The 57,671-nt window shown below is 38.4% G+C and carries 39 protein-coding genes and 5 tRNA genes (1 of these 44 running past the window's edge); 2 read left to right on the plus strand and 42 right to left on the minus strand.

Features of this window, described 5'->3' with window-relative positions; all coding sequences use genetic code 11:
- Both GQO80_RS14775 and GQO80_RS14780 read right to left on the minus strand, forming a co-directional pair.
- Positions 1-1,605: Ig-like domain-containing protein (locus GQO80_RS14775; RefSeq protein WP_232333203.1), on the minus strand; the 1,605-nt coding region annotated here is incomplete at its 3' end.
- A 68-nt stretch (positions 1,606-1,673) separates the two neighbouring features.
- Complete coding sequence (locus GQO80_RS14780) at positions 1,674-2,051, minus strand: hypothetical protein (protein WP_157209140.1); 378 nt, start codon at positions 2,049-2,051, stop codon at positions 1,674-1,676.
- Between the two features lie 512 nt (positions 2,052-2,563).
- Here GQO80_RS14780 and GQO80_RS14785 point away from each other — a divergent pair.
- Complete coding sequence (locus tag GQO80_RS14785) at positions 2,564-4,150, plus strand: peptide chain release factor 3 (protein ID WP_157209141.1); 1,587 nt, start codon at positions 2,564-2,566, stop codon at positions 4,148-4,150.
- Positions 4,151-4,199: 49 nt separating this feature from the next.
- On the opposite strand, the gene GQO80_RS14790 is transcribed toward GQO80_RS14785, so the two are convergent.
- The 17 genes from GQO80_RS14790 to GQO80_RS14870 all read right to left on the minus strand — a co-directional run bounded on the left by GQO80_RS14790 (position 4,200) and on the right by GQO80_RS14870 (position 19,645).
- Entirely contained in the window at positions 4,200-4,517 is a 318-nt protein-coding gene (locus GQO80_RS14790; protein ID WP_157209142.1) for a DUF3467 domain-containing protein, read from the minus strand.
- An 89-nt stretch (positions 4,518-4,606) separates the two neighbouring features.
- On the minus strand, positions 4,607-8,908 hold the full coding sequence (rpoC, locus tag GQO80_RS14795) for a DNA-directed RNA polymerase subunit beta' (protein ID WP_157209143.1): 4,302 nt from the start codon (positions 8,906-8,908) through the stop codon (positions 4,607-4,609).
- Positions 8,909-8,990: 82 nt separating this feature from the next.
- Positions 8,991-12,803, minus strand: coding sequence for a DNA-directed RNA polymerase subunit beta (gene rpoB / locus GQO80_RS14800; protein WP_157209144.1), 3,813 nt, complete (start codon positions 12,801-12,803; stop codon positions 8,991-8,993).
- Positions 12,804-12,927: 124 nt separating this feature from the next.
- The gene (gene rplL / locus GQO80_RS14805) at positions 12,928-13,308 is read right to left on the minus strand and encodes a 50S ribosomal protein L7/L12 (protein WP_157209145.1); all 381 of its coding nucleotides are present in this window, start codon (positions 13,306-13,308) and stop codon (positions 12,928-12,930) included.
- 63 nt (positions 13,309-13,371) lie between these two features.
- Positions 13,372-13,893 carry a 50S ribosomal protein L10 gene (gene rplJ, locus GQO80_RS14810; RefSeq protein WP_157209146.1) on the minus strand — a complete coding sequence of 174 codons (522 nt, stop codon included), beginning with the start codon at positions 13,891-13,893 and terminating at the stop codon, positions 13,372-13,374.
- A 19-nt stretch (positions 13,894-13,912) separates the two neighbouring features.
- Positions 13,913-14,602, minus strand: a complete 690-nt coding sequence (rplA, locus tag GQO80_RS14815) for a 50S ribosomal protein L1 (protein WP_157209147.1) — start codon at positions 14,600-14,602, stop codon at positions 13,913-13,915.
- Positions 14,603-14,622: 20 nt separating this feature from the next.
- Positions 14,623-15,060 carry a 50S ribosomal protein L11 gene (gene rplK / locus GQO80_RS14820; RefSeq protein WP_157209148.1) on the minus strand — a complete coding sequence of 146 codons (438 nt, stop codon included), beginning with the start codon at positions 15,058-15,060 and terminating at the stop codon, positions 14,623-14,625.
- A 75-nt stretch (positions 15,061-15,135) separates the two neighbouring features.
- Positions 15,136-15,690, minus strand: coding sequence for a transcription termination/antitermination protein NusG (gene nusG / locus GQO80_RS14825; RefSeq protein WP_157209149.1), 555 nt, complete (start codon positions 15,688-15,690; stop codon positions 15,136-15,138).
- Between the two features lie 17 nt (positions 15,691-15,707).
- On the minus strand, positions 15,708-15,902 hold the full coding sequence (secE, locus tag GQO80_RS14830) for a preprotein translocase subunit SecE (protein WP_157209150.1): 195 nt from the start codon (positions 15,900-15,902) through the stop codon (positions 15,708-15,710).
- Between the two features lie 126 nt (positions 15,903-16,028).
- A tRNA-Trp gene (locus GQO80_RS14835) sits at positions 16,029-16,101 on the minus strand.
- Positions 16,102-16,241: 140 nt separating this feature from the next.
- Positions 16,242-17,429: an elongation factor Tu gene (gene tuf, locus GQO80_RS14840; protein ID WP_157209151.1), complete on the minus strand. Its 1,188-nt coding sequence runs from the start codon at positions 17,427-17,429 to the stop codon at positions 16,242-16,244.
- Positions 17,430-17,495: 66 nt separating this feature from the next.
- A tRNA-Thr gene (locus tag GQO80_RS14845) sits at positions 17,496-17,567 on the minus strand.
- Positions 17,568-17,638: 71 nt separating this feature from the next.
- Positions 17,639-17,711, minus strand: a tRNA-Gly gene (locus GQO80_RS14850).
- 131 nt (positions 17,712-17,842) lie between these two features.
- A tRNA-Tyr gene (locus GQO80_RS14855) sits at positions 17,843-17,927 on the minus strand.
- A gap of 229 nt (positions 17,928-18,156) precedes the next feature.
- Positions 18,157-18,233 (minus strand) — tRNA-Thr (locus GQO80_RS14860).
- 100 nt (positions 18,234-18,333) lie between these two features.
- Positions 18,334-18,636 carry a ribosome hibernation-promoting factor, HPF/YfiA family gene (gene hpf, locus GQO80_RS14865; protein WP_157209152.1) on the minus strand — a complete coding sequence of 101 codons (303 nt, stop codon included), beginning with the start codon at positions 18,634-18,636 and terminating at the stop codon, positions 18,334-18,336.
- Positions 18,637-18,754: 118 nt separating this feature from the next.
- Complete coding sequence (locus tag GQO80_RS14870; RefSeq protein ID WP_157209153.1) at positions 18,755-19,645, minus strand: tyrosine-type recombinase/integrase; 891 nt, start codon at positions 19,643-19,645, stop codon at positions 18,755-18,757.
- Between the two features lie 225 nt (positions 19,646-19,870).
- On the opposite strand from GQO80_RS14870, the gene GQO80_RS14875 reads away from it, so the two are divergent.
- The gene (locus tag GQO80_RS14875; RefSeq protein ID WP_157209154.1) at positions 19,871-20,902 is read left to right on the plus strand and encodes a LacI family DNA-binding transcriptional regulator; all 1,032 of its coding nucleotides are present in this window, start codon (positions 19,871-19,873) and stop codon (positions 20,900-20,902) included.
- Positions 20,903-20,982: 80 nt separating this feature from the next.
- Here GQO80_RS14875 and GQO80_RS14880 read toward each other — a convergent pair whose 3' ends face one another.
- The 23 genes from GQO80_RS14880 to GQO80_RS14990 form a co-directional block, all read right to left on the minus strand.
- Positions 20,983-22,593, minus strand: a complete 1,611-nt coding sequence (locus tag GQO80_RS14880; protein ID WP_157209155.1) for a UxaA family hydrolase — start codon at positions 22,591-22,593, stop codon at positions 20,983-20,985.
- 32 nt (positions 22,594-22,625) lie between these two features.
- Entirely contained in the window at positions 22,626-24,092 is a 1,467-nt protein-coding gene (locus GQO80_RS14885) for a tagaturonate reductase (RefSeq protein ID WP_157209156.1), read from the minus strand.
- 328 nt (positions 24,093-24,420) lie between these two features.
- A complete protein-coding gene (locus tag GQO80_RS14890) occupies positions 24,421-25,380 on the minus strand; it encodes a T9SS type A sorting domain-containing protein (protein WP_157209157.1) in 960 nt (319 codons plus the stop codon).
- Between the two features lie 350 nt (positions 25,381-25,730).
- The gene (locus GQO80_RS14895) at positions 25,731-28,919 is read right to left on the minus strand and encodes a glycoside hydrolase family 2 TIM barrel-domain containing protein (RefSeq protein WP_157209158.1); all 3,189 of its coding nucleotides are present in this window, start codon (positions 28,917-28,919) and stop codon (positions 25,731-25,733) included.
- A gap of 114 nt (positions 28,920-29,033) precedes the next feature.
- A complete protein-coding gene (locus GQO80_RS14900; protein WP_157209159.1) occupies positions 29,034-30,506 on the minus strand; it encodes a glycoside hydrolase in 1,473 nt (490 codons plus the stop codon).
- Between the two features lie 40 nt (positions 30,507-30,546).
- The gene (locus GQO80_RS14905; protein ID WP_198037795.1) at positions 30,547-32,025 is read right to left on the minus strand and encodes a family 43 glycosylhydrolase; all 1,479 of its coding nucleotides are present in this window, start codon (positions 32,023-32,025) and stop codon (positions 30,547-30,549) included.
- A 22-nt stretch (positions 32,026-32,047) separates the two neighbouring features.
- Complete coding sequence (locus GQO80_RS14910; RefSeq protein ID WP_157209161.1) at positions 32,048-33,490, minus strand: sulfatase; 1,443 nt, start codon at positions 33,488-33,490, stop codon at positions 32,048-32,050.
- Positions 33,491-33,506: 16 nt separating this feature from the next.
- Entirely contained in the window at positions 33,507-35,837 is a 2,331-nt protein-coding gene (locus GQO80_RS14915) for an alpha-L-rhamnosidase-related protein (protein ID WP_157209162.1), read from the minus strand.
- Between the two features lie 56 nt (positions 35,838-35,893).
- On the minus strand, positions 35,894-37,339 hold the full coding sequence (locus GQO80_RS14920; protein ID WP_157209163.1) for a sulfatase: 1,446 nt from the start codon (positions 37,337-37,339) through the stop codon (positions 35,894-35,896).
- A gap of 7 nt (positions 37,340-37,346) precedes the next feature.
- Complete coding sequence (locus tag GQO80_RS14925; protein WP_157209164.1) at positions 37,347-40,142, minus strand: family 78 glycoside hydrolase catalytic domain; 2,796 nt, start codon at positions 40,140-40,142, stop codon at positions 37,347-37,349.
- A gap of 258 nt (positions 40,143-40,400) precedes the next feature.
- Positions 40,401-41,861, minus strand: coding sequence for a RagB/SusD family nutrient uptake outer membrane protein (locus tag GQO80_RS14930; protein ID WP_157209165.1), 1,461 nt, complete (start codon positions 41,859-41,861; stop codon positions 40,401-40,403).
- Positions 41,862-41,873: 12 nt separating this feature from the next.
- Positions 41,874-44,351, minus strand: a complete 2,478-nt coding sequence (locus GQO80_RS14935) for a SusC/RagA family TonB-linked outer membrane protein (RefSeq protein ID WP_198037796.1) — start codon at positions 44,349-44,351, stop codon at positions 41,874-41,876.
- On the minus strand, positions 44,305-45,465 hold the full coding sequence (locus tag GQO80_RS14940; protein WP_157209167.1) for a TonB-dependent receptor plug domain-containing protein: 1,161 nt from the start codon (positions 45,463-45,465) through the stop codon (positions 44,305-44,307). The genes GQO80_RS14935 and GQO80_RS14940 overlap by 47 nt, the downstream gene beginning before the upstream one ends.
- Positions 45,466-45,600: 135 nt before the next feature.
- The gene (locus tag GQO80_RS14945) at positions 45,601-46,566 is read right to left on the minus strand and encodes a FecR family protein (protein WP_157209168.1); all 966 of its coding nucleotides are present in this window, start codon (positions 46,564-46,566) and stop codon (positions 45,601-45,603) included.
- 94 nt (positions 46,567-46,660) lie between these two features.
- Positions 46,661-47,236, minus strand: a complete 576-nt coding sequence (locus GQO80_RS14950; protein ID WP_157209169.1) for an RNA polymerase sigma-70 factor — start codon at positions 47,234-47,236, stop codon at positions 46,661-46,663.
- Between the two features lie 354 nt (positions 47,237-47,590).
- Positions 47,591-49,210, minus strand: a complete 1,620-nt coding sequence (locus GQO80_RS14955; RefSeq protein WP_157209170.1) for a sodium:solute symporter — start codon at positions 49,208-49,210, stop codon at positions 47,591-47,593.
- A 2-nt stretch (positions 49,211-49,212) separates the two neighbouring features.
- On the minus strand, positions 49,213-50,391 hold the full coding sequence (locus tag GQO80_RS14960) for an aldose epimerase family protein (protein ID WP_157209171.1): 1,179 nt from the start codon (positions 50,389-50,391) through the stop codon (positions 49,213-49,215).
- Positions 50,392-50,414: 23 nt separating this feature from the next.
- The gene (araA, locus tag GQO80_RS14965) at positions 50,415-51,923 is read right to left on the minus strand and encodes an L-arabinose isomerase (protein WP_157209172.1); all 1,509 of its coding nucleotides are present in this window, start codon (positions 51,921-51,923) and stop codon (positions 50,415-50,417) included.
- A gap of 22 nt (positions 51,924-51,945) precedes the next feature.
- Complete coding sequence (locus GQO80_RS14970) at positions 51,946-52,644, minus strand: L-ribulose-5-phosphate 4-epimerase (RefSeq protein ID WP_157209173.1); 699 nt, start codon at positions 52,642-52,644, stop codon at positions 51,946-51,948.
- Position 52,645: 1 nt separating this feature from the next.
- Positions 52,646-54,319 (minus strand): ribulokinase, encoded by a 1,674-nt coding sequence (locus tag GQO80_RS14975; RefSeq protein ID WP_157209174.1) that lies wholly within the window; start codon positions 54,317-54,319, stop codon positions 52,646-52,648.
- A gap of 305 nt (positions 54,320-54,624) precedes the next feature.
- Entirely contained in the window at positions 54,625-55,821 is a 1,197-nt protein-coding gene (gene kbl, locus GQO80_RS14980; RefSeq protein WP_157209175.1) for a glycine C-acetyltransferase, read from the minus strand.
- Between the two features lie 775 nt (positions 55,822-56,596).
- Positions 56,597-56,827: a response regulator transcription factor gene (locus tag GQO80_RS14985; RefSeq protein WP_157209176.1), complete on the minus strand. Its 231-nt coding sequence runs from the start codon at positions 56,825-56,827 to the stop codon at positions 56,597-56,599.
- A 300-nt stretch (positions 56,828-57,127) separates the two neighbouring features.
- A protein-coding gene (locus GQO80_RS14990; protein ID WP_157209177.1) for a hypothetical protein crosses the window boundary here: on the minus strand, positions 57,128-57,671 show its 3' portion. Its footprint extends 383 nt past the window's final position; only the last 544 of its 927 coding nucleotides appear in the window; the start codon falls outside the window, past its right edge — the gene reads right to left on this strand; its stop codon occupies positions 57,128-57,130.

A 57,671-nucleotide genomic window follows, 5' to 3' on the forward strand; every position in this document is an offset into this window, starting at 1 on the left:
GATGGTGATCGTGCCGTCGCCGTTGTCCACCACGCCATTGCTGAAGGTGATCGCGCCCAGGTCGGCCGCTACCGTCGTGCTGTTGGTTAAACTGAAGGGGATGGTCAAGGGGCTTGCCGGCGCGCCGCTCAGTGCCACGTCGTGCACCAGGCTCGTGCCCTCGGCCTCGGTCTCGGTGCTTACGCTCGCTACCGTGATCGAACATGCAAAATTATTTGCACTATCCAAAACCGCGGCAGTTGTTGCTTGTGGACTTCCTATATTATTTGGAACTCCATTTGCATCGACAGAGCCTTCATCTGCATCGGCTAAATTATTACTATTTGTTAAATCGGCGAAAACAAATGTTCCCGCACCTTCAATAGCATCAGGGCAACCATCATTATCACTATCAACATCAAATTGATTTATTATTCCATCCAAATCTGTGTCGTACCTATCGTCCACTCCATCAAAATTCGTATCAATAAAACCTAATGACTGAGGATCAATATAATTAGGGACTCCATCACTATCAGCATCTCCCAAAGGATCGGGCAAAGCGCCATATTCTACAGTATCTAATATTCCATCATTATCATCATCTAAATCTGTATTATCTGGATTATTGTCGCTATCTGAATCTTTTTGTACAACAATGGTAATATTAGCCGGATCAGAAGTAGATGGTCTGCTAATACCATCTATGACATAGGTATCATCTACCACATAAGGAATTGTTGCTAAGCCAAAGAAAGATGGGTTTGGCACGAATGTAACAACTCCCGTACTATTTACAGACCACACTCCATCTGCGGTTGTTAAGGTTGTTTGAATTCCCGCAGTACTTGGATCTAAATCAACGGTAGCTATATTAATGGCATCGTTAAAATCAACATCGTTAGAAACCACATTAATTGTAGCCGTATTATTTTGAGTAATTGTTGTTAGATTACTGTATGCGACTGGAACGGTATTTACTGCATTTGCGGTAATAGAGACTTGTATAGTTTCTATTCCAACACTTCCTGCAGCTGAAAACGAAACCGTTGCATTGTTACCTGGTAATATAATTACTGGGGCTGTGGTTGCGGTGGCAACAAATCTAAATCTTGTTACTCCCCATGCGTTTTGAGTAATTGGTGTAATAGTTTGAACAGGTAAATTATTTACTCGATACCTTAGGGCATCGGCATAGGTACCAGCATAATACCAGCCACTTCCTCCATTTTGGTTTGAACGCGCAGTTAAAGTGTAAATGACAACATCATAAGTTCTCCCAACTATTAAGCTAGTAATAGTTGTTGCGACTTGTTCCTCTGTACCGGCAGAACCTAAGTCTCTAACCGAGATCCATGATGTGTGGCTATTAGGTGGTAATGGCAATGTTCCTATTTGCCATGTTGCATTATAACCAAAAGTTGTACCAGCAGCACATCTTGTTGCGTTGGAAATATCTGGAGTTCCTAGCGGAATAGTCCAACCTGTAGGAGCACACGTATTACATACTGCAGATCCGTTTGTTGCTGGAATAATCTGCGAATAGCTCAGCGAAAAAAAAGTTAATAAAAAAATCGTTAAAAAAAACTTTAAAACTTTTTTTGAAAATGGTCTTATTTCTTTCATTAGTTATTTAGGAATAAAATTTTGAATACTGGAGTTAGGCTCTTCATATTCAAATTTGTAATTAATACTTAAATTTGGTCTAGAATAGTAACTTTCAACTTAATTTGTGGCAGTGAGCCTGGGTATGAACCTTGTGGCGTTAATGGGTAAATAAAATAAGCCGTACCATTGGCATTGGCACCACCTGTTCCATTACCGGGCGAAACCTGCTTTGTGCCATCGGCATACAAGCTATTTGAAAAAACAAAAAACAAAACAAGCAAAACCGGGATCGCTTTAAGAAAACCTGGATATGATTTTCTTTTAATCACATCCGTTGAAACCGAGTTTAAAAGAATTCTTGTTGAAGTTTTAGCAACCCTACTTATAAGAGCAAAAGTTGTAAACAAAAAAAGCGCTAAATAATTAATTAAATACTTAATCGAGAATCGAGTAGTTATTTTCATGTTTAATTGGGTAAAAGTTATTTTATATATTTTATAGTTTTTATGTAGTAATTATATTGTTTACTGAAAGGTTTCAGAAAAAACGTGGGTAAGTAAATAATATAGGGAAGCAACACCAAAGCAGACAAAGGCTTTGGCAAAAGAGAGGTACTATTTTCCATTTATTGTTGAGAGTTTGAATATAATAGCAATTCAAAAAATATTTTCGGGTTCAAAATTAAAAAAAACCAAAACCATGCAACTTAATTGCCATAATATCATCAATTTACAGACATTAGGCTTAAATGCTTAACACCAAAAACAATTAAGCATCGCAAAAATAACAATCGTATTCGATTACAAATGTGAATAAACTACGCATTTACTACTCAAGCCCATCAACATAATACAAACCATTGTTAAACTGATTTAAAGCTAAGACACTTAAGTAAATTAAAAGTCATATCTAAAAATCATTTTATACTATTTGTAACCAATAATAGTATCTTTGCACACTTATTTACAAGATTATTATGAGTTTTATTAAAGAAATAAATAGACGACGCACCTTTGGCATTATTTCACACCCTGACGCTGGTAAAACAACTCTTACAGAAAAACTACTATTGTTTGGCGGTGCCATTCAAGAAGCCGGAGCCGTAAAAAGCAATAAAATAAAAAAAGGGGCCACAAGCGACTTTATGGAAATTGAGCGCCAACGTGGTATTTCGGTTGCCACTTCGGTTTTAGCCTTTGAATATAACAATACTAAAATCAATATTCTTGATACACCTGGGCATAAAGATTTTGCCGAAGACACCTTTAGAACCCTTACCGCCGTTGATAGTGTGATAGTGGTGGTAGATGTGGCAAAAGGCGTTGAGGAACAAACTGAAAAACTTGTAGAGGTTTGCCGAATGCGCAACATCCCTATGATTGTTTTTATTAATAAAATGGATCGAGAAGGTAAGGATGCCTTTGATTTGTTAGATGAAATTGAACAAAAACTAGGATTAAAAGTAACACCTCTTAGCTTTCCAATTGGTATGGGTTACGACTTTAAGGGCATTTACAATATCTGGGAGAAGAATATTAATTTATTTAGCGGCGACAGCAGGAAAAACATTGAAGAAACCGTTGAAATATCCGATTTGGAATCGGAAGAACTAAATAAACTTATTGGTGATAAATCTGCAAAAACCTTGCGCGAAGAAATTGAATTGGTAGATGGCATTTATCCACAATTTGATAAACAAGCCTACTTAGATGGCCATTTACAACCCGTATTTTTTGGATCGGCGTTAAATAATTTTGGCGTTCGTGAACTGTTGGATTGCTTTATTGAAATAGCCCCAAAACCCCGACCCAAACAAAGTGAAGAACGGTTGGTTGAGCCTACGGAAACCAAATTTACGGGATTTGTCTTTAAAATACATGCCAATATGGATCCTAATCATCGCGACCGTTTGGCCTTTGTGAAAGTGGTATCGGGTACGTTTGAAAGAAATAAACCGTATTTACATGTTCGCCATGGCAAAAAACTAAAATTCTCAAGTCCGAATGCCTTTTTTGCCGAAAAGAAGGAAATTGTTGATATCTCATATCCCGGTGATATTGTGGGCTTGCACGATACCGGAAACTTTAAAATTGGCGACACCCTATCGGAAGGTGAAAACATTAATTATAAAGGCATCCCCAGTTTTTCGCCCGAACATTTTAGATATATCAATAATGCCGACCCATTAAAATCAAAACAATTATTTAAAGGCATCGACCAGTTAATGGACGAAGGTGTTGCACAACTATTTACTTTAGAACTTAATGGTAGAAAAGTTATTGGTACCGTGGGTGCGCTTCAATATGAAGTAATTCAATACCGTTTGGAACATGAATATGGCGCTAAGTGCACTTATGAAAACCTGAACGTTTATAAGGCCTGTTGGGTTGACCCTAAAAACTCAAAAACCAATGAGTACAAAGAGTTTGTTCGCGTTAAGCAACGCTATCTGGCAAAAGACAAGCAAAACCAACTGGTGTTTTTGGCCGATTCGGCATTTTCATTACAAATGACCCAGCAAACCTACCCCACTATAAAATTTCATTTTACTTCAGAGTTTTAAATCAAAAAATCCCGTTAAACATCTGATTAACGGGACTTTTTGATTTTTTTTATGCCTGACCCGTAGGCCCAAAATTTAATGGAATGGGTGGTTGCTCGTAGTCTTTAATCTCACCATGGGCGTTTTCAAAGCGTGCCACATTTTCGCCCAAAGCATGCAACAAGCGTTTGGCATGTTGTGGCGTTAAGATAATTCTGGACTTGACCTTGCTTTTAGGAACCCCGGGCATGATACTCACAAAATCTACTACAAATTCGGATACCGAGTGATTGATAATTGCTAAGTTGGAATAAATGCCATCGGCTACTTTTTCATCCAACTCAATATTGATTTGTCCTGATTTTGGGTTGTCGTTTTCTTCTGCCATGATAAAATAAATTAAATTTAAAAGCCTCCAAGTTTTTAATCAACTTGAAGGCTTTATTTTTATAAGATTCCTGCCTTCGCAGGAAAAAGTTAATTATAGTTCAATTCTTGTTTTACTTGCATCATTTGGTCAAACTCCTCTTTGGAACCCACAATAATATCAGCATATCTGCGCATTCCTGTTCCTGCTGGAATTCTGTGGCCAACAATAACATTTTCTTTCAAGCCTTCTAAATTATCAACTTTTCCAGCTACTGCCGCTTCGTTAAGTACTTTAGTGGTTTCCTGGAAGGAAGCCGCAGAAATAAACGATTTTGTTTGCAGGGACGCTCTGGTAATACCCTGTAAAATTGGGGTAGCCGTTGCTGGTTGTGCATCGCGGGCAGTTACTAGGTTTTTGTCCTCACGTCGTAAAATGGAATTTTCATCGCGTAATTGACGTGGCGTTACAATTTGACCAGGTTTTAAGGTTGACGAATCGCCGGCATCTTCAACAACTTTTAATCCAAAAATCGCATCGTTTTCCTGAATAAAATCATCTTTATGCACTAATTGGTCCTCTAGGAAAAGTGTATCGCCAGAATCGATAATCTGAACCTTGCGCATCATCTGCCTTACCACAACCTCAAAGTGTTTATCGTTAATTTTCACACCTTGCAAACGGTACACTTCCTGTACTTCGTTCACCAAATATTGCTGTACTGCCGATGGCCCTTTGATATTCAAGATATCGTCTGGAGTTATCGAACCGTCCGATAAAGGCATACCTGCTTTCACATAATCATTTTCTTGAACAAGAATTTGGTTTGAAAGCTTCACTAGGTATTTTTTAACTTCACCCAATTTAGATTCTACAACAATCTCACGGTTACCACGTTTTATTTTTCCGAAGGAAACAACACCATCAATCTCACTAACCACAGCGGGGTTTGATGGGTTACGCGCCTCGAACAACTCGGTTACACGTGGCAAACCACCTGTAATATCGCCCGCTTTGGCCGATTTACGCGGTATTTTCACCAAGATTTTGCCAACATTTATTTTCTCGCCATCATTAATCATCAAGTGAGATCCTACTGGTAGGTTGTATGAACGGATAATTTCACCTTTCCCATCTTCGATATGAAGGGTTGGGATTAGCTTTTTGTTTCTGGATTCTGAAATAACTTTCTCTTGGAAACCAGTTTGCTCATCAATCTCAACTTGGTAAGTAATACCTTGCTCAATGTTTTCGTATTTGATTTTTCCTGAAAATTCTGAAATAATAACACCGTTATATGGGTCCCAGGTACAAACAACATCGCCCCTATGCAATTCCTGTCCGTTCTTTATTAATAAATTAGAACCGTAAGGAATATTATTGGTGCTTAATGTAATGCCCGTTTTCTTATCGACCAGTTTCAGTTCAGAGGTACGTGAAATAACAATATCAATATCATTACCCTCGCCATCTTTACCTTTAACTGTTTTTAGGTCTTCAATTTCAGCTATACCATTAAATTTAACAACCAGTTTGTTTTCTTCGGAAATGTTACCAGCGATACCACCCACGTGGAAGGTACGCAAGGTTAACTGTGTTCCTGGTTCCCCAATAGATTGTGCTGCCACTACACCAACCGCTTCACCGCGCTGTACCATTTTACCGGTTGCTAGGTTGCGACCGTAGCATTTGGCACAAATACCTTGTGTTGCTTCGCAGGTTAATGCCGAACGTACTTCTAGGCTTTCAATGGGCGAGTTTTCAATGGCCTTTGCAATATCATCCTCAATCAATTGCCCTGAAGCTACCAATAATTTATCGGTTAAAGGATCATATACATCATTTAATGCCACACGACCCACAATTCTTTCTTCTAGGGTTTCAACAATTTCGTCATTTTTCTTTAACGGTTCCACTTCAACACCTCGTAAAGTGCCACAATCTTCTGTGTTAATGATCACGTCTTGTGAAACATCCACCAAACGACGGGTTAAGTAACCCGCATCAGCCGTTTTAAGAGCCGTATCGGCAAGTCCTTTACGCGCACCGTGGGTTGAGATGAAGTATTCCAAAATGGAAAGACCTTCCTTAAAGTTGGAAAGGATGGGGTTTTCGATAATCTCGCCACCTCCTGCATTCGACTTTTTAGGTTTCGCCATCAATCCGCGCATCCCGGTTAACTGACGGATTTGTTCTTTCGATCCACGAGCTCCAGAATCAAGCATCATAAACACCGAGTTGAACCCTTGTTGGTCTTCACGGATACGTTTCATGGACAATTCAGTCAATTCCGCATTGGTAGAAGTCCAGATATCAATAACTTGGTTGTAACGCTCGTTGTTGGTAATAAGCCCCATGTTATAGTTGCCCATAATACCATCTACAAACTTATTGGCTTTATCGATCATGCCTTGTTTTTCCGGCGGAATGATAATATCGCCCAAACTGAACGACAAGCCTCCTTGGAAGGCAAACTTAAATCCTAAATCCCTAATGGAATCAAGGAAATCGGCCGTTTCGGGCACCGATGTATATTTTAAAATATTACCAATAATATCCCTTAACGATTTTTTGGTAAGTACTTCATTAATAAATCCAGCTGCTTGTGGTACTTTTTGGTTGAAAAGCACACGGCCCACCGTTGTTTCAATAATGGTTGGGGCTAACTTACCATCGGCATTGATATCCAAGGTTCTCACTTTGATGCCCGCATTCAAATCTACTTTCTTCTCATTGAAAGCGATTTCAACTTCTTCGGGTGCATAAAAGGTTAACCCTTCCCCTTTAACAGGTGCTTCGGGCGTTGATTTGCGCAACTTGGTCATATAGTACAGACCAAGAACCATGTCTTGTGAAGGCACCGTAACTGGCGAACCATTTGCAGGATTTAAGATATTGTGTGATGCCAACATTAACAACTGACATTCTAAAATAGCTTCTGGCCCCAATGGTAAATGCACCGCCATTTGGTCGCCATCAAAATCCGCATTAAACGCTGTACACACCAATGGGTGTAATTGGATGGCTTTCCCCTCAATCAATTTTGGTTGGAAGGCTTGAATGCCCAAACGGTGTAAGGTTGGGGCGCGGTTTAGCAATACGGGATGTCCTTTAAGCACATTTTCCAAAATATCCCAAACCACGGGCTCTCTTTTATCTATAATTTTCTTAGCGGATTTTACGGTTTTTACGATACCTCTTTCAATTAGTTTCCTAATTACGAAAGGTTTGTAAAGTTCCGCAGCCATGTTTTTTGGCAATCCACATTCGTGCAATTTTAATTCTGGTCCTACAACAATTACCGAACGCGCCGAATAATCAACACGTTTTCCCAAAAGGTTTTGGCGGAAACGGCCTTGTTTACCTTTTAATGAATCGGATAATGATTTTAACGGACGGTTGGAATCGGTTTTAACGGCCGAAGATTTACGGGTGTTATCAAACAATGAATCAACCGACTCTTGAAGCATACGTTTTTCGTTACGCAAGATAACTTCCGGCGCTTTAATCTCAACCAAACGTTTTAAACGGTTGTTGCGGATGATTACCCTTCTATACAAATCGTTCAAATCGGAGGTTGCAAAACGGCCACCATCCAATGGTACCAACGGACGCAATTCCGGTGGGATGATGGGGATTACCTTCATGATCATCCATTCGGGGCGGTTTTCGCGGTTGTTGTTCGATTCGCGTAAAGATTCCACAACCTGCAAACGTTTTAACGCTTCGGTTTTACGCTGTTTAGAGGTTTCGGTGTTTGCTTTATGGCGCAATTCGTAGGACAAAGCCTCTAAATCAATTCTCGCCAACAAATCTATCAAACACTCCGCGCCCATTTTGGCCAGGAACTTGTTGGGGTCGTTATCATCCAGATATTGATTGTCCTGCGGAAGGGATTCCAGAATGTTCAAGTATTCTTCTTCCGTTAGGAAATCCAATTTTTCCAAGGGTTCGCCATCTTCATTTTTGGCATTGCCCGGTTGGATGACCACGTACCGTTCGTAATAAATTATCATATCCAATTTCTTGGACGGTAGGCCCAATAGGTAGCCTATTTTATTTGGCAACGAACGGAAATACCAGATGTGCGCAATGGGCACCACCAAGTTGATGTGGCCAACACGGTCGCGACGTACTTTCTTTTCGGTTACCTCAACGCCACAACGGTCGCAAACGATGCCTTTATAACGAATTCTTTTATATTTGCCACAGGCACATTCGTAATCCTTTACAGGACCAAAAATACGCTCGCAGAACAAACCATCCCTTTCAGGTTTGTGGGTTCGATAATTGATAGTTTCTGGCTTTAAAACTTCACCTCTTGATTCTGCTAAAATAGATTCTGGTGATGCCAAACCAATCGAGATTTTATTAAATCTTCTTACTGTATTCTTATCTTGTTTTCTTGCCATTTTTTATGGTGCTAACAAATTATAATTATATTTTTTTGATTGTACGGACAGCTCGCAAGCTGTCCCTGCAAAGAATAATCAATTATTCTTCCAACCTAATATCCAAACCTAAACCTTTTAATTCGTGCATTAATACATTGAAAGATTCTGGCAGTCCTGGGTCTGGCATGGGTTCGCCTTTTACAATAGCTTCGTAGGTTTTGGCCCTTCCAATAACATCATCCGATTTTACTGTTAAGATTTCACGCAGCGTGCTAGATGCGCCATAAGCCTCCAATGCCCAAACCTCCATCTCACCAAAACGCTGACCACCAAATTGTGCTTTACCACCTAATGGTTGTTGTGTAATTAATGAGTAAGGCCCAATGGAACGTGCGTGCATCTTATCATCCACCATGTGGCCTAATTTCAACATATAGATAACACCTACGGTTGCTGGTTGGTCGAAACGCTGTCCAGTGCCACCGTCATATAAATAGGTGTGTCCATATCTAGGGATGCCTGCTTCATCGGTTAGTTCATTAATTTGGTCGATGGTAGCGCCATCAAATATAGGTGTTGCAAACGTGCGTCCTAATTTTTGACCGGCCCAACCAAGAACGGTTTCGTAAATCTGTCCAATGTTCATACGCGATGGTACACCAAGTGGGTTCAATACAATATCCACAGGCGTTCCGTCTTCAAGGAAAGGCATATCTTCAGCTCTCACAATACGGGCAACGATACCTTTGTTACCGTGGCGGCCTGCCATTTTATCACCTACTTTAAGTTTACGTTTTTTAGCGATGTAAACTTTAGCAAGTTTGATGATGCCTGCTGGCAACTCATCACCCACAGAAATAGTGAACTTCTCACGGCGTAAAGCACCTTGTAAGTCGTTTTCCTTGATTTTGTAGTTGTGGATTAAATCGGCTACCAATTGATTGGTTTCATCATCGGTTGTCCATTTTCCAGATACTAAATGCGCATAATCATCAACAGCGTTTAACATTTTAAGCGTGAATTTTTTACCTTTTGGCAAAACTTCCTCACCCAAATCGTTATAGATACCTTGTGCCGTTTTTCCGTTTACGATGTTGAACAATTTTTCGATTAAAATTTCCTTTAAATCTTCAAATTTCCTATCGTAAATAGCTTCAAGGGCTACAATATCATCTTTATCTTGTGCTCTTTTGCGTTTGTCCTTTACGGCTCTTGAGAATAGTTTTTTCTCGATTACCACACCGTTTAGTGATGGCGACGCTTTTAAGGAAGCATCTTTCACATCACCCGCTTTATCACCAAAAATGGCGCGCAATAATTTTTCCTCGGGCGTGGGGTCGCTTTCACCTTTTGGCGTAATTTTTCCAATAAGGATATCGCCCGGTTTTACTTCCGCACCAATACGGATCATACCGTTTTCATCCAAATCTTTGGTTGCTTCTTCAGAAACGTTGGGAATATCATTTGTTAACTCTTCGTTACCTAATTTTGTATCCCTAACTTCCAATGAATATTCATCGATATGAATGGAGGTAAATATATCTTCACGTACCACTTTTTCGGAAATCACAATCGCATCCTCAAAGTTATACCCTTTCCAAGGCATGAAGGCTACTTTCATATTTCTACCTAAAGCAAGCTCACCTTTTTGGGTTGCATAACCTTCGCATAGCACTTGTCCCTTGGTTACTTTATCGCCTTTAACCACAATTGGTTTTAGGTTGATGGAAGTACCTTGGTTTGTTTTTCTGAATTTGATTAACTGGTAGGTTTTAACGTCGCTGTCAAAACTTACTTTAGCTTCATCTTCGGTACGATCGTATTTAATTTTAATTTCGTTGGCATCAACGTACAGCACTTCGCCGCTTCCTTCTGCATTAATCAATACACGCGAATCGGATGCTACCTGACGTTCCAAACCGGTGCCTACAATTGGTGCTTGTGGCAACAATAATGGAACCGCTTGACGCATCATGTTCGATCCCATCAACGCACGGTTTGCATCATCATGTTCCAAAAACGGAATTAAGGATGCCGAAATTGATGAGATTTGGTTTGGTGCCACATCGGTATAATGAAGATTAGATGGGTCTATTACCGGGAAGTCGCCTTCCATACGCGCAATAACCTTATCGTGCAAAATTTTACCATCACCATCTACCTTAACGGTTGCTTGGGCAATTAATTTACCTTCTTCTTCTTCGGCGCTCAAATAAACAGGTTGGTTTTTAATATCAACCACGCCATCAATTACGGGGCGGTAAGGTGTTTCAATAAAGCCCATGCCGTTCACTTTAGCAAATACCGAAAGTGAGGAAATCAAACCAATATTTGGTCCCTCAGGCGTTTCAATGGGACATAAACGACCGTAGTGTGTATAATGTACGTCGCGCACCTCGAAACCTGCCCGTTCACGAGATAGACCACCTGGCCCAAGTGCCGATAAACGACGTTTGTGGGTAATTTCAGCCAATGGATTTGTTTGATCCATGAACTGGGATAACTGGTTGGTACCGAAAAACGAGTTGATTACAGACGATAAGGTCTTGGCATTAATCAAATCGATTGGGGTAAACACCTCGTTATCGCGTACGTTCATACGCTCGCGAATGGTACGTGCCATACGTGCCAAACCAACACCAAATTGTTGTGATAATTGCTCGCCCACGGTACGCACACGACGGTTTGATAAGTGGTCGATGTCATCAATCTCAGCTTTTGAGTTGATAAGCTCGATTAAATATTTTATAATGGTGATGATATCTTCCTTGGTAAGCACTTGCTTTTCCATTTCAATATCAAGCCCCAGTTTTTTGTTCATTCGGTAACGCCCCACTTCGCCTAAAGAATAGCGTTGGTCACTGAAGAATAATTTATCAATGATGCCCCGTGCCGTTTCCTCATCGGGTGGCTCTGCATTACGCAATTGCCTGTATATATGTTCAACGGCCTCTTTTTCAGAGTTTGTTGGATCTTTTTGAAGTGTGTTGTGAATGATGGCATAGTCGCCTTGTTCTGCGCTTTCTTTATGCAAAAGAATCGCCTTCACATCAGCTTCAATAATTTCTTCTATGTTATCTTTGTCTAAAACGGTATCACGATCAAGAATAATTTCATTACGCTCGATGGACACAACTTCGCCTGTATCTTCGTCCACAAAATCCTCGTGCCAGGTGTTCAAAACACGCGCTGCTAATTTTCTGCCTTGGTATTTTTTTAATCCTGTTTTTGATACTTTTATTTCTTCAGCCAGATCGAAAATTTCCAGGATGTCTTTATCACGTTCAAAACCAATGGCTCGGAACAGCGTGGTTACCGGTAATTTTTTCTTACGGTCGATGTATGCATACATCACTTGGTTGATATCGGTAGCGAACTCAATCCAAGAGCCTTTAAAAGGAATGACCCTAGCGGAATATAATTTGGTGCCATTTGCATGGAACGATTGCCCAAAGAATACGCCTGGGGAACGGTGCAATTGGGAAACAACAACACGTTCTGCGCCATTGATTACAAAGGTACCACTGGGGGTCATGTAAGGAATGGTTCCTAAGTAAACGTCTTGAACAATGGTTTCAAAATCTTCGTGTTCAGGATCTGTACAATAGAGCTTTAACCTAGCCTTAAGCGGAACGCTGTATGTAAGGCCTCGTTCGATACACTCATCGATGGCGTATCGTGGAGGATCTATGAAATAATCTAAAAATTCTAAAACAAATTGATTGCGGGAATCGGTAATGGGAAAGTTCTCCATGAAGGTATTGTATAGCCCTTCATCGCCTCTTTCTTCAGACTTTGTTTCTAATTGGAAAAAATCCTGGAAGGATTTAATCTGAATATCCAAGAAATCGGGATATTCGGTTCTATTTACAATAGACGAGAAATTTAATCTTTCAGCTTGTGTTGATAACATCAATGGACGGAATTTTGATTAAAAAATAATAGTTGTGGCGTATGTAATGATTATATACGCAAAATGGTTTAGGTCTTGAAGTAACACTCCAGACCTAAACCTTTATGATTTTTGGTAGCTAAGCTTATTTAAGCTCAACCTCTGCTCCAGCTTCTTCTAAAGATGCTTTTAAAGCTTCTGCCTCGTCTTTAGATACTCCTTCTTTTACGTTACTTGGAGCTCCATCAACTAATTCTTTAGCTTCTTTTAAACCTAAACCAGTTAATTCTTTAACTAATTTAACAACACCTAATTTAGATGCACCAGCAGCTTTTAATACTACTGTAAACTCAGTTTGAGCCTCAGCAGCATCGTCGCCACCACCTGCAGCAGGACCAGCAGCAACTGCTACTGCAGCAGCAGCAGGCTCGATACCGTACTCTTCTTTTAATATTGTAGCTAACTCGTTTACTTCTTTTACTGTTAAGTTAACCAATTTTTCTGCGAAATCTTTTAAATCTGCCATTTTTCTATCGTTTTTAATAAATTTTTAATAATATAATTGTAATAAAGTGCGTACTATTTAATACTATCCTTCTTTTTCAGATAGTGTTTTTAAGATACCAGCTAATTTTCCACCGCTTGATTTAAGTGCCGAAACAACGTTTTTAGCAGGAGACTGAAGTAAACCAATAAGTTCACCCAATAGTTCATCCTTAGACTTGATATCGATTAACATGTCTATCTGGTTGTCGCCAATGTAAACACATTCTTCAATAAAGGCGCCTTTCAACAAAGGTTTTTCAGCTTTTTTGCGGAAGGTTTTAATTAACTTCGCCGGTACATTACCTACTTCAGAATACATTACTGATGTATTTCCTTTTAAGACCGATGGTAGATTTCCGAAATCTCTTTCAGAGGCTTCCATAGCTTTTTCAAGTAAGGTGTTTTTAACGACTGCTAATTTCACGTTTGCTTTAAAGCAAGCACGACGGAATTCTGAGGTTGTTAATGCATTTAATCCTGAAATGTCAGCTAAATATATATTAGCGTTATTGGCTAGTTCTGCAGTTAAGTCCTCAATTACTTGTGATTTTTCTTCTCTTGTCATAATAAAAGTATTTAACTAATTAACCAACTTTAGGATCAACGGCAACACTAGGGCTCATGGTACTGGAAAGGTAAATACTTTTCACGTACACGCCTTTAGCAGCAGTTGGCTTGAGTTTTATTAATGTATGAATTAACTCGTTTGCATTATCGGCAATTTTGTCGGCACTAAATGATACCTTACCAATTGCGGCATGCACGATACCGGTTTTATCAACTTTAAAGTCGATTTTACCTGCTTTAACTTCGGTTACAGCTTTAGCAATATCCATGGTTACGGTACCGGTTTTAGGGTTTGGCATTAAACCACGAGGGCCCAATATACGTCCTAAAGGGCCTAATTTACCCATAACGCTTGGCATGGTGATAATAACGTCAACATCTGTCCAACCGTTCTTGATTTTATCAAGATAGTCATCTAAACCAACGTAATCTGCACCCGCTTCTTTTGCTTCAGCTTCTTTATCGGGTGTAACCAATGCTAATACTTTCATGTCCTTACCAGTTCCGTGAGGCAATGAAACCACGCCTCTCACCATCTGGTTTGCTTTACGCGGATCAACTCCTAAACGTACAGCGATATCCACTGAGGCATCAAATTTTGTACTTGTAATGTCTTTTACCAATACCGATGCTTCGTCCAGAGAATAAATTCTCCCTTTTTCAATTTTTGCTAAAGCTTCTTTTTGCTTTTTTGTTAATCTTGCCATTTCTTAATGTCTTTAATAGATTACTTAGGTGCGTTTCCGGTTACGGTTATACCCATAGACCTTGCGGTACCAGCAATCATTCTCATAGCCGATTCGATGGTAAATGCGTTTAAATCTACCATTTTATCTTCTGCTATTGTTTTGATCTGTTCCCATGAAACTTTAGCTACTTTTTTTCTGTTCGGTTCTCCTGAACCACTTTTCAACTTGGCCGCTTCTAATAATTGTACTGCAGCTGGTGGTGTTTTGATTACAAAGTCGAATGACTTGTCTTTGTAAACGGTAATAACCACGGGTAATACCTTACCTGGCTTATCTTGTGTTCTAGCATTAAATTGCTTACAGAACTCCATGATGTTAACCCCAGCAGCACCTAAAGCGGGTCCAACCGGTGGCGACGGATTCGCAGCACCTCCCCGAACTTGTAACTTAACTACTTTACCAATTTCTTTTGCCATTTTTAATAATTTAGTTTGATATGATTCTTAAATGGAAGCTTAAGAATGTATCTTTTTTATAGAGTGTAACAATTATTATACTTTTTCGACTTGCATATAACTTAGTTCTAGTGGTGTTTTTCTTCCGAAAATCTTAACCATAACCTCAAGTTTACGCTTTTCTTCGTTTATTTTCTCGATGGTGCCATCAAACCCGTTAAAAGGCCCGTCGATAACCTTAACGGTTTCGCCTTTGGTAAACGGTATGGCTACGTTGGCGTTTTCGTCAACCGAAAGCTCATCAACCTTACCTAACATTCTGTTTACTTCCGATTGTCTTAACGGCACGGGGTCGCCTCCTTTGGTCTCACCCAAAAACCCAATAACGTTGGTTACCGAACGGATGATATGGGGAATTTCTCCAGATAAATTGGCTTGAATCATGATATATCCTGGAAAGAAAACCTTGTCTTTATGGATTTTTTTTCCGTTGCGTATTTGAACGACACGTTCGGTTGGAACCAATACTTGGTCAACATAATCTTGAAAACCCAATCGAGCGATCTCGTTCTCGATATAGGTTTTAATTTTATTCTCTTGACCGCTTACAGCCCTAACAACGTACCATTTTTTTTCACCTACTTCAGACATACACTTTTTTTTATCCGTTAGTTAATCCATTGAAAGTATAACGCTATCACTTTACTGAAAACGGTATCTACTCCCCAAATTGCTAAGGAAAATATAATTGAAAATACAGCTACTAAAACAGTTAAGCTTTGCGCTTCTGCCCAAGTTGGCCAGCTTACATTATTTTTAAGTTCGCCAAATGATTCTTTTACGTAATTTACAAATCCAGCCATTTATATGTTTTTTTCAATAAATTAAAAACCTCTGTCTATCAATTTTAAATTGATTTAAGTGAAATTTTTATTTTTTCTTGTTCATTTAAAAAGAAGTTCATTCAAAAAAAATAGACCTCTACTGTGCACGGGTTGCGAGACTCGAACTCACGACACCTGGTTTTGGAGACCAGTGCTCTACCAACTGAGCTAAACCCGTTTTTTAGGCTGCTCTACCTCCCGATAGCTATCGGGATGAGCTAAACCCGTTTATTAATTCTGAATTATTAATAAACCCCATAAACATAAATCAAGGTATCCACCAAATGGAGGACACCTTAACTTATATGTATGAAAAATTTAGTCTAAAATTTCAGTTACCTGACCAGCACCTACTGTACGACCACCTTCACGGATTGCAAAACGTAAACCTACGTTCATGGCAATTTTCTGGATTAGGTCAACAGTAATGGTTAAGTTGTCTCCTGGCATAACCATTTCAACACCATCAGGAAGCATGATATTTCCAGTTACGTCAGTTGTACGAACGTAGAACTGAGGACGGTAGTTGTTGTGGAATGGTGTGTGACGGCCACCTTCTTCTTTTTTCAAGATATAAACCTCAGCTTTAAATTTAGCGTGTGGCGTTACAGAACCTGGTTTAACGATAACCATCCCTCTTGAGATTTGAGTTTTATCAATACCTCTTAATAGGATACCTGCGTTATCTCCAGCTTCTCCTCTATCAAGGATTTGACGGAACATTTCGATACCTGTGATGGTTGACGTTAATTTTTCGGCACCCATACCAATTATTTCAACTGGGTCGCCAGTTTTTGCAATACCGGTTTCAATACGGCCAGTTGCTACGGTTCCACGACCAGTGATGGAGAATACGTCCTCAACCGGCATTAGGAAAGGTTTGTCAATTTCGCGTAATGGCTCTTCAATCCAAGTATCGCAAGCTTCCATTAATTGCATAACGGTCTCAACCCATTTAGCTTCACCGTTAAGGGCGCCTAAAGCTGAACCAGCAATTACTGGACCATTGTCGCCATCATATTCATAGAATGACAACAGATCCCTGATTTCCATTTCTACCAATTCCAATAGTTCCTCATCATCAACCATATCCACTTTGTTCATGAATACAACCATACGAGGAATACCTACTTGACGGCCTAAAAGGATGTGCTCACGAGTTTGTGGCATAGGGCCATCGGTAGCAGCAACCACCAAGATAGCGCCATCCATTTGAGCAGCACCGGTAACCATGTTCTTAACGTAATCCGCGTGACCTGGACAGTCAACGTGTGCGTAATGACGTTTTGCTGTTGCATATTCTACGTGAGAAGTATTGATTGTAATACCTCTTTCTTTTTCTTCTGGAGCGTTATCAATTTGATCAAATGATTTCGCTTCTGATAAACCTGCATCAGCTAATACTTTAGTAATAGCAGCAGTTAAAGTTGTTTTACCGTGATCTACGTGTCCAATTGTACCAATATTTAAGTGTGGTTTTGAACGATCGAAAGTTGCCTTTGCCATGTTTTTTTAGTAATTTAATCTTAGTTATATAATAATATTAGTGTATTCTTTATTTTGCACTACTTGAGCCAATGACGAGAATTGAACTCGTGACCTCTTCCTTACCAAGGAAACGCTCTACCCCTGAGCTACACCGGCGGTATATTTACGATTGCCGATATTTGTTTACGATTCAAAAAAAACCGTAATTCGTAATTCGCAAATCACAGAGCGGGAGACCGGGTTCGAACCGGCGACATTCAGCTTGGAAGGCTGACGCTCTACCAACTGAGCTACTCCCGCAATTTTTATTGAAATTCCACTAAGGAAATTCCAAATTCCATTTTTAATGAACGTTTTCAAACCTTAATTCAATTTCCTCTATATTGCATTTGGAATTTGAAGCTTGAGATTCCTGCCTTCGCTGAAATTTGTGGTGGGGAGAGCAGGATTCGAACCTGCGAAGACTAAGTCAGCAGATTTACAGTCTGCCCTCGTTGGCCGCTTGAGTATCTCCCCCAATTATCAAAATTTCAATATTTTAAATTCCAAATTCCAAAAAATCCAAAATTTAATTTTTAATGAACTTTCCCAAAACGCTTGATATTTTTGAGATTCCTGCTTTCGCAGGATTTGGAGCCGATAGAGGGACTCCCTTCGACTGCGCTCAGGATAAACTTTTCGTCCCTTTTCTAGTTTACTGCCTTATAGCATATCCCTAAAACCTGTGCGCTTCAATTATTTCATTTGGAGCCGATAGAGGGACTCGAACCCACGACCTGCTGATTACAAATCAGCTGCTCTAGCCAGCTGAGCTACATCGGCGTTTTTATACTTTTTGGGCATAAAAAAAAGCCCGCTATTTCTAACGGACTGCAAATGTAGAGATTTATTTTTTTATTCAAAACATTTTTTATAAATTTTATTATAAATGTGTCCTTAGTTTTTCTTTTCTCTTTTTTAGTTGTCGCTCTAATGAGGCTGCTGCCATATCTGCGCCTTCCTCAAAACTTTTACATTGTTTCTTCACTATAAAGCTATCTCCGGGTACGCTTACCCTAGCTTCAACTATTTTGTTCTCTTTGTTACTGGTGTTTTCTACTTTTAAAAATATGTCGGATTGAATGACCTTGTCATAAAACGTATCCAACTTATCCATTCGTTTTTGAATGAAGTTTATTAATTTTTTGTCTGCATTAAAATTGACTGATTGCGTGTTTACTTTCATCTTTTCTGATTTTGTTTTAATTGGTAAGATGTGCATCCATAGTATACTTTTCATTGCATGAAAAACACCAATGGCTATTTTAAACTTCTTACGTTTTGGTTAGACAATAAAATTCAATTCACTTTTTACTTCTGGGGTGCGCTTGTACGTGCACCTTTTTTAATTCGCTTATGCTATTATGTGTATAAACCTGTGTTGCTGCCAAACTTGAATGACCAAGAAGCTCTTTAACAGCATTTAGGTTGGCACCTTGATTGAGTAAATGGGTCGCAAAGGAATGTCTTAATATATGCGGACTTTTTTTTACCTTAGTAGATGCAAGACTAAAATAATCATTTATTATTCTGTAAACAAGCGTTTCATATATTTTAACGCCTTTTTGGGTTAGAAACAGATAATCGTTATCTAAAATTGTTTCAAGCGTATCGCGTTGCTTCAGGTATAGGCGCAGTGTTTTTATAACCGAATCCAGCAACGGAACCACACGTTCCTTGTTTCTTTTGCCCAACACCTTTAAGGTTTTTGTTTCTAAATCAATACTTAAAAGTTTCAATTCAACCAGTTCGATCCTTCGTATGCCCGTAGAGTAAAACAATTCAATCATTAACTTGTTTCGGGTGCCTTCAAAATCCTTTTCAAAAAAAAGCGCGTCTAAAACGGTAGCCACTTCCGGTTCGGAAAAAGGTATCTGTATTTTTTTACTGGTTTTTAAGGCTTTGTGCTTTGCCAACGGATTTGTTTCAATAGCCTTAATTTTCAGAAGAAACTTATAATAGGTATTTAAAGCCGATATTTTTCGGTTGATGCTCCTGTTCGATATGCCACCTTCAACCAAAATTACAATCCAGTTTCTTATTTGCGGATAATGAACAAGATTTATCGTATCTTGTTGATATTCTGAAGCGATAAACACCCTAAAATCCTCTAAGTCTTTTTGATAGGCATTTACGGTTAAAGCTGAATATTTTTTTTCGAGCAGTAAGTAATCTGTAAATGGTTTGAAGGGCATATATTAGGTTTAAAGTTTAAAGTTACAGGTTTAAAAACTATGTTGCAAGTATAAATGGATTTGTTGTTTTATTACCATTCAATTGCCTGAACAAGATATTGTTGCGATTGATGCATTTTAAAGCTGTAGATTATTTAGGCATATATAAAAATATTAAGTTTCAAATGAATATTATGATGCAAAAAAATGTACTTTTACCTACTTTTTAAAAAATTAAACGCTTAAATGAGTAAAAAGACCACCATTTACGACATTGCTAAAAAATTAGATATTACAGCAGCAACGGTTTCTAGGGCTTTAAACAACAATCCAAAAATAAGTGAAGCAACCCGAAAGCTGGTTTTAGAAACAGCTTCGAGCATGAACTATGAGCAAAACAAGCTAGCCCTAGCGCTAAAAAGTGGCAAAAGCAAAAATGTGGGCGTTATTGTTCCTAGAATTGACAGCAATTTTTTCGCTTCGATAATTCGGGGTATTGAAGATGAGCTTTCCCTTTATGGATACCATGTTATTATTTGCCAAACACACGAACTGAACGAAAAAGAAGCTGAAACCATTGATGCCCTTTTAAACGCGCAGGTTGATGGTATATTGATGTCGGTATCAAGATCCAGTAAAGATTCAAGCCATTACGAACGAATACTCAAAAAGAAAGTGCCCCTAATATTTTTTGATAGGCGACGCATTATGGAAGGTGTAAGTTCGGTTACCATAAACGACTTTGCAGGCGGCTATGCGGCCACAAAACATTTAATTGAGCAAGGTTGCAAGCGCATTGCACATTTTTCGGGCGAACAGTCTATTGAAATATTCAAAGAGCGCTTTTTAGGATACAAACAGGCCTTGCTTGATAATGGGATGGCATTGAACCAAGACTACATCATCCAAACGAAAAGTAATCTTGAAGAAGGTGAAAAAGCTATGGGAGCATTGCTTAAAATGAAGAATCCGCCAGATGCCCTATTTTCCTCAAGTGATTTTAGCGCTTTGGGTGCCATAGCGGCCATAAAATCAGCGGGTTTAAAGATTCCAGAAGAATTCAGGGTGGTTGGTTTTAGCAATGAGCCATTTACCAAGTTTATGGAACTTTCCATATCATCGGTAGATCAATCGCCACTTGAAATGGGAACCATGGCCGCAAAAGTTTTTTTAGAACAGACCAACAGCGGCGAACAATTTACTATGGATAAAAAAATAGTATTAGAACCCAAATTGCATATTAGGAAATCGTCATTAAAAAAGGCCCTGGCTTCTTAAGTTTTAAATTATATTTCCATAAAAAAAGCTGAATTTTTGTAATGAAACGAAAATTCAGCTTTTTTAATTAGGGTGATAACTTATAACGACACCCCTCTTTTCCAAGGGATAAAATCGTTTTGGTTCAATAATTTAGCTTTGGTCTGTATTCTACCGCTCGCAACTTCTATAATAAACGCTAGCATTTCTTCGGCCATCGCTTCAATTGTTTTTTCACCGCGTATAACGGCACCTGTTTCAATATCGATAATATCTGGCATTTTTTGAGCTAATTCAGTATTTGACGATACTTTAATAATAGGTGCAATGGGGTTTCCTGTTGGTGTTCCCAGACCCGTTGTAAACAAAACCACATTAGCGCCCGAACCCACCATGGCCGTCGTACTCTCAACATCATTGCCCGGTGTACATAATAGGTTAAGGCCCGGTTTGGTAACATACTCACCATAATCCAACACGTCCTGAACAGGCGATGTGCCCCCTTTTTTGGCAGCTCCGGCCGATTTCATGGCATCGGTAATCAACCCATCCTTTATATTTCCTGGCGATGGGTTCATATCAAAACCTGAACCGGCATCTACCACCGATTTTTCATAGGCTTTCATGAGTTTAAGGAACTTTGCCCCTTTTTCATCGTCAACACATCGGTTCACCAATTCCTGTTCAACACCACACAATTCAGGGAATTCCGATAAAATAGCAGTTCCGTTAAGTGCCGCCAACATATCTGAAACGGCGCCCAAAGTTGGGTTTGCAGAGATTCCAGAAAAACCGTCGGACCCGCCACATTCCAGACCTACCTTTAATTTTGATAGTGGTGCCGGTTCGCGCTTAACGTTATTGGCTTTTTTGATGGCCTCAAAAGACTCTTTTATGATGGCCGATAACATATCGTTAACGGTTCCCATTTTTTGTTGTTCAAAAATAAGGACTGGTTTTTTTATATTTGGATTTATGGCTTCCAAAGCCTGTTTAAAAATGTTTATCTGAAGGTTTTGGCACCCCAAACTTAATACGGTTGCACCGGCAACATTTGGGTTGTTAACATAACCTGCCAATAGTTTTGCCAAACTTTCGGAGTCTTGCCTGATGCCGCCACAACCCCCGGGATGCGTTATAAATTTTACATCGATATTATCAAAAACATCGGTGGAAGTACTAACATCGGCGGTTTCTTCACCTGTATTATTGACCAACGAACGAAGCAACATTTGGTGCGGATTAACCTTTTGCTTTAAGAGCTCCTTTTCAAAAACTTCCTTTAAGGTTTCAATGTTTCTGTTTTCACAAAACACCAACGGGAAAAAGAGCCACACATTTTCGGTGCCCACTTGCCCATCTTCCCTGTGATAGCCCATAAAGGTTTTATTTTTCCACTTTTCAACATCTGGGGCTTTCCATGTGAAGGATTCGGTCCTTCCAAAAACTTTCTCGCTTTGGTGCTTTACGTTTTCGGTGGTTAGTACGTCGCCTTTTTCAATAGTTCCGTTTGCAGAACCCACAAGCACACCGTACATGATGATTCTATCGCCCGATTCAAATTTCTGTAAAGCTATTTTGTGTTTCGATTTGGTATCGGAAAGTATGGATATGTTGTTTCCTTCGAAAGATACCACATCGCCTGCCTTTAAATTTACCAAAGCTACTGCCACATTATCTGATGCGTTTACTTTTATGAGTTTTTTCAGCATTTTAAAAATTGTAATTATTTGATATTAAACAGTTAAAAGGTTTTGCTGTAATTGGCATAACCCGCTTCAATACCGTTGACATCGATTTCCTTTAAGGCGAGCGCTACGGCTTGGGTTAAATTTTCTATTTTATTTAGGTCTTCACCCCAATAATCTTCAATACTTAAAGCGTTTTTGGCTATTTCAGAATAATCATTGGATTCCCAAATTTTTGCAAAGGTAGCTACAATTTCATCACTATCCTGTACGGGCAAGCTTTCATTGTTCCACGTTCCTTGATAAAAGCGAATCAATGCTGCGAAGGCAAAGGTTAAATTGGTAGGCAGTTTTTTATGGATTTTTACATATTCCAACAAACTGGGCAATACCCTAACGGTGAATTTTGAGATAGAGTTTAATGCGATACTAGACAGGTTGTGGATGATGAAGGGGTTTCTAAAACGGTCGAAAACCTCTTCTGCGAAACTGTTCAGTTCGTTCTTGTCCATTTCTAGGGTATCGATGATTTCGTTAAAAACGGCTTCGTTGATGAATTTCCCCGTAAAGGCATTATCAACCGTTTGTTTTACCGTTTTGTTTCCGTAAAGCAGTGAAAAGGGCACCATTGCTGTATGTGCGCCATTTAAAATACGCACTTTTCGGGTTCGGTACGGTTGCATGTTGGCTACAATTTTCACATCCAAATTGGTTTTATGGAAGGGTAATTTAGCCTTTAAATCGTTTCCGCCTTCAATAACCCATAGCAAGAATGCCTCGGCAGCAACAATTAAATTATCCTTATACTCAAGTTGCGCGTTGTAGGCTTCAATTTCATCTTTTGGATAGCCGGGAACAATTCTGTCCACCAATGTGCTGTGGAACGCGTTACTTTCCAACAACCATGTTTTGAAGGCGTCGCCTAAATTCCAATCGGAAACATATTTTAAAATAATATCCCGTAAAGTTTCGGAGTTATGGTTTATCAATTCGCAGGGAATGATGGTAAGACCTTTGGTTTTATCGGCATTAAAATGTTTAAAACGTTCGTACAAAAGCACGGTTAATTTAGCGGGAAACGAACTTGGCGGCTGCATTTGGGGCGTATCGGAGCCAACATAAGCAATTCCAGCTTCGGTAGTATTTGAAATAACAAACTCTAGTGAAGGTTCCTTTGCCAAACTTAAATAATCGTTGAAGTTAGCATACGGATCGACCGCTTTTACAACATTGGTAATCAATTCCATTTCTTGAATTTCCTTGCCTTTTTTCACACCTTTCATAAATAAGGTGTAAAGGCCGTCTTGGTCGTTCAGCATCTTAACCAAGCCTTTGTCTATGGGCTGCACAACGGCAATGCCGGCGTTAAAATTGGCTGCTTTGTTTAGTTCCTGAAAAGCGTAGCCTATAAAAGCTCTTAAAAAATTGCCCTCTCCAAATTGCACAATTTTAATGGGCGCTTTGGTTTCTTGCTTTAAATTTGCCCTGTTTAAGCTTATTTTATTTTCTTGTATTACTGACATTTTAAATTCTGGTTATAATTAATACGGTTGCTATTTGGTTCTGTTTTGAAAAATACAATCAAAAAAAAATCATGCTCGATTTAAGTACTGTTATAATTGCATAGTAAAAACATACCTGATATTTAATTTACATCAAAACTACAACTTTGTAATCGATTACAAAAATAAATTTTATTAAATAATGATAAACAAACCGTTTTTTAAACCCAAAACGGGCCATAAGCATTTAAAGTGTGTAACCAATTTATTTAGGAAGGCTAAAAAATAAAATAGGGACATGCCCTAAAAAGCATGTCCCAATTCAATTTTAGGTTATTGTACGGTTATACTATTTGGTTAATAGTTTAACCGATTTTTGACCTTCGGAAGTTTTAACCGTTGCTATGTACAAACCAGATTGGAATGTGAAATCCATATCACTGTTTGTTTTGAACGATTTAACCAAAGCTCCTGTAATGCTGTAAATTTTTATATCGGTGCTCGATTTTACGTTTGATACATATACCCTGTTACCAATAGCATGTACATTTGTTGAAACTTTAGAAATAGCATCATTTACACCAGCTGTTGCTCTACCAATAGCATTTGAAGCATCAATAGTTGGTAAATTTACGTCGCCAAAATAGACTCTGTACCAACTTGGTTTGCCCACTAAATCATAATAAAAATACTCTCCTGCAACTGGAAGTGTTGCATGAATCTCATAAATATTGCTAGAATTTACATCGGAAGCCGAAGCGTTTAATACAAACGTTAATAAGGCACCTCCGGTTCTTTCCAAGTAATGCTCAATATTGCCGCCATTGGAAGCAATGTTTTCAGCCCTTGCAAGAATTGTAACTTTTTGGTTTGGAACCGTTGTAGTGATGGACAACGTTCTTTCTAAACCTTTCCCACCTGAGTTCACATAGATACGACCAGTAACGCCAACTGCAGCAAAATTGCCGCCAACGTTATCATCATAATCAACTATTGCTGGATTATTCGTTCTTAACCTATCAGAATTCACACTTTTATGCACAAATTTTACACCACCACCAAAATCATTTTCATAATAACCAACGCCATAGCTTGGTGCACTTGTGCCTAAAAGTGAAACCTGAGTGCCTGGAGATGCTCCTTGGTCGCATACCGCATTAATTGAAGTTGCCGTAGCCATATTGGTATAGGTGTAACCGCCACCATCTACTAATTGCTCGCCGCCAAAATCCCATACTTTAATTTGCGCTTGTGAAAGCGATGTGAAAAGTAAGATTGATAAAGTTAATAAAAGTAATTGTTTTTTCATTTTTAAATAGTTTTAGTTAATCCGATTTACAATATGTAATCGATTACCAAATATAAACAATTAATTTACATTGTCAAATTTTTTTTAAAATTTAACTTTTAAACTTCTGAAAACTTGGCTTTTTTTTAGAAGTTTATCAACAAAAAACCATAATAGTTACAAACATTTTAATAGCAAGAAAAAAAAAACCTCGAGTAGCTTTATTTTTAATTGATGCCATTTGAAAAAATAGAACGCATCTTTTTTGAACCTGTGCTGTTAGACAAAAAAAACTGGAACTGCAACTAATACGAATAGTAACCTGCAAGTCCAGTTTTAATTTAACTAGTAGTATTGATTTTTAAGTTTCTTTAGTTGATTTTTGCAGGCTTAATGCTATAAGAATAATTAAGGTTATTTGGAAATATCTTATAGGCATCGTGTGGTTGCGCTTGCCAACTATCATCGCCACCAACACCCATTTGTTTATAGTCGATATTGATACTTACCAAATCCCTAATGGGTACATCGATAGTGTGGCGTTGCTGTTTTTTAACACCTTCATCAAAATCGGAATTATACTGATGGTGTGCACTAAAGCTAAAATAGTTTGAACCTTTTTCAATTTCAATGCCATAACCAGATGCATTGGTAAAACTTACTTTTCGGTTATCCGTTCTATATCCATTCTCTTGAGGACGGATGTAAGGTACGTACAAATCCTTAACCATAGCTGAGTAATTGCCCACCAATGCCGACGTTTTTCTGTCTTGGTAATTTTCGTGGGGCCCTCTTCCATACCAATTTACTTGGTTATACTCATTTTTAATAACAACATTATTGCCAAACCTGGGCATAGGCGGCAAATTTTTGCTTAGGTTTTTAAGTTGGTTATTGATATACACCATACCATTTGGTTCCAAGATGTAACTTACTTCTACACTTCCATTAACCGAGGGCAAAAAATACTCGGATACAATTTTTAGGGATGGAACATCTTGCGGTTGTAAAAAATTATCCAGGGCCATTTCTTTGTTGTTCACAAGTACTTTAAATGATTTCAGTTCTTGGTTGATGCTGGCTTCTTTCCATACCTTCATCTTTTCAGGCATATTGAAACCGAAATCATTATCGGTTGTAGCCCTCCAAAAATTTGGTTTAATGCCTTCCAGTATCATGTTCCCTTTACCATAATCAAGAATGGCCAGTTGCCCGTTTTGCTTATCAAAACCAATTGTAACCATTTCATTTGAAACATTTAAAAAACCATCTACCTGTTTAACGGTAAACGCAGCTTCGGGTTTGTTCTGCAAAGCTTCGGGTTTATAAGTACCCATTTCAAATTGTTGATACGAAACCACGTGACCTTTTGGCAAAAGGGGTTGCTCGTTGCGCGTTCTGGCATAAATATTTATGGCATATTCGTTTTGGGTTGTATTTAGCTTTGGCAACGGCAAGGTTACAACAGTCGATTTTTGTGGCTCTAAACTTATAGGTTCCAGAGTGCCTTCAGCTTTTTTAATACCGTTTTCTTTAAGTTCCCAACTTAGTTCATAAGCATCTAAATTTGTGAAATCGTATTTATTGGTAATGGTGATTTTACCCGTTTGTGGGTTGACGGACTGAAACTTAATGTATTGATACACTTTTTTAAGTTCATTCAATTCCGGTTGTGGGGTTCTATCTGGATTTACCACGCCGTTTAAACAAAAATTACCATCGTTTTGAAGATGCGCCCCACCCAGATCGCCGCCATAGGCCCAGTAGGCTTCTCCTTGGTCGTTTTTGGTTAATATTCCTTGGTCAACCCAATCCCATACATAGCCACCTTGCATGATGTCGTATTTTTCAATAACATCCCAATAATCCTGAAAATTGCCCAAGCTGTTCCCCATGGCATGAGAATATTCGCATTGGATGAGCGGACGCTTTGGGTTGTTTTCGGCATACTCAATCATTTGATTGATGCGCCAGTACATGGGTACCTGAATATCGGTGTTTTCATAGTTTGTAGCTCCTTCGTACTGCACGGGTCGTGATGGGTCTTTTTCTTTTAACCAGGCATAGGTAGCATAAAAGTTGGCACCATTGCCGGCTTCATTCCCCAAAGACCAAGTGATGATGCATGTATGGTTTTTATCGCGTTCATACATACGTTCTGTACGGTCCAAATGCATGGCTTTCCATTCGGGCAAATATGCTGGGTGTATTTTTTTAGCTTCCTCATTGGCATCCAAACCTTGGTTGGTAGTGCCCATGCCATGCGTTTCAATGTTGGCTTCATCAATTACATAAAAACCAAATTCATCGCACATTCTATAAAAAAACGGGTTTTTTGGGTAATGGCTACACCTGATGGCGTTGATGTTGTTTTCCTTCATCAACCTTAAATCTTTCATAGTAAGCTCTTCGGAAATAACATGCCCGGTAACTTGGTCGTGGTCGTGCACATTAACCCCTTTAAACAAGACCGCCTTTCCGTTAATGAGTACCTGGTTGTTCTTAATTTCAACGGTTCTGAAACCAGTTTTTAAGCTTGTAAACCTGTTGCCGTCGGAAATCAACAAGGTATATAAATGAGGGGTTTCCGCATTCCAACTTTTAACATTCGCTATTGATTTTTGAAAGTTCAAATTTGAAATACCGGGTTTAAATGTTTCTTTTTTTGAAAAACTGAGTATTTCCTTACCCGCGTCCATGAGTTTAACAACAATGGTTTTGGTTTCTGGTTGATTGGTTGCATTTTTTATTTCCAAATCCAAATTAAGTAACCCATCGGTGTAATTATTGGTTAAACCGGATGAAATTTTAAGATCGTTAATACCAATTTGTTCTTGCGCATAGAGATAGACATCCCTTTCTATACCGCTTAAACGCCAAAAATCTTGGTCTTCAAGATAGCTGCCATCGCTCCATCTTAGTACTTGCACTGCCACCTCGTTTTTACCTAATTTTATGTATTTGGTTATATCAAATTCGGCGGGGGTTTTGCTGCCCTCGCTGTAACCTACCCTTTCGCCATTTACCCAAACGTACATTGCACCACTTACGCCTTCAAAATGAAGAAAAACAGTTTTGTTGTTCCAACTTTTATCAATTTCAAAACCACGTTTGTAGCTTCCCACATTATTTAGATCGTGCTGGATAAAAGGTGGGTTTTTGGGAAATGGGTAAATGATATTGGTATAAATGGGAATACCAAACCCTTCCATCTCCCAGTTGGATGGCACCTTAATTTTATCCCATCCCGCTGTACTAAAATCATTTTTATAAAACTCTGAAGGCCTTAACTGAGGGTTTTCAGCATAATAAAAATCCCAAGTACCGTTAAGCGATTTATAAAAAGGCGACTGTTGCCAACTGGCATGAAGCAATGCTTCCGCACGTGATGGGTAGGTATAAAAGGTGGCACGAGGCTTTTCTCTGTTTATTTGAAAAATCTCTGGGTTTTCCCATTCTGGGTTTTCCCATTTGGCCGATGTGTAAACCGGTTTTTCAACAACCGCCTGTTTGCAGGCCAACATTGTTAACGAAATTAAAAGAAGGAAGTACTTAGTCATGACTAAAAAATTTATTTACTATTTAAAACAATAAAAATTGTAATGGGGCATAAGGCACAAGCCGTTTTATTCTTGGTAAAAATCAATACACTTAAAATATGCTACTTTATGGCATTAATTTGCTAAGGTAATTTTTATGGTGTTTATTGACAAGCTTATTGCCGACAACTTAATGCTGTCCTGAGGCGTATCAAATACTTTAGAATCTAGTACCGCACCGTTATTTGTTTCGCTCGTAACAGTAACGGTATATCCGGTTATTTTTTTATTGCCGCTGGCACCTTTAACCGTTATTGAAATATCTTTTGACTTGGTATTATAATTTGAAAAATGCGCATAAACGGTATTTTCATTTTTTTTCCTGAATGCTATGAGTTCGGTTTTTGGGTCTTTATCAAGGGTAAAACCAATAACATGCGATAATGGCGGTTGTGCCGAAGTTAACGCTTTAAACGCATAATAATGTTTATAGGGCGTTGCTTGCAACGCCTTGTCCGGAATACTTAACAAGCCGCCTGGGTACACCTCGACATTGGGGTAATTGTTTTCAAAGTACCACCAAGAACTTACGCCATTATTAACCGCTGTGTTAAATAAATTTGATAACGACAAGGCAGCCTTAAGATCTCTACTGGCAAAAACGGCATCCAAATTTAAGGCATCGCCCTTTAAAGCATGTGTTTCAGATTGGTAAATGGGTTTGCCTTCGGCTTTTGCTACAATGGTTTTAAATAAATCTGGATTGCCCCCATTAATATATTGGTGCGTCGCAATAATATCAATGCTTTTCCACACATCGGGGTGGTTAGTTTTAAAATAGTCCATATACTCAATGCAGCCATTTGGTGAAATGGTACTAGGCCCCATAATTAATGGAACTTTCATGTTGAGTGTATTCTTTACAGGGTCGTTCAACATGGCTTTAAACTTTGGTACGGCATATTTAAAAACGCGGGCAGCACCTTCCATGGTATTACCGTTAAGCCCGTAATGTTGCTTTCTAAAGCCGGTATTCAAATCGGGCTCATTTACTACATTAAAAATTTCAACGGAAACGCCACGTTCGTAAAATCCTTTAAATAATTCAAAAAACCAGTTGGCCAACTTGTCGTATATCAGGGGGTCGTCCGTATTTAAGGCTTGAAATTTTTCGCCGTTCACCACAATTTCACGCATAACATCTTTGGGAAATTTTTGTCCTACCAGCGAAAATTCCAATTCGGGCCTATAAACTTTGGCTGCCTTTATATAATTGGCCCTTCTATCAAAATAAGCAGGATCGTCACTGGGGTAAATTTCAATGTAATCTTGAAAATACTTCATATTGGTGTCTTTAGCCAGTAATTGAATGGCCTGATCTTGCACTGCAGGACTGGTGCTGTAATGATTGTTCATATACAAACCAATGGACACACCACCACCTATAAATTGTTGTTTATAATCTTCTGCATTTAAAACAATATTTTGGGCTTTTGTGCTGGGTTCGGGCGTAGTTGGTGTATCTGATGCTGAATCATCCCCACTGCAACCCATAATAAGTAAGAAGGAGAAAAATAATAAACTCGTGCTGCGATTTCTTGTTTTCATAATTTATTTATTTAATTTGAAAAATAAGTTTTGCTATTTGTTAATCGTTTTGTTTTTGTTGAAAACTCCAACTATCTTCCCAGAACATGGGGATTATGGTGCCGTCTTCATTAAACTGTAACGGACTGCTCCAGTATTGATAGTCTTGCCCTTTGATATTATCAGAAGCAGACCCCCACAAATCGCCAACCCAAATAAATTGGTCGCCTTTTTCGGTTCGTAATTTGGTTACATAACTTTGCTGTGCGGGAATGATGGGTTTTGAAGGCGTATCTTTTCCTGTTATATAGAACACCGCATCTTTTGGATTTAGAGGAACATCGTTTTTGGAAAATGCAATTTCGTTCAGGTATAAATCAGAATTTGCATCATTCCCAACTGTTGGCACAATTTTAATGCGATGCGCTTTTATCTCATCAAAAGTTAAATTAATTTCCTGCAGTAAAGCCGTTTTATCAGTCGTTGTAGTTTTTAATGCTACAGGTTCCCAAGCATTAAAAGCCCATTTGTAAACTAAAAACGTAGGGGTTGCAATTTCAGGGTGCACCCGTGGGTTTTCAACATTCCCGCAATTTTCGGGTCGGTTTCCCGTAAACTGATAAACGGTTACTTTGTTGATTGATTTTGCTTCTTTAAATTGAACCTCAACCGCATTTATGGTGCCTTCGTTATTCTTTAAAACTTCATAAGTAGTGCCCCGTTTAATGCCATTATTTAATATGAAGGAAGGCGTTCCTGGATGCCTATTGATGTTGTTGGTAAAAGTATAACCACTTAATGGATTATTGGAAATATATACCCGAGCACCAGAACCATAATTACAAAAACAACAGGTATAATCGGTTAACAGATAGTACTTCCCATTTTTTTTGAACTGAGTACCAGCTTCCATGTGTTCTGCTATGATGCCGCCGTTTTCCATGGTTGAAGCGGTGTAGTTCTTGTTTAATTTTTCAACAGAAACTTGATGGTTTTGTATGGTGTTATAGCTTAAATAGCAGGTGTCATCATCATCAACAAATAATCCGAAATCGCCCAACCCAACATCCGAACGAAACATCTTCACATCGCTATTCACAATTTTAAACGGCCCTTCAGGATTTTCACTGGTGGCTACTCCAAACTGGCCGTTCCAAAGCTTGGGGTACCAATTATACCAGAGCACGTACAATTTTGTTTTTTTATTATAAACCACATGAGGCCGGTAATAAACACCTTCCGGCTGATTGGGCAGCAACAAGCCTTCTTTTTTCCAAACGTTTAAATCTTTGGAACTGTAACAAACATACTGGTTTTTTGTAGTAAAGCCGTTGGTATTGCCATAACTGGTGCCGTACCAATAATAGGTGTCGCCAAATTGAATGAGCCTGCCATCGTGCGCATCAACAATATGGCCATTGGTATCTAAACGGGGCGACACATTGTTTATGGTTATTTGTTGTGAAAACATAACAGTCACCGAACAAAGAAAACCAACAATCAATACCTGATATTTTTTGGATACAATTTTGTTTTTCATAGTATTTATTTTTGGGTTTTTATTATTTCCCTCCCACATAATTCGGGTTGGGTTCTGGAAATTTTGCATTCATTTTATGAAGCATGTTGTTCATTTTCAATTTCATTTCTTGAAGCTTTTCAAGGTTGGTTTCGGCAAGGTTGAATGTTTCGGCCATATCGTTTCGTACATTATAAAGTTCGTAACTATCGGTTTCATAAAAATGTAAAATCTTCCAATCACCTTCACGAAATGCCGATGCGGGTTTACCGTGTTGCGGACTGTAATGCGGTAAATGCCATAATAAACCCCTTTGCGCCAATGCTTTTCCATTAAAAACGGGCATTAAACTTAATCCATCGTTTGTTTTTCCTTGGGCACCAGTAACATCCACAAACGTGTTGAACAAATCTTGGGCAATAACGGGGGTTTCATTCACTTGGTTTGGCTTTATTTTACGTGGCCATTTAACAATAAAAGGCTCTCGAATACCGCCTTCATACAAATAGCCTTTTCCATCGCGAAGCACACCATTATCGGTAGGTGGTGTGTGTTTTGCAAATGCGGGCACCTCTTGAACGGACAATCCGCCATTATCTGAAGTGAAAACGACCAATGTGTTTTCCTCTAGCCCCAACGCTTTCAATGTTTTAATGATGCGTCCCACGTTTTGGTCAATCGATTCTACCATGGCAGCATAATGGATGTTTGGCATAATGGTTTCATCGTCATTCCCACGTTTTTTTCTATATTTTTCAACCAAAACATCCTTTCCCTCAATAGGAACGTGCGGTGAGTAGAAATTTAAGCTCAAAAAGAAAGGCCCGTTTTGTTGTTTAGTAATGAATTCGATGGCTTTATTGGTTAAAACATCGGTAAGATAATCGCCTTCCTTGGCATCATTTTGAATTTCCGGCTTTTCGCCCATAGGAAAAAACGGATAAAAGAAACTATTGGGCAACCCATTCCATGCGCCAGCAATATTCAAATCGTACCCTTGATGCTCGGGCGTAAATTTACCACCACCCAAATGCCATTTACCAATATGTGCCGAAATATAATTTTTTGTTTTAAGGACTTCCGGAATGGTAACAAACTCTAAATTTAACTGTTGGTTTACGGGTGGTGTTTGTAATTTTTGGTTAGGTCCCGCAGGTTGGTTGCCATGAATGTGCTCTGTAATATTAACGGCAATAGGATGTAAACCCGTAACCAAACTGGCTCTTGACGGACTACAAAGTGGTGCGGCAGCATACCCATCGGTAAAGCGGATGCCCTCTTTTGCCATTTGATCCAGATTTGGACTTTCTATGAATTGGTTACCGTAACAGCCCAAATCGAACCAACCCATATCATCGGCAACAATTAGAATAATGTTGGGCTGTGTGTGTTTTTCAAGATTTTGATTTGTAAGATTCTTACCGTTTTTACACCCAATGGTTATCAAACAATAAATTGCCAATAAAAAAATTGATTTTAAATTCATGTCTTTTAAATATGTGTTAATTACTTGTTTTAATACCCTTTATAAAATAATAACCATCCGTTAATTCTAGGGCATGAAAATTATTTGCCGTTAAATAATCTACATGTTTATTATTTACTAGAAGCGTATTGTAGCTTGATGGGATATATACCGTTGCTACCGTATTTGCAGGCACTTTTAATGCGATCTCATAATTATTGGTTGCATTAATATCTACTTCAATGGGTCCTTTAACAGATGGTACCGTAGCTTTAACGTGCTTTAAAAACCCTAAATTAGGTTTCACTTCAAAGGTGTTGTAAGCTGCGGAAGTTGGATAAACGCCAGCTACATATTGAGACAGCAGTGTAAGACCACCGCCACTCCATGCATGGTTGGTAGTGCCACCACCAAAACCTTCGACTCCTATGCCCCAACCTTCCCAAAGCGTTGAAAAATCGGGATGATTGACCATGGTAGAAAAACGCTCTTGCATCCGCTCTAAAGCATACTGGCTATAACCCATTTGGAATAAGGCTTCCAAAACATATTTTTCCATATAGGGACTGGCATGCTTCTCTTGTTGCAATACCTTGTAGATGGTCTCAAATTTAGTTGCATCTGCCAAACCAGAAACTACCGCCAACCCTTGCGAGCGGTCGTCTGTCTTTCCTTTGTATTCTGGTGAACGATAAGCGGTCCCGTTCCAAAATATTTTATTGAAATCTGCCTTAAACGTCTCCATTTTGGCTTTGGTTGCCGATGCTTTGTCTGCATAATTCAGCAACAAGGACATTCTATAAAAACTATCCAAGGCCATGTAATATTGGGTATTGAACAATAGTGGCATATCTTTGTTTTCGCCCCAATCGCCCCAAGTCCACCCCCCTTTTCGCAGTTCGAGAGTGCCATCAGCCTTTAATTGCCAAACGTTTAAATAGGCTTCTACCTTGCTATATATCTTTTCAATGGTTTCCTTATCGCCGGTATGCCAATAGTAGTTCCAGAAGCCGAAAGCACCAATACTTGAGAGCATTTGGGTGGGCAGTTCAGCATCCCAATTTCCTGCTGGTACTGGCGAAAAAATGGTGCCATCGGCACGTTGCCAATTCATAAGTTCGAGGATTCCTTTTTTTGTAAGTTCGTGTGAACTGGGCGATAGCGCATAAAATGCCTCACCACTTTCCAAAACCACATCGCCCCACCATTGGGCGCGTTCCCTATCGGGGCAATCCATATAGGTATCGCGCATGGTGATGTATAAGGTTCGCAACGATTTTTGCCATAGTAGGTTGTAAAAAGCTTCATTGCACTCAAAAAAACCTGAAAATTCGGTATTATAACCCGTCTCTCGGTATTTTAAATCCAGCACCTTCACGCCTTTGGGGATGGTATAATAAACTTCCTCCCCGTTCATCCAACCAAAACTTTCGTATTCTTGAATTCCAGATTTAGTGATGTATTCGGCACGCACGTTTGGCGGTCCGCCACCTCGATAATTGCTGGTGCGAATGTCTATAAGTTCCCCATTATTGGCTTCAACCTTTAGATAAGGTGTTATTTGAGCGTTGTAGGGCAATTTTAATTTTAAGGTGTCGCCTGTGGCATAAAAAGGGAATTTTGGAGCATTTTCATAAGCTTTTAAGCCAAAATCTTTCCATTGGGGGATATTTCTTTGCACCAAGGTATGCCACGGTGCTATAGGGGGGATTCCAAATTCTAAAGCATTGGGTTTTGAATCGTGATTAAAATTTAAACTGACAAAACTGAAATCGCCTTTTTGGGCATCAAATTTTATATTCGATTCCGGCAATCTGTAATTAGGAAAAGGGGGCTCTGTTTCGCCATAAGCGGGATGCAACCATGCTTTCCAGGTTTTATCGGAAAGGATGGTAACATTGTTTCCTTGGGCATCAAATATTAACCCTGCTTTTTTACTGCTTTTATGTGAAAAGCCTTCCTTACCGAAATACCACAGTAATATAGCTATAACATTTTTACCTTTTTTTAGGTGCTTCCCAATCTCTATGGTATCATAATAAGTATCTTGAGGCGTTGGCCCTCTTTTTAGGCCACCTTCAAAAACCACCATTTCGCCGTTTATCCAAAGCCAATATTTAGAATCGGCCGCAATTCTGGCGTACAAGGGTGCTTTGGGCAGGCTTTCAATAGATAGTTCCTTTCTAAAACCAATCCATGTGTTAACGGTATCAGTACCAACATCGGTGCCAATCCATTTTGCTTTCCAGGGGTAATTATTATCTAGTTTATTATTGTCCGCAAATTGAGTATTTGCGATAGCACCATGATTTTCACAGGAGGAAAAGCTAAAGAATAAAATGCAAATAAAATAGATAAATGGTTTCATATTAATGTTGTTAATCAGATTTACTTTTGTCAATTTTTAATAAATTTTTAAATATGTTAACCTTTTATATAATTAGGGTTAGGTATTGGGAATTTTGCGTTTAACTGCTTTAGCATTGATTGCATTTTTGTTTTGAGCTTATTTAATTTGTTGGTTTTTTTTTGCGCCAGATTGTGTGTTTCCGAGATGTCTCTTTTTAAATTGAATAACTCATAGTGATCATCTTCATAAGTGTAAACCAGTTTCCAATTCCCTTCACGGAATGCCGATGAAGGCTTGCTCCCTTGGTGGTTGTAATGCGGCAAGTGCCATAATACACCTCGTTTTTTAAGATGCTTACCCTCAAAAAGAGGAAGTAGGCTTACACCATCGGTAGTTTGTTCAAGGGCTGCTATATCCATAAAGGTATTATAAAAATCTTGCCCCATGACCACAGATGCATTTACAGCGCTTTTTTTAATTTTGGCAGGCCATTTAATAATCAATGGTTCCCGAATGCCTCCTTCATAAACAAACCCTTTACCTTCCCTTAGCGGCCCATTATTGGTGGGTGGCGTATGCTTAATAAACTCTGGAAGACTAGGAACGTGAAGCCCTCCATTATCGGATGTGAATAGGATAAGGGTGTTTTCAGACAAATTAAGTTCGTCCAATTTCTGCATGATGCGTCCCACGTTTTGGTCGATGGACTCAACCATGGCAGCATAATAAATATTGGGCATAATACTTTCATCGTCATTTCCGCGCTTCAATCTGTACTTTTCGATAAGTTCCTTTTTAGCTTCAATGGGAACGTGGGGAGCATAATAATTCAGACTTATAAAAAAAGTGCTGTCTTTTTGATTTTCAATATATTCTATAGCCTTAGACGTAAGCACATCGGTAAGATAATCACCTTCCTTTGAAATGGTTTGCAATTCTGGTTTTGAACCTTCTTCAAAGAAGGGATAAAAAAAGCTATTTGGCAATCCATTGTAGCCCCCTGCTATATTAACATCAAAACCGCGATGATGGGGGGCAAACTTACCACCACCCAAATGCCATTTGCCAAAGAATGCGGTCTTGTAATTTTTAGTCTTTAAAGCCTCTGCAATTGTTTTATGATGCAAATCCAACTGTTGTGATATTGGGGGAGTCATCAATTTTTCGGTTGGTTTGGGAGGTTGGTTGCCATGGATATGTTCGGTAATATTGGTGCGTATGGGATGCAAACCGGTTATTAAAGACGAACGGGATGCACTACAAAGCGGGGCCGACGCATAGGCATTGGTAAACCTAATGCCCTCGTTACCTAATTTGGTTAGGTTTGGCGACTCAATAAAACCATTTCCATAACTCTCTAAATCGTACCAGCCTAGATCATCTGCAACAATCATGATAATATTTGGTAAGGCGTTTTTGGTTTGATGCTGTTTTTGGCAAAACCCCTGTGATGACATTGCCAAAAAAACCAGAAATAATTTCAGCTTAGGGTTTAATAAATTATGGATAGAGATTTTCATTTATTTACTATTTTTTTATCAGTCTTAAATTATAGCTCCCAGAAGCAATCAAATACTTGTTAGGGTCTTGTTCACTTTGGATATGTTGTTTGTAATCGTTGGTGTTTTCCAATAAGTAGCCGTTGGGCAGGGTAAGTTGTGCCCTAGTGTTAACGGGTACATGAATATTGTACAAAGCTCCATCTGCTGTTTTTTTCCAATCACTTGCGATGGTTCCCAAAAGGGTGTTTTGAGAAGTTTTAACCCATTGAACATCCACTTCCAAACCTGGTTTTAATGTAATGATTGGTTCTTTTGTGAAATCTATCTTTACACCGCTAAGATGTTCAAACAACCAAAATCCGATATTCGTTGCAAAAGGATGATGATTGGTGCCATACCCTTTAGCATTTAGGTTTTCGCCCATAGTACTTCTTTCATCCTTTACAAAATGCATCCATCCGGGGCTTTCTTCTTGTGCCAATAAGCGGTACATTAGGTTTTTATAACCGTTTTCGGATAAAAATTGAATAAGGGGACGCACACCAATAAATCCAACCGATGTATGATAATTATTGGCTTCTATTGCTTCCAGAAGCCTTTCTTTTGCGCTAACTTGAAATTCAGTTGGAACCAACTTATAGTAAAGCGGTACCGATTGACCCGTTTGCGATTTTTTGTCGAACCAACCAGTTTCTTTATCAAGAAACCTTTCATTGAAAGATTTTTTAACTTCTTGTGCTAGATTAGAATAATACCGAGCATCCTCATGCTTGTTTAGCAAAGTAGCACATTGTGAGGTTATATCGCATAAATAATAAAGTCCTGCCGTTGAAGTAAGCGCGACCGAGGTTAACCCTGGGCCCCATCCGTTTTTATTATGCTCCAAATCCAGCCAATCACCTAAAGACCAATAAACAATATTGTTTTTAGCGGTTTTCAAAACAAAATTGGTATAATCTTTAATAGGTTTATAGGCGTTTTCAATAATAACGGTGTCTCCCGTACTTTCATAAAGTTCTTGGGCGACATAGGCGAGGGTTCCACCCCACCAAGGGTCGTCATATTGTATAATGGTATCTGTGTTTTTTTCGGTCTTTTCCAAAAAGCCCCATCCGTTTGTTGGTACAATGGGAGGTACATGTCCGTTATCTTCTTGAGATTCTATCAAATCTGAAAGATATTTTTTATAGGCATTAATCGCATCAAAATTGCACAGATACGATTCCATCGTGTTCATGCCCCCATCATAAGTCCATCCCATTTTCTCTCGAGTAGCCTCCTCTCCTGGCATGCCATGAACAGCATTAAGCAAGGTTCTTTTTATGGCACTATGAAGTTGATTTAATCGTTTATTGGAAGACTGAAAAGTGCTTGTTTCCTTTAAATCGGTATGGACGGATTTTGCCTCAATACTTTGTATGGCGTTAGTGGGAACACCTTCAATTTGAACATAACGAAAGCCATGATAGGTAAATCGTGGACTAAACATATCGGTTTCTGCTTTGCTTAAAATTAATTTTCCATGCTGAAACCTTCCAAAAGTATGGCTTGTACTATGTTTTAAATTAAGGGTGCCGTTTGAATTTAGCGCCTCATTGAAGTGAATATCAACAACCTTGCCCTCTGGTCCTTTAACAACAATATCGGCATAACCTGTTAGGTTTTCGCCAAAATCAAAAACAGTAATATTTTCTTTGGGGCTCCAAACACTATCTGGCAGTAAGGTTCTAACTTCTCGCATGGGTGGTATGTATTGAGCGCTTAGTTTCCCCACAGGCGCAGGTACTTCAATTGTACTTTGCCAAGTTGCATGGTTAAAATTAAGCGTATTCCACCCCGTAAAATCTATTCGTGCATCCACGGTTTCGCCCCCTCGTATGCTATTATAAACAATGGGGCCGTATGACCATTTCCACTCGGTATCTGTTACTATCGTTTCTTTAGCGCCACTTTCGTACTCCAATGCGATTTGGCACAAAAATTTTGGCGGTGTTTTCCAGTTTGCCTTTTCCATTTGGAAAAGATCGCGCTCTGAGTGATTGTAAAAACCATTGCCCAAAATGGCGGCTGCCATATTATCTTGGTTTGGGGTTAACAGAGCGGTTACATCATAGGCAAGGTATTTTACGTTTTTTTGATAATCGGTAAAAACCGGGTCTAAAACATGGTCGCCTACTTTTTTCCCATTTAAGTACAGCTCATAATAACCTAATCCGGTAACAAATGCCGTAGCATGTTTAATTTTTCCATGTACTTTGAAGGGCCTTCTTAAATAAACCGCAGCGGTGTCTTGCGCATTATAACCCCTTGATTTGTCGTATAGGGAAAAGGGCTCTCGTTTTGAACTGACTTCTTCATATTTATTAGAAATCCATTTAGCTTTCCAATCGTTTACGCCCATCAATCCGGTTTTCCAAAAAGCTATTTCACTATAAAGGGAAACAGCACCTTTTTCATCCCAGATTTTAACCTTCCAATAATAAAACGTGTTCGAGCTATTAGCATTTAAAGGCAATCTAATATTAAAGTTTTGATGGCTTTTAACTTTGCCAGTATCAAAAACATCGGCAACGTTTGCTTCTAAAAGTTCCTGGGAAGAAGCTATTAAAATTTGATAAGCCGATTGGTATTTTCCGTTTTCTTCAGAAAAAAGTTTCCAACCCATCAACGGACTTGTTTTATCAACACCTATGGGGTTACTAATGTACTCCACAGTTAATTCCTTAACTATTATGGAAGATTTAGAAACATTTGATGCTGCTGAACTAAAACCGATAATGAAGAGAAAGGCTATAAAAATGTAAACTCTATATGGTATCATTGTTATATCTTTAAGTTGATGTGGGTGAATGGTTAAGTTAAATTATAACTGCGCCAAATGTTATGAAACGCTTTAAAATTAAGCCCCAACAAAAGTAATTATGCGTAAAAAATGCGTAAAAGCATACGCGCCTTTAAAAAAAGGATACGTTGAAGATGGTTTTTATTTTAGCTTAAAGTCAGCTAATTTTTAATATTAAAATAAAGCCGCCCCCTTTTTTGAGACGGCTTTACAACAAACTAAACTAAAACAAACTATCTATTCCCAACCGGGGTTCTGTGCATAGCCATATTGATCCACTTGATTGAATGGAATGGCCAAAAGTGTTCTAATATTTTCATATTCCAAGCCATTGGTAAGGTGTGGTTTTAAAGCCCTTTCCTTAATACCATGTGCTTTCATTACCTGAACCGCTTCGCCACGTCTTACTAAATCGAACCAACGGTGGTTTTCAAAGGCCAATTCCAGCCTTCGTTCAATGGCTATTTTTTGTAGCGCTTCCACTTTATTGGCGGCAGTTACAGGTGCAACCAAACCTGTTCTGGGACGGATTTCGTTGTTGATGATGTTAATGCCCAATTGGTAATCATTGCCTTCAGCCAAACATTCGGCAAGCATCAATCGTGCATCGGCATAACGGAACATAGGGAAATTCACATTTTGTTGTCCAGGTGCCAATGGCGCATAATTGTACTTGTTAACATACGCTTGACCTCTATTATAGGCAATATTAACAGCGGCGCGCGCATCGCCAACTGGGTATAAGTCTATAATATCTTTAGTAGGTTGGTTTAAACCTGCCCTACTGTTTGCCGAGGTAAAAATAAGAATGTCCTTGCCACTGGTAAAGGGTACGAATTGACCAAGAAAATTGGAGGCCTGACCACTAGCATAATCAAACTGAATCTCGAAAACAGATTCTTTATGGTTTTTATTAGCAGGGTCGAACACTTGCTTATAATTGGAAAGTATTTGATAACCCAAACTTTCCATAGCGCGTAAATGCGGAATAGCTTCAGAATAACGCCCAATGGTCATTAAAATTTTTGCTTGTAACATTAAGGCCGCTCCTTTGGTAGCACGCCCTTTATCTGCTGCAGGCCATGCGGCGGGCAAATAGTCGATGGCCTTTTGGTTGTCCACTAAAATCGCCTCATAAACTTGATTTACGGGTATTCTTGAAGTGAACTCTTCACGGAAGGCATCATCAACACTAGAGGCCACAAGCTTGTGGAAAGGAATATCGCCAAAAGATCGCGCTAAATTTAGATAAAAATACGACCTGAAGAATAAGGCTTCACCGATTCTTGCATTTTTTAACGCATCATTATCAAACGTTACATTGTCGATATTATTAAGAACAAGATTACAGTCCAGCACACCGCCATACCAGCCACTCCAGTAACCGCTAATATTTCCATTATCGGAGTTCATGGTAAATTCGTCAATTTCTTCGGTTGAAGCACCACCTCTATCGGCATTGTTCCGTTGATACGATGTGTTATCAGACCTAAATTCACCAAAACGCCACTGGCCATTATTTAGGCTTCGGTTGGTATTGTATATAGCGTTTACCCCTTCAGTAATTTGCTTTTGACTTGTATAAAAAGACAAAGGCGTGTTACTATTAGAAGGTTTAATATCTAAAAACTCATCTGAATTACAACTTACTATGAAAATTGCAACGACTATTAACTTTATTTTATAAACTATTTTCATGATGTCAATTTTTTAAAAAGTTATATTTAAACCTAAAGTGAACGTAACCGAGTTAGGATAGCTACCCTCATTAACCCCTCGAACCAAATTATCGGTAGTTTTTTGAACCTCCGGACTTCCTAATTTATATTTAGAAAACAATATGGGGTTTTGTAAACTTCCGTATAAACGCATTGCAGAAATGGCGGCGTTTTTTAATTGTTTGCTATCAAAATTATAACCTAGGGTTATGTTTTTAATCCATAAATAATCTGCTGGCTTGATGTGGTACGAGTTTGGCGACCTCCAGAACCGTGTTGTGTTTTCCTTGGTAGTAGGAATGGTAATGGAGTTTAAAGGTGTTTCTTCCCTAGCCTTAATAATAGCGCCATTTGGCAGGTTGCCAGTAGCGGGTATGATAATATCGTTAGGTACCCCTGGGCGATAACGATCGGTCAATACATCTCTATCCACATTAAATTGTCCATCCAAATTGTGCATTTGCTGGCTTCTTTGGTCGTAGATATCAAACCCTAAGGCGCCGTTAACCAATACGCTTAAATCAAAGTTTTTGTATGCAAAATTATGGCGCATACCAAAGGTTACATCTGGGTTTGGATCTCCAAGGTCCACATATTCAGCTTGACTAAAGTCGATTTTTCCATCGCCGTTGCCATCAAAAATCTTTGGAGAACCTACCACAGCTTGTGGATATTTTGGTACGGATGGGTCGGCCAAATCTTCTGTTGAATAAAAGCCTAGAACTTTGAAACCTCTAAAAAGACCTACAGGATCGCCTACCCGTATTACGGCAAATTGGGTGCCGTTACCTGCATTACCAATAAACATTTCATCGTCGCCAGATAAATTTAATATTTTATTTTTGTTAAAACTGGCATTGGCATTAAAGCTGTATTTAAAATCATCAGATTTTATCAAATCCCTTGAGGTTAGGTTAAATTCCCAACCTGTGTTTTGGATACTTCCCACATTGTTTATAATGCTTCCCAAACCGGTTGCAGTGGGTATGGGGGTGTTGCCTAAAAAGCCGTCGGAAGTAATATCATAATAATCAATTTCTAACGAAAACTTATTGAATAAACCTATATCAACACCAAAATTGTACTCTTTACTTTCTTCCCAAGTTAAATTATTGTTGGGCAATGCAACCAAGGCATATCCAGCAGCTTGCGTACCACCAAAAATATAGCCTGTTCTATTAATGTTACCCTGCGACGCGAAGTTGCCTATGCCGGCATCATTACCTGTTATCCCATAACCACCTTCAATTTTTAAATCGCTAATGGTGTTTTTTAGTGGTTCCCAGAATTTTTCTTCGGAAACCCTCCAAGCTCCGGAAAGGGCATAAAAATCGCCCCAACGCGACTGTGCGCTAAATTTAGAAGAGGCATCCCTTCGGTAAGAACCAGAAAGGTAATATTTGGAATCGTAATTATAGGATCCTCTACCCAAATAGCTTATACGGTTTATTTCATCGAAGCCATAACCACCGGTAAAGTTATTGATGTTGTCTGGGTTGGAGTTACCAGAAGAAGGGAATATAAAATCTTCATCTATAAAATTGGAAGCATTGATATTCACGTTTTCAGCTTTTCTTCTTTCTAACGAAGCAACAAACGTTGCTTCAATGTTGTGTACATCATTAAGCGTATTGCTGTATGTAAGTTGGTTATCCAGGGTAAAATTAACCGAATTGCTTGCCCCTGCACTTGAAGAACTGTTTGGCCTTCCTGTAATATCTGGGGTTAAGCCATCTAAGGGCAAGAATTTAGGTGTATAGTCGAAGGTGTTTCTGTCAATATAATTTACATAGGCCGAGGTTTTATAGCTTATGTTCTTGATGGGGGTCAATTCAACAAACGCTGCTATGTTGAAGGTATTGGATTTACTTTGGTCTTTACGTTTTAAGATTCTGGCAAGAGGGTTTGCTGTCCAATACATACCCGAGCCATTTGGAATGGGATTTCCATTAAAATCTTGTCTGGACAATAGCCCAAAAGTTGAAGGTGTTAAATTTCCAAATTGGTCATATACTGGGGCTGTTGGGTCCGCCCAATAACTGGCGTTTACAGAATTATAGGCACTATACCCATTTGAATTAGGATCGGTGTTACCACTGTTATTGGTTACAAAACTGGGGGCAATGTTAACGCCTGCCCTTAACCAATCGTTAATGTCGGCTTCCACGTTGGCACGTAAGGTTAGCCTTTTAACATCGGTGCCTATTACAACACCCTCTTGTTCTCTGTAGCCTCCTGAAATGTTATAGATTACTTTATCGGAACCGCCACTTGCAGAAAGAAAATAATCGGTTGTTAACGACGTGCGTGTAATTTCGTCAAACCAATCAGTGCCTTTGGCCAATTTTGGGTCGTTTTTAGCTTGCGCAATAAAGTTTTGGATGCGTGTATAATGCGCCTGTTCTAAACCGCCCCAACCGTTATTAAAAATATATCGGTCTTCCAAACGTTCTTTTTGAAATGTTGCCATTTCTAAGGTTGTGTGGCCTATCAAAATCTTGTGTCCAGCCAAATGAAGAATAAACATTGGCGCTAAATTGGGTTTTTCCTTTTTTTCCTTGTTTTGTTTTAACAATAATAACCCCGTTTGAAGCCCTATTACCATAAATGGCCTTTGCTCCAGCGTCTTTAAGTACCGAAACACTTTCAATATCGGCAGGGTTGATGTTGTTTAACAAATAATTATCGCCACTATTGGATACACTGGTTAACGGAATACCATCCACCACATACAATGGCGCGTTGTTACCCAAGGAGCCGATACCTCTAATTAATATTTGTGGCCCACTGGATGGGTTTCCTGTTTGCCTAAATTGCATACCCGAAGTTTGTCCCACCAACACTTGGTCAACCGAGGTTACCGGTAAATCTTTAATATCTTCTGAGGTAAGTTGGGTAACCGAGCCAATAAGGTCTCGCTTGCTACTGGTACCATAACCAATTACCACTACTTCGTCTAGCTGCGCTACATCTTCAGAAAGCATGACGTTTATAACCGACTGGTTGTTAATGGCCACTTCTTTGGTTATAAAACCAATAAAAGAGAACACCAGTGTTTTGGCGTCATCGGGCACGGTGATGGTGTAATTTCCATCAAAATCGGACGAAGTTCCAATAGCTGTACCTTTTAAAACAATGGTAACGCCTGGTAAAGGCACCCCATTGGCATCTGAAACAACACCTTTAATATCGCGCTTTACAACTTCTTTTTCAGGTTTCTTCTCGGTTACCTTTGGAATAACGCTTACAGATATGCTGTTGTTTATCTGTTTAAATTCTAAAAGATTTTCTTTTGATAAAATTTCGAGCACCGATAAAAGTGAAATGTCCTTGTTGTTGAAAGAGACCCTATCGGTTTTATTACTCACAGACTTATCGTAAACAAAACTAAAAGGCGTTTGTTTTTCAATAATTTTAAATACCTCAATTACCGTTGCCTTTTGCAAAGAAATTGATACTTTTGTTTTCTCTAAAGATTGACCATAAAAAGTTGTTGCTAAAAGAGGGTTTGCTAGCAAAAAAACAAACGCATAAATGGACATTCTTGTGATCATTTTAATAATGGGAATTTTAAAAAATTTCATAAATAAATGTTTAATGGTTATTTAATTTAGTTCTGTTAAACGCTTGGGCAGTCTGTTGTTACTCGGCAAAAGTTTACTTACAGGCTGCTTTTTTATTTGGTAGTGGTTTATGTCATAATTTTTTATAGTGTTTAATTAGTTATTACAGTTTCCTTTTAAAAGAATTTCCCTTTCGGAAATAAACTTGTACGACACGTTTTTCTTCACAAATACGATGTGTTCCAATATGGTTTGTAACCGTTCGTTTTTGAATATTCCCGTAAAGGTGCAGTTCGATAAATTTTTGTTATCAAATGTTATGGTAACATTGTACCATTTTTCGAGTTTTTTTACAGCATCTCCCAATGCTTCGTTTTCAAACCTTAGCACACCATCTTTCCATTCCAAATATTTTTTAACATCTACTTTTTGGGTGGTAATCTGTTTGCTTTGTTTGTTGAAAACCACCTGTTCTGAAGGGATCAACAGGGCATTTTTCCCTTCGGCATTAATGGTTACTTTACCCGTTGCGAGCGTTACTTTTATGTTTGTTTCGTCTTGGTAGGCTTCCACATTAAATGTTGTGCCCAAAACGGATGTTGTTAAGTTATTGGAAGTAATGATGAAAGGCTTATTTTTATCTTTTACAACATCAAAAAACGCTTCGCCTTCCAAGGTAACCGCCCTGAGCGTATCTGAGAACTTTTCGGGAAATGTTATTTTGCTTCCTGAATTCAATTTTACAACCGAGCCATCGGGAAGCGTAATACTTGCTTTTTGGCCCCAGCTTGTTTGCTTGGTACGGTAAGCTACGGTTGCCTTTTCGGTAGTGGCTTTATTAGTATGATACTGGTTTAGCCCTATGCCCATAGAGACCAATAGAATGATGGAAGCTGCAATTTTAAGCCAAATGAACTCTGTGGATTTTTTTTTGGTATTTTTATTTATGCTTTTGAAAAGTGCCTTTTTTAATTCATTTTTATCGTTTTCATTCTCAAAAGCCGTATTTTTAACCTTTAGTTCCGCAAACTGTTCAAGGTTTTCCAAATGCCTTAATTCCTCAGGGGTTGCAGTGCCATTAAGGTAGTTTTTAATTATGGTATCTATTTCTTTTCGTGTCATTTCCAATTGGCTTATAATATTATATAGCACGGAAAAGACATTGCACGTAAAAAAAATAAAAAATATTTAGAAAAAAAATGAAATAAGAAGCTGCTTATAGGAAGTTAAACAACAGAAAAAGAAGGATGGTATGCTTCTTTATTACTTTTAAAGCATTGGAAATATGTGTTTCAACCGTACGCTGCGATATATTTAGCTTGTCGGCTATTTCATTGTTTTTCAAGCCTTCAAAACGGCTCAATTGAAACACTTGCTTGCATTTTTTTGGCAATCCGTTTACTGTTGAAAAAATAATGGTTTCGGTATCTTTAAACTGGATATGCTCATCGGTTGTATTGACTGGAATTTGCGATTTGTAATTTTGCACAAATTCTTCAATAAGCTTATCCCTGTACTTTAATGTTCTAAATTGGTTATAAATTTTAAATCTTACGGCCCTAAACAAATATCCTTCAATATTTGTATTATCAATTTTTGTTCTGCGCTCCCAAACACTTATCCAAATTTCCTGAACCACATCCTTGGCTATATTTCTATCGCCTAAAATAGAAAACGCCTTAACATACATTTGCTCCCAAAACCTATCGTATAGCATGCTAAACGCCTTATGGTCTGCACGTTTTACACGTTCCATCAAAACCTCGCTAGATATGTTTAGAGCATCCTTCATGCAACAAACTTAGTTTTTTTTTATAAAATTAATAAAAATTTTAACTGCTATTGATTATTATGCAATCTATTAAATTTTTCAAACCTAGTAGTTGCACTTAATAACACCCTAAAAAAAACGGGGTCTAATGAAATAAAAATCAATCACTTCGTGAATGTTTCCAGAAATCATTTCAACTTTCAAAATGCCTTTTTCAGTTATCAACCAATGTTTTTACCCATCGTGCATTGGATAAAACCCTTATTAACAAGTACAGCAAACCGTTTGACATGGTATTTGTAAAAAAAAAGACCTTTTGAAAGTGCAAACCACATTTCAAAAGGTCTTTTTATACGATGGTAAATAGGCTAATGCTTATTTTCCGTTAAAAAACAGCATAACCCCTATAACAATAATAACCACTAAAATAGATACAGCAATATCTACCCAATTATAACTGTTTTTGTTGTTTATTTTTTCTTCTTCGGAAATCGTTCCAAACGTTAAGTTCAATACTTTTTCTTCTTGTGGAGCTTTAGACAATAAACTTACCACGATTGTTAATGCTATACAGAACAAAAAGAACCATGCGCCGAAAGTTAAGAAATTCATATCTCCTAATTTGAACAATACCCCGTTTACATTCAAAGAGCCTTTTACCAACTCTAAAACAATCCTGAAAGCAGCAACAATAAAGCCAACTATTAAGGTAATATAGGCACCTTGGGCATTGATGCGCTTATGGAATATACCTAATAAGAATACTGCTGTAATAGGCGGTGCAATATAGGACTGCACTTTTTGTAAATATTCATATAAAACTCCTGAAATATTTGCCATAATCGGAATCCAGATAATACCAATGATTACGACTATAACGGTAGCGATTTGACCTGTTTTTACCAATTTTTTTTCTGGGGTATTGGGCTTTAGTTTTTTATAAATATCAACCGTAAACAACGTTGAAACCGAGTTGAACACCGATGCTAATGAGCTCATTAAGGCGGCCAATAAACCTGCGGCTACCAAACCTCTTAATCCAGAAGGCAGTAAATTGCTCATTAAAACAGGAAATGCTTGATCGGGAGTATCATATTCCAACTCGCCACGCATTTTTAGGGTCAATGCAATTACGCCAGGTATCAAGAATAAAAATACCGGAAGTAGCTTTAATAAAGCTCCAAAAATAGTGCCTCTTCTTCCTTCTTTTATGTTCCTTGCGGTTAAGGTACGTTGCACTATGTATTGATCGGTACACCAATACCAAACCCCCACAATGGTACTCGTAATAAATAATGCTGGCCATGGAAAATCGGGGTCGGAAGCCGATCGCCACATATTCAGGTAGCTTGGTGTAACCGTTTCGGTCATACTTGCCCAACCGCCTACGTGCTGGATTCCAATTAAGGTTAGTGCCCCTGCTCCAACCACCAAAATGATGGCTTGGAGTGTTTCTGTATAAACAACGGCACGCATACCGCCTAAAACCGTATATAGCCCTGTAAGCAACACCGTAGCTATGGCACCGGTCCAGAAATCGATACCAAGTAATGCAGAAACCACAACACCACCGGCATAAATGGTTACCGAAATTTTAGTTAAAACATAGGCAATTATTGAAAATACGGAAAGTATCCATCGAGAACGCGCATCAAAACGTTTTTCTAAAAATTCAGGCATTGTAAACACCCCACTTCTGGCATAAAAGGGCAGGAACACCCAACCTAAGAGCAGTACAACCCAAGCCTGTATTTCATAAATAAGCATAGGCAATTTGTTTCCCGCACCAGCACCTGCTAAACCAACTACGTGCTCGGAACCGATATTTGAAGCGAAAATGGAAGCTCCTACTACAAACCATCCAACGTTTCTACCGGCTAAAAAATAATCTTCGGTGTTTGCCTGTTTTTTTCGTACTACCCAAATTACTATTCCTATTAATATTAGGAAATATAATCCGATTGATACCCAATCAAAAGTGTCTAGTGTTTTCATAGCTATTTTGTTGAAAATTTAAAGGAAGTTTTGGTTTTATAGGTTTCGCCCGGATTTAAAACCACCGACGGGAATTCTTTTTGGTTTGGGGAATCTGGATAATGCTGTGTTTCTAAACAAAAACCTGTTCTATATGCATACGTTCCACCTTGTTTGCTGGGTAAGGTGCCATCTAAAAAATTACCCGTGTATAATTGAATACCGGGCTCATCGGAGAAAACTTCCATAAATCTTCCGCTTGCTTTATCAAAAGCCGTTGCCGTTAAGCGGATTCCTTGATTTTGGTTGTTTAACACCCAACAATGGTCGTAACCCAATCCGTTTTTTAATTGGTCATTTTCAACATCAATGTCTTGCCCAATAGGTTTTGCCGTTCTGAAATCGAACGGTGTATTGGCTACTTCCTTTAATTCTCCTGTTGGAATTAAAGTTTTATCTACAGGAATGAATGCATCTGCATTGATCATGATTTCGTGATCCAGAATTGTTTTTGAAAAATCGCCCGAAAGGTTAAAATAGGAATGTTGGGTTAAGTTTACAATGGTTTTTTTATCGGTGGTAGATTCATAAAAAACTTCCAAAGCATTGTCTTCAGTCAAGGTATATGTTACAATGGTTTTTAAATTTCCGGGATAGCCCTCTTCCATATCTTTACTTAAATAAGATAATTTTAATGCGCCTTCATCATCCAAAACTTCGGCGCTCCAAACAACTTTATCAAAACCTTTTTCACCGCCGTGCAAATGGTTAGGGCCATTATTTGTTGCCAAGGTATATTCTGTTCCATCCAACGAAAATTTTCCTTTTGCAATTCTGTTGCCATACCTTCCTACTAAGGCCCCGAAATACGGACTGCTTTTTTCGTACTGTGCCAATGTGGGGTACCCCAAAACAACATCTTCAATTACGCCTGCTTTATTTGGCACTTTTAAGGAGGTAATAATTCCGCCATAAGTTATAATTTGTACCTCCATACCTTGTTGGTTCTTCAAGGTATAGCTATCAACTTGAACGCTGTCTGCGGTAACGCCAAAAGCTGCTTTTGAAATAGTTACCATTTTTTTTGATTGTGGCATTTCTTCTGAAGTGTTATCCCCTTTTTTTTCACCCTTACACTGAATATTAAAATAGGCAAAACTTAGTAAGGTCATACAATAGAAACTGCGTTTTAATACATTCATACCCGTTGGTTTTAGTTAGTTAATTACAAGCGATGCTGAAACATATTATAATAAGCTTCATTCGCATTGATTTTATCTTTAAAATCTCTTATTGACGTTTTATCATCAATTACAAGCAATTCAATACCAGCAATATCAGCAAAATCTTCCATAAATTCGGTAGTTATTGCTTGACTGTAAACGGTATGATGCGCACCGCCTGCCAAAATCCACGCGGTAGCTGCAACCTCTAAATTGGGTTTTGCATCCCAGAGCACTCTAGCTACGGGAAGTTTTGGCAAATTGGCCATGGGCTTAATGGCTTCCACTTCATTTACCAGCAATCGAAATCTGTTTCCAACATCTACCAATGAAACATTGATGGCCTTTCCAGAACCAACATTAAACACCAAACGTGCTGGGTCTTCTTTCCCGCCTATACCTAACGGATGGACTTCACAGGAAGGTTTTCCATCAGAAATGGATGGACATATTTCTAACATGTGGGAGCCCAGTACAAATGATTTTTCTGGAGTAAAGTGATAGGTGTAATCTTCCATAAAAGACGTACCACCTTCCAATCCATAGTTCATGACCTTTAACGCCCTTACCATGGCGGCCGTTTTCCAATCGCCCTCACCTCCAAAACCATAACCATCGGCCATTAAACGCTGTGTGGCAATGCCCGGTAATTGTTTTAGGTTTCCTAAATTCTCGAAAGTATCCGTAAATGCCTTAAAGCCTCCTTCCTCTAAAAAAGCCCTTAAACCAAGTTCAATTTTAGCAGCATCTACCAACGATTGTCTTTGCGCCCCCCCTTTTAATAAGGAAGGCGTTAAGCGATAGGAGGTTTCATACACCGCTAATAAATCGTTTAATTCCTTATCGGTAACCTTATGTAAGTGTTTTATAATATCTGAAGAATCGTAACCATTTACAGAGAATCCAAAACGAATTTGGGCTTCCACTTTATCGCCTTCGGTAACGGCAACTTCGCGCATATTGTCACCAATACGGGCTACTTTTAGGTTTTGAAGCTCGTCCCATCCTAAAACCACCCTTGACCAATTACCTATTTTTTTATGAACGTTTTCAGACTCCCAATGGCCAACTACTATTTTGCGTTTTATGCGCATTCTGGACATGATGAAGCCAAATTCCCTATCGCCATGGGCAGATTGGTTTAGGTTCATGAAGTCCATATCAATAGTTGCCCATGGAATTTCGGCATTGAATTGGGTGTGTAAATGGCAAATGGGCTTGTTTAAAATACTTAACCCACGAATCCACATTTTTGCTGGTGAAAACGTATGCATCCAGGTAATAATGCCGATACAATTTTTTTCGGCATTCGCTTCTTGGCAAACATTTGTAATTTCATCGGGCGTTTTAACGGTGGGCTTAAATACAATGCTTACAGGTATGTGTGATGATGCATTTAATCCTTTAACTATTTGTTGCGAATTTGATGCAACTTGCCTTAATGTTTCTTCCCCATATAAATGTTGGCTTCCGGTAACATACCAAATTTCCTTTTTAGCAATATCTATCATTTTAAAATGTGTTTTAAATTAATTATTGACCGTAATAGGAATTTTTTCCGTGTTTACGCTCGTAGTGTTTTTGTATTAACGACTCTTTTAATCGGGGTGCATTTGGATTAATTTGGCGCGTTAAATAAGCCATTTCCGCAATTACTTCCAGAACTTTGCTGTTATAGACCGCTTTGGCGGCATCCTTACCCCAGGTAAAGGGTCCGTGGTTACCAATTAATACCATTTCAACCTCTTGGTGCGACAGGCTCTTTTCTTGAAAACATTCAATAATTTGAATTCCTGTATTATGCTCGTAATTCCCTTTTATCAAGGCATCGGACATTGGTGGCGCACAGGGTATGTCAGCCGTTAAATGATCGGCATGGGTAGTGCCAAAAATTGGAATGTCCAATTGAGATTGTGCCCAAGAAACCGAATACTTGGCATGAGTGTGGGCTATTCCACCAATATCATCCCAGTTTTTGTATAAATAGGCATGTGTTTTGGTATCGGATGAAGGCCGTAAAGTTCCTTCAACAATATTATTGTCGAAATCTACAATCACCATATCCTCTGGTTTTAAATCTTCATAAGGAACGCCGCTTGGCTTGATGGCAAAAACCCCGTTTTTTCTATCAACGGCACTTACATTTCCAAAGGTATAGACTACCAATCCTAATGCGTTTAACTGCATGTTGGCCTGGTAACATTCGTTTTTTAAATCTTTATAAATTGTCATTTTAAATAGTTTTCATGGTGTAATCTTCCATAATCAAGGCCAGTTCACCATACTTTTTATATATTTTTTGATACTCTGGAACATTTACGGCAATTGGTTCGTACACATTTTCAAAAGGACTGCCCATAACATTCATGGCCTCAAAAGTATTTGGGTATGTTTTCGAGGCAACAGCTCCAAAAATGGCGGCTCCTAATGCACAAGCTTGTTGCGATTTTACTATTTTAATGGGCATGTTTAGAACATCGGCCATCATTTGCATAATGAAAGGCGATTTTTGGGCAATGCCCCCAATTGCAATAATACCTTTTATTGGAATGCCCTCGTTTATAAACCGATCTACAATTTTTTTGGCACCAAAACAAGAGGCTTCCACCAAGGCTCTAAATACTTTTGGCGATGTACTACCCAAATTAATGCCTGCAATAACGCCTTTTAAATTTTGGTTAGCATCGGGCGTTCTTCGTCCATTCATCCAATCCAAGGCCAATTCTCCTGATGCCCCAATAGGCTCTTTTGAAGCCGCTTCACTAAGCTGTGGGATTAAATTTTTTAATGCCTCCTCTATCACCTTTTCTTTTGTGGCATCATCTAAGATTTTTGTTGAACCAATTAACTCTTTAAGTGGCCATGCGAGCAAACGCTCGTACCAGGCATAAATATCACCAAAGGCCGATTGCCCTGCTTCCAGACCCAGCATATCGGGAATTACAGAACCGTTTACTTGTCCGCAAATGCCTTTAACTAAATGTTCGTCTTTATTATTTGGAGCGACCAAAATATCGCAGGTTGAAGTTCCCATGATTTTGGTTAAAAAGTAGGGTTGAATATTAACCCCTACTGCCCCCATGTGGGCATCAAAAGCACCCACGGCAACCACCACATTTGTAGATAAGCCCAGTTTTTTTGCCCATGCCTCGGATAGATTTCCTGCCGAAACATCGGAAGTAAAGGTTTCATCAAATAAGCGATTTTTTAATCCATCCAAAATGGGGTCTAAGGCTACAAAGAAATCGTTTGGCGGTAACCCACCAAATGATTCATGCCATAACGCTTTGTGGCCAGCGGCACATCGGCTTCGTTTCATTTGAGAAACATCGGATCCGCCCGTTAATAAAAAAGGCACCCAATCACAATGTTCAACCCAAGAGTAAGCATGGTTTAAAACATCTTTATCGGTTCTTGACACATGCAATATTTTTGACCAAAACCATTCTGACGAATAAATTCCGCCTTCAAATTGAGAATAATCTATGTCCCACTCTTTGCATAATTGATTAATTTCAGCTGCTTCTTTAATGCCCGTATGGTCTTTCCATAGCACAAACATGGCGTTTGGGTTTTCCTCAAAACCTTTTAATAAAGCCAATGGAGTTCCTGTTCTATCAACCGCTACCGGCGTTGACCCCGTGGTATCAACCCCAATGCCTACAATGGCATCAGCAACATTTTTAGATACCTGGGCCAATACTGCTTGAATAGTGTTTTCAATTCCTTCAATATAATCCAATGGATGCTGCCTGAATTGGTTTTTGGAAGGTTCACAATACCTTCCTTCCTTCCATCGTGCATAATAATGAACAGCGGTTGCCAATTCTTCACCCGTAGCGGTATTAACCAATAAAGCCCTTACCGAATCGGAACCAAAATCCATCCCTATTGCGTATTTTTCCATTTACTTTTGTACTGAATTTAATTTTAATAAATAATAAGTGTATAATTTACAATTGTAAACTAACGACAAAAAAATAACATGGACAAATTTTTTTATAAATAAATGTATATTTTACACTTATCTAACGAAAAAAATTGAACCTAAAAAAATTATCGATAAAAATTTAATACAAAAGGGTTATTTAACATGAAAACAGAAGTGGCATTGATAAGTTTGTTTGAAAATTAGGTTATGGATTAAAAAAAAAACTAAACATCGTGATGACCGATAGTTGAATTAAAAAGTTGAATTTCTGCGCGATTATCTTAATGTATCACACCCAGTTTTTTGCCCACTTTTGTAAAGGCCTCTATGGCCCTGTCCAAATGTGCTTTTGTGTGTGCCGCCGATAGCTGCACGCGTATCCTTGCCTTGTTTTCTGGAACAACCGGGTAGAAAAAACCTATAACATAGATGCCTTCCTTCAACAATTCATTGGCCATGGTCTGGGATAATTTTGCGTCATAGAGCATAACGGGTACAATCGCCGCCCCTTTTCCTACCAAATCGAAACCTGCGGCTTCCATTTGGCTTCTAAAATAATTGGTATTGGCCTCTAGCCTATCGCGTAAAGACGTATCATTTTCCAATATATCAAAAACCTTCAATGATGCCCCCACTATGGCGGGTGCCAAGGAATTTGAAAACAGGTAAGGCCGCGAACGCTGGCGCAGCATCGCTATGATCTCCTTTTTGCCCGTTGTGAAACCGCCCATGGCGCCACCCAGCGCTTTTCCCAGCGTACCGGTAACAATATCGACCCTACCCAGCACGTTCTTTAACTCAATAGTGCCTCGGCCCGTTTTTCCTATAAAACCTGATGCATGGCATTCATCTACCATTACCAAGGCATCATATCTATCGGCCAAATCACAGATTTTATCCAGTTCCGCAACCACGCCGTCCATTGAAAAAACGCCATCGGTAACAATGATTTTAAAACGATGATTCGCCTTGTTGGCCTGGATCAATTGGGCCTCCAGGTCCTGCATGTCATTGTTGGCATATCGGTAACGTGCCGCTTTGCACAAACGAACGCCATCGATGATGGATGCATGGTTTAAGGCATCTGAGATAATAGCGTCTTCATGCGAGAGCAAAGGCTCGAAAACACCGCCATTGGCATCGAAGGCCGCTGCATAAAGAATGGTGTCCTCGCAATGGAAAAAGGCGGCTATTTTTGCCTCCAATTGCTTATGGATGTCCTGGGTTCCGCAAATAAAACGAACGGACGACATGCCAAAACCGTGGGTATCCAACGTGTCCTTGGCTGCCCGAATGACCGCTTTGTTGTTTGATAGGCCCAAATAGTTGTTTGCACAGAAATTGATAACCTCCTGCCCCGTGGATATTTTTATTACAGCGTCCTGTGAAGATGTTATGATGCGCTCTTCTTTATAAAGGCCTGCTTCTTTAATGTTCTGTAATTCTGCCGCCAAATGTTCTTTGATGCTGCCGTACATAGTTGGAAATATTTTTGTTGGTTACTAAATTATAACATTCTTTTAATTTTTCAATTATAATTTAGGTTATCAATTTTAATAGGAGTTGCAACAAAGAGTTGGGAAGTTTGTGGCTATTGTTATATCCCAGGTTAAATCAGATTAGGAACAATTGTTCCTGATCCGGATTCATTTGAATCCAAATGAATCCAATAAAAATAAAAAACACTGATAATCATACGATTAACAGTGTTTTGATACTTCCTATTTCTAGGTTCGTCGGGGTGGCAGGCAGAACTCCCCTAACATATATTTTTAATATTCAAATAGTTACATATTAATTTACTCCTTGGTAACCGAATAGGTAACTTATTTGATAAGACCTTTTGTTCTATTTTGATACTAAGATAAGCCTTTTATAAAAGAAAAACTATTTTTAATAAAAATATGATGAATAGATAGAGTGGAGAGTTGAACAATCTTGAGTTTATAAAAGTGAGCATAACAAAATTACCACTAAACCTTTTATAAGTAAGGTCATGACATATTTTTAAGTGGTATAATAATTTCTGTTTTTCAAATCTAAGCACATTTCTAGGGTGAAATCGTTATGACAGAACTAACTTTTATGTTTTAAATAACTGTTTTACAGTATTTTACGTGTTTTTACTCAAAAGATTCACCGAATAGTACACTAAAGTCAAAAAGAGCTAAATAAAAGCAAACTGTATTTGTTTTTATTTTATAAATATATAATTTTTATTTTAAATAATAACTCTAATAAAAAGTTTTAGGATCAGTCGAAAAGTTCAACCTCTTCTAAAATTTTCAGTTTTACAGCCTTGGAAACCATATAGTGAGAATTATATCCTAAGGGGACGTTCAATTTCTTTTTAATTCTTGCGACATAAGTTGAAACGGTTTTTTCGTTTAAACCTAATTCTTTAGATATGGTTTTGTTTTTATACCCTTTTTGAATAAGTTTCAAAACAGCAAGTTCTCGTTTAGATAGTTTTTTTATTTCCATTTCAAACAACTTTTTTTATAATTTTTAGATTTCCAAAATTTAGAGCTTGCGCAATTTCTTTTCTATTATTATTTACCATCGGACTACAATTTAATTGGGATGGCAGAATGAAATTGAATTTCATAAACCACTGTATTTTAACGATTTAAGCATTGCTATTCAAGTATAACACACCGAATTGCACACCAAAATCAAAAAGAACTAATTAAAACAAAATTTAATTGTTTTTGGTTACATAAAGGTACATATTTCATTAAAACAAATGAAATTTTATCGACATAAGGATAAATATTGTTCAAATTATTTAATGCTATTTTCAAAAACAATTTCTGATATAATAAAAGTATTCTCATCAATTGGCTCTCTAGTATATTCATTAATATCGGATCCAGAACCAACTCTCCAAATGTCAATATCTCTAAATTTTATTGTCATTAACATTGAAATAAATGTAAATGGTTTTGGACCTAATGGAGCGATTATTATACTGTATTCCTCTCTAAGTAAATAATATAGTGATGTTAATTCACGCTCAAGAGATAACATATCATCTAATTGAAATGTTATTATCTTTTTTTTATCTGTTCTATCTAAAAGAGTTGAATTATTTTCCTCTATTTTTTTTACAAATTTATAATCTAATGCTGGTTTGGAATAAATTATATAATATTCTTTAGGATCTAAATGTTCAATGATACCTTCAGCCTTTCTTTGCTCATATCCAAGACAAACTATTAATGCCTTTGGTTTATCTGTTGGAACAATATATTTACCTGGTAAAGGAGCAATTTCTGTATTTGGTTTTGGTTCTAAGGGTTTAGTGAATTTTGATGGAGTATAAATA

The organism is Mariniflexile maritimum (assembly GCF_009746565.1).
Taxonomy (GTDB): Bacteria; Bacteroidota; Bacteroidia; order Flavobacteriales; family Flavobacteriaceae; genus Mariniflexile; species Mariniflexile maritimum.

What these genes read in the sequence shown, in the direction of transcription:
- GQO80_RS14780 (WP_157209140.1), bottom strand. Translation starts at nt 2,051, where the DNA reads ATGAAAATAACTACTCGATTCTCGATTAAGTATTTAATTAATTATTTA.
- GQO80_RS14785 (WP_157209141.1), top strand. Translation starts at nt 2,564, where the DNA reads ATGAGTTTTATTAAAGAAATAAATAGACGACGCACCTTTGGCATTATT.
- GQO80_RS14790 (WP_157209142.1), bottom strand. Translation starts at nt 4,517, where the DNA reads ATGGCAGAAGAAAACGACAACCCAAAATCAGGACAAATCAATATTGAG.
- rpoC (WP_157209143.1), bottom strand. Translation starts at nt 8,908, where the DNA reads ATGGCAAGAAAACAAGATAAGAATACAGTAAGAAGATTTAATAAAATC.
- rpoB (WP_157209144.1), bottom strand. Translation starts at nt 12,803, where the DNA reads ATGTTATCAACACAAGCTGAAAGATTAAATTTCTCGTCTATTGTAAAT.
- rplL (WP_157209145.1), bottom strand. Translation starts at nt 13,308, where the DNA reads ATGGCAGATTTAAAAGATTTCGCAGAAAAATTGGTTAACTTAACAGTA.
- rplJ (WP_157209146.1), bottom strand. Translation starts at nt 13,893, where the DNA reads ATGACAAGAGAAGAAAAATCACAAGTAATTGAGGACTTAACTGCAGAA.
- rplA (WP_157209147.1), bottom strand. Translation starts at nt 14,602, where the DNA reads ATGGCAAGATTAACAAAAAAGCAAAAAGAAGCTTTAGCAAAAATTGAA.
- rplK (WP_157209148.1), bottom strand. Translation starts at nt 15,060, where the DNA reads ATGGCAAAAGAAATTGGTAAAGTAGTTAAGTTACAAGTTCGGGGAGGT.
- nusG (WP_157209149.1), bottom strand. Translation starts at nt 15,690, where the DNA reads ATGTCTGAAGTAGGTGAAAAAAAATGGTACGTTGTTAGGGCTGTAAGC.
- secE (WP_157209150.1), bottom strand. Translation starts at nt 15,902, where the DNA reads ATGGCTGGATTTGTAAATTACGTAAAAGAATCATTTGGCGAACTTAAA.
- tuf (WP_157209151.1), bottom strand. Translation starts at nt 17,429, where the DNA reads ATGGCAAAGGCAACTTTCGATCGTTCAAAACCACACTTAAATATTGGT.
- hpf (WP_157209152.1), bottom strand. Translation starts at nt 18,636, where the DNA reads ATGAAAGTAAACACGCAATCAGTCAATTTTAATGCAGACAAAAAATTA.
- GQO80_RS14870 (WP_157209153.1), bottom strand. Translation starts at nt 19,645, where the DNA reads ATGCCCTTCAAACCATTTACAGATTACTTACTGCTCGAAAAAAAATAT.
- GQO80_RS14875 (WP_157209154.1), top strand. Translation starts at nt 19,871, where the DNA reads ATGAGTAAAAAGACCACCATTTACGACATTGCTAAAAAATTAGATATT.
- GQO80_RS14880 (WP_157209155.1), bottom strand. Translation starts at nt 22,593, where the DNA reads ATGCTGAAAAAACTCATAAAAGTAAACGCATCAGATAATGTGGCAGTA.
- GQO80_RS14885 (WP_157209156.1), bottom strand. Translation starts at nt 24,092, where the DNA reads ATGTCAGTAATACAAGAAAATAAAATAAGCTTAAACAGGGCAAATTTA.
- GQO80_RS14890 (WP_157209157.1), bottom strand. Translation starts at nt 25,380, where the DNA reads ATGAAAAAACAATTACTTTTATTAACTTTATCAATCTTACTTTTCACA.
- GQO80_RS14895 (WP_157209158.1), bottom strand. Translation starts at nt 28,919, where the DNA reads ATGACTAAGTACTTCCTTCTTTTAATTTCGTTAACAATGTTGGCCTGC.
- GQO80_RS14900 (WP_157209159.1), bottom strand. Translation starts at nt 30,506, where the DNA reads ATGAAAACAAGAAATCGCAGCACGAGTTTATTATTTTTCTCCTTCTTA.
- GQO80_RS14905 (WP_198037795.1), bottom strand. Translation starts at nt 32,025, where the DNA reads ATGAAAAACAAAATTGTATCCAAAAAATATCAGGTATTGATTGTTGGT.
- GQO80_RS14910 (WP_157209161.1), bottom strand. Translation starts at nt 33,490, where the DNA reads ATGAATTTAAAATCAATTTTTTTATTGGCAATTTATTGTTTGATAACC.
- GQO80_RS14915 (WP_157209162.1), bottom strand. Translation starts at nt 35,837, where the DNA reads ATGAAACCATTTATCTATTTTATTTGCATTTTATTCTTTAGCTTTTCC.
- GQO80_RS14920 (WP_157209163.1), bottom strand. Translation starts at nt 37,339, where the DNA reads ATGAAAATCTCTATCCATAATTTATTAAACCCTAAGCTGAAATTATTT.
- GQO80_RS14925 (WP_157209164.1), bottom strand. Translation starts at nt 40,142, where the DNA reads ATGATACCATATAGAGTTTACATTTTTATAGCCTTTCTCTTCATTATC.
- GQO80_RS14930 (WP_157209165.1), bottom strand. Translation starts at nt 41,861, where the DNA reads ATGAAAATAGTTTATAAAATAAAGTTAATAGTCGTTGCAATTTTCATA.
- GQO80_RS14935 (WP_198037796.1), bottom strand. Translation starts at nt 44,351, where the DNA reads ATGGCAACATTTCAAAAAGAACGTTTGGAAGACCGATATATTTTTAAT.
- GQO80_RS14940 (WP_157209167.1), bottom strand. Translation starts at nt 45,465, where the DNA reads ATGAAATTTTTTAAAATTCCCATTATTAAAATGATCACAAGAATGTCC.
- GQO80_RS14945 (WP_157209168.1), bottom strand. Translation starts at nt 46,566, where the DNA reads ATGACACGAAAAGAAATAGATACCATAATTAAAAACTACCTTAATGGC.
- GQO80_RS14950 (WP_157209169.1), bottom strand. Translation starts at nt 47,236, where the DNA reads ATGAAGGATGCTCTAAACATATCTAGCGAGGTTTTGATGGAACGTGTA.
- GQO80_RS14955 (WP_157209170.1), bottom strand. Translation starts at nt 49,210, where the DNA reads ATGAAAACACTAGACACTTTTGATTGGGTATCAATCGGATTATATTTC.
- GQO80_RS14960 (WP_157209171.1), bottom strand. Translation starts at nt 50,391, where the DNA reads ATGAATGTATTAAAACGCAGTTTCTATTGTATGACCTTACTAAGTTTT.
- araA (WP_157209172.1), bottom strand. Translation starts at nt 51,923, where the DNA reads ATGATAGATATTGCTAAAAAGGAAATTTGGTATGTTACCGGAAGCCAA.
- GQO80_RS14970 (WP_157209173.1), bottom strand. Translation starts at nt 52,644, where the DNA reads ATGACAATTTATAAAGATTTAAAAAACGAATGTTACCAGGCCAACATG.
- GQO80_RS14975 (WP_157209174.1), bottom strand. Translation starts at nt 54,319, where the DNA reads ATGGAAAAATACGCAATAGGGATGGATTTTGGTTCCGATTCGGTAAGG.
- kbl (WP_157209175.1), bottom strand. Translation starts at nt 55,821, where the DNA reads ATGTACGGCAGCATCAAAGAACATTTGGCGGCAGAATTACAGAACATT.
- GQO80_RS14985 (WP_157209176.1), bottom strand. Translation starts at nt 56,827, where the DNA reads ATGGAAATAAAAAAACTATCTAAACGAGAACTTGCTGTTTTGAAACTT.